The sequence below is a fragment of the Anaerococcus lactolyticus S7-1-13 genome (assembly GCF_000758765.1).
Classification (GTDB): domain Bacteria; phylum Bacillota; class Clostridia; order Tissierellales; family Peptoniphilaceae; genus Anaerococcus; species Anaerococcus lactolyticus.
Genome location: NZ_JRMW01000039.1, coordinates 1 through 57,340 on the forward strand (window position 1 = coordinate 1; position 57,340 = coordinate 57,340).

At 37.7% G+C, this 57,340-nt stretch carries 38 protein-coding genes and 12 tRNA genes; 7 read left to right on the forward strand and 43 right to left on the reverse strand.

Features of this window, described 5'->3' with window-relative positions; all coding sequences use genetic code 11:
- Nucleotides 1-1,078: 1,078 nt before the first annotated feature.
- From HMPREF1630_RS07070 to HMPREF1630_RS07100, 7 genes are all read right to left on the reverse strand, one after another.
- The gene (locus tag HMPREF1630_RS07070; RefSeq protein WP_037328385.1) at nucleotides 1,079-1,951 is read right to left on the reverse strand and encodes an undecaprenyl-diphosphate phosphatase; all 873 of its coding nucleotides are present in this window, start codon (nucleotides 1,949-1,951) and stop codon (nucleotides 1,079-1,081) included.
- Entirely contained in the window at nucleotides 1,951-2,760 is an 810-nt protein-coding gene (locus HMPREF1630_RS07075) for a tRNA 2-thiocytidine biosynthesis TtcA family protein (protein ID WP_037328387.1), read from the reverse strand. The genes HMPREF1630_RS07070 and HMPREF1630_RS07075 overlap by 1 nt, the downstream gene beginning before the upstream one ends.
- Nucleotides 2,757-3,548, reverse strand: coding sequence for an MBL fold metallo-hydrolase (locus HMPREF1630_RS07080; RefSeq protein ID WP_037328390.1), 792 nt, complete (start codon nucleotides 3,546-3,548; stop codon nucleotides 2,757-2,759). The genes HMPREF1630_RS07075 and HMPREF1630_RS07080 overlap by 4 nt, the downstream gene beginning before the upstream one ends.
- Complete coding sequence (locus HMPREF1630_RS07085) at nucleotides 3,541-4,356, reverse strand: Cof-type HAD-IIB family hydrolase (protein WP_037328392.1); 816 nt, start codon at nucleotides 4,354-4,356, stop codon at nucleotides 3,541-3,543. Before HMPREF1630_RS07085 ends, HMPREF1630_RS07080 begins: the two co-directional genes overlap by 8 nt.
- Before the next feature lie 386 nt (nucleotides 4,357-4,742).
- A complete protein-coding gene (locus HMPREF1630_RS07090) occupies nucleotides 4,743-5,897 on the reverse strand; it encodes an NAD(P)-dependent malic enzyme (protein ID WP_037328393.1) in 1,155 nt (384 codons plus the stop codon).
- 130 nt (nucleotides 5,898-6,027) lie between these two features.
- Entirely contained in the window at nucleotides 6,028-7,122 is a 1,095-nt protein-coding gene (locus HMPREF1630_RS07095) for a DUF5808 domain-containing protein (protein WP_037328395.1), read from the reverse strand.
- Nucleotides 7,115-7,492, reverse strand: coding sequence for a GntR family transcriptional regulator (locus HMPREF1630_RS07100; protein ID WP_037328397.1), 378 nt, complete (start codon nucleotides 7,490-7,492; stop codon nucleotides 7,115-7,117). The genes HMPREF1630_RS07095 and HMPREF1630_RS07100 overlap by 8 nt, the downstream gene beginning before the upstream one ends.
- A gap of 151 nt (nucleotides 7,493-7,643) precedes the next feature.
- Between HMPREF1630_RS07100 and HMPREF1630_RS07105 the strand changes: the two genes are divergently transcribed.
- Nucleotides 7,644-8,564 carry a lactate/malate family dehydrogenase gene (locus HMPREF1630_RS07105; protein ID WP_037328399.1) on the forward strand — a complete coding sequence of 307 codons (921 nt, stop codon included), beginning with the start codon at nucleotides 7,644-7,646 and terminating at the stop codon, nucleotides 8,562-8,564.
- Nucleotides 8,565-9,414: 850 nt separating this feature from the next.
- Here HMPREF1630_RS07105 and groL read toward each other — a convergent pair.
- The 3 genes from groL to HMPREF1630_RS07120 form a co-directional block, all read right to left on the reverse strand.
- The gene (groL, locus tag HMPREF1630_RS07110) at nucleotides 9,415-11,031 is read right to left on the reverse strand and encodes a chaperonin GroEL (protein WP_037328401.1); all 1,617 of its coding nucleotides are present in this window, start codon (nucleotides 11,029-11,031) and stop codon (nucleotides 9,415-9,417) included.
- Nucleotides 11,032-11,041: 10 nt separating this feature from the next.
- Complete coding sequence (locus tag HMPREF1630_RS07115) at nucleotides 11,042-11,326, reverse strand: co-chaperone GroES (protein ID WP_004827814.1); 285 nt, start codon at nucleotides 11,324-11,326, stop codon at nucleotides 11,042-11,044.
- Between the two features lie 133 nt (nucleotides 11,327-11,459).
- Complete coding sequence (locus HMPREF1630_RS07120; RefSeq protein ID WP_037328403.1) at nucleotides 11,460-12,680, reverse strand: pyridoxal phosphate-dependent aminotransferase; 1,221 nt, start codon at nucleotides 12,678-12,680, stop codon at nucleotides 11,460-11,462.
- A 107-nt stretch (nucleotides 12,681-12,787) separates the two neighbouring features.
- Between HMPREF1630_RS07120 and msrB the strand changes: the two genes are divergently transcribed.
- Nucleotides 12,788-13,225 (forward strand): peptide-methionine (R)-S-oxide reductase MsrB, encoded by a 438-nt coding sequence (gene msrB / locus HMPREF1630_RS07125; protein ID WP_037328404.1) that lies wholly within the window; start codon nucleotides 12,788-12,790, stop codon nucleotides 13,223-13,225.
- Nucleotides 13,226-13,334: 109 nt separating this feature from the next.
- On the opposite strand, the gene ald is transcribed toward msrB, so the two are convergent.
- Nucleotides 13,335-14,444 carry an alanine dehydrogenase gene (ald, locus tag HMPREF1630_RS07130; RefSeq protein ID WP_037328406.1) on the reverse strand — a complete coding sequence of 370 codons (1,110 nt, stop codon included), beginning with the start codon at nucleotides 14,442-14,444 and terminating at the stop codon, nucleotides 13,335-13,337.
- A 201-nt stretch (nucleotides 14,445-14,645) separates the two neighbouring features.
- Complete coding sequence (locus tag HMPREF1630_RS07135) at nucleotides 14,646-15,215, reverse strand: DUF3783 domain-containing protein (protein WP_037328408.1); 570 nt, start codon at nucleotides 15,213-15,215, stop codon at nucleotides 14,646-14,648.
- A 107-nt stretch (nucleotides 15,216-15,322) separates the two neighbouring features.
- Between HMPREF1630_RS07135 and HMPREF1630_RS07140 the strand changes: the two genes are divergently transcribed.
- The 3 genes from HMPREF1630_RS07140 to HMPREF1630_RS07150 all read left to right on the forward strand — a co-directional run bounded on the left by HMPREF1630_RS07140 (nucleotide 15,323) and on the right by HMPREF1630_RS07150 (nucleotide 18,232).
- Complete coding sequence (locus HMPREF1630_RS07140) at nucleotides 15,323-15,799, forward strand: hypothetical protein (RefSeq protein WP_037328409.1); 477 nt, start codon at nucleotides 15,323-15,325, stop codon at nucleotides 15,797-15,799.
- Between the two features lie 100 nt (nucleotides 15,800-15,899).
- Nucleotides 15,900-16,727: a Cof-type HAD-IIB family hydrolase gene (locus tag HMPREF1630_RS07145; RefSeq protein WP_004827802.1), complete on the forward strand. Its 828-nt coding sequence runs from the start codon at nucleotides 15,900-15,902 to the stop codon at nucleotides 16,725-16,727.
- A gap of 131 nt (nucleotides 16,728-16,858) precedes the next feature.
- On the forward strand, nucleotides 16,859-18,232 hold the full coding sequence (locus HMPREF1630_RS07150; RefSeq protein WP_081931889.1) for an alanine/glycine:cation symporter family protein: 1,374 nt from the start codon (nucleotides 16,859-16,861) through the stop codon (nucleotides 18,230-18,232).
- A gap of 95 nt (nucleotides 18,233-18,327) precedes the next feature.
- On the opposite strand, the gene HMPREF1630_RS07155 is transcribed toward HMPREF1630_RS07150, so the two are convergent.
- From HMPREF1630_RS07155 to HMPREF1630_RS07165, 3 genes are read right to left on the reverse strand one after another with little or no spacing between them, the layout of a single operon-like run.
- A complete protein-coding gene (locus HMPREF1630_RS07155; RefSeq protein WP_037328411.1) occupies nucleotides 18,328-20,178 on the reverse strand; it encodes a heavy metal translocating P-type ATPase in 1,851 nt (616 codons plus the stop codon).
- Nucleotides 20,179-20,403: a heavy-metal-associated domain-containing protein gene (locus tag HMPREF1630_RS07160; protein ID WP_037328413.1), complete on the reverse strand. Its 225-nt coding sequence runs from the start codon at nucleotides 20,401-20,403 to the stop codon at nucleotides 20,179-20,181.
- Nucleotides 20,404-20,415: 12 nt separating this feature from the next.
- Nucleotides 20,416-20,718, reverse strand: coding sequence for an ArsR/SmtB family transcription factor (locus tag HMPREF1630_RS07165; protein ID WP_037328415.1), 303 nt, complete (start codon nucleotides 20,716-20,718; stop codon nucleotides 20,416-20,418).
- A gap of 154 nt (nucleotides 20,719-20,872) precedes the next feature.
- On the opposite strand from HMPREF1630_RS07165, the gene HMPREF1630_RS07170 reads away from it, so the two are divergent.
- Nucleotides 20,873-21,091: a hypothetical protein gene (locus HMPREF1630_RS07170; RefSeq protein WP_037328417.1), complete on the forward strand. Its 219-nt coding sequence runs from the start codon at nucleotides 20,873-20,875 to the stop codon at nucleotides 21,089-21,091.
- Nucleotides 21,092-21,104: 13 nt separating this feature from the next.
- A complete protein-coding gene (locus HMPREF1630_RS07175; RefSeq protein WP_004827790.1) occupies nucleotides 21,105-21,341 on the forward strand; it encodes a DUF2922 domain-containing protein in 237 nt (78 codons plus the stop codon).
- 457 nt (nucleotides 21,342-21,798) lie between these two features.
- On the opposite strand, the gene HMPREF1630_RS07180 is transcribed toward HMPREF1630_RS07175, so the two are convergent.
- The 28 genes from HMPREF1630_RS07180 to HMPREF1630_RS07315 all read right to left on the reverse strand — a co-directional run bounded on the left by HMPREF1630_RS07180 (nucleotide 21,799) and on the right by HMPREF1630_RS07315 (nucleotide 57,248).
- Nucleotides 21,799-22,311 (reverse strand): nitroreductase family protein, encoded by a 513-nt coding sequence (locus tag HMPREF1630_RS07180; protein WP_037328419.1) that lies wholly within the window; start codon nucleotides 22,309-22,311, stop codon nucleotides 21,799-21,801.
- Nucleotides 22,312-22,633: 322 nt separating this feature from the next.
- Nucleotides 22,634-23,743, reverse strand: a complete 1,110-nt coding sequence (locus HMPREF1630_RS07185; RefSeq protein ID WP_037328421.1) for a HigA family addiction module antitoxin — start codon at nucleotides 23,741-23,743, stop codon at nucleotides 22,634-22,636.
- Nucleotides 23,736-24,077: a hypothetical protein gene (locus HMPREF1630_RS07190; RefSeq protein ID WP_037328422.1), complete on the reverse strand. Its 342-nt coding sequence runs from the start codon at nucleotides 24,075-24,077 to the stop codon at nucleotides 23,736-23,738. Before HMPREF1630_RS07190 ends, HMPREF1630_RS07185 begins: the two co-directional genes overlap by 8 nt.
- A 674-nt stretch (nucleotides 24,078-24,751) precedes the next feature.
- Nucleotides 24,752-26,473, reverse strand: coding sequence for a DUF2326 domain-containing protein (locus HMPREF1630_RS07195; RefSeq protein ID WP_037328423.1), 1,722 nt, complete (start codon nucleotides 26,471-26,473; stop codon nucleotides 24,752-24,754).
- Nucleotides 26,464-26,691 carry an ABC-three component system middle component 6 gene (locus tag HMPREF1630_RS07200; protein WP_037328424.1) on the reverse strand — a complete coding sequence of 76 codons (228 nt, stop codon included), beginning with the start codon at nucleotides 26,689-26,691 and terminating at the stop codon, nucleotides 26,464-26,466. Before HMPREF1630_RS07200 ends, HMPREF1630_RS07195 begins: the two co-directional genes overlap by 10 nt.
- Nucleotides 26,675-27,652, reverse strand: a complete 978-nt coding sequence (locus tag HMPREF1630_RS07205) for an ABC-three component system protein (RefSeq protein WP_037328425.1) — start codon at nucleotides 27,650-27,652, stop codon at nucleotides 26,675-26,677. The genes HMPREF1630_RS07200 and HMPREF1630_RS07205 overlap by 17 nt, the downstream gene beginning before the upstream one ends.
- Before the next feature lie 23 nt (nucleotides 27,653-27,675).
- A complete protein-coding gene (locus HMPREF1630_RS07210) occupies nucleotides 27,676-27,882 on the reverse strand; it encodes a helix-turn-helix domain-containing protein (RefSeq protein ID WP_037328426.1) in 207 nt (68 codons plus the stop codon).
- A 758-nt stretch (nucleotides 27,883-28,640) separates the two neighbouring features.
- Nucleotides 28,641-28,964: a hypothetical protein gene (locus tag HMPREF1630_RS07215; RefSeq protein WP_037328427.1), complete on the reverse strand. Its 324-nt coding sequence runs from the start codon at nucleotides 28,962-28,964 to the stop codon at nucleotides 28,641-28,643.
- On the reverse strand, nucleotides 28,957-29,508 hold the full coding sequence (locus HMPREF1630_RS07220) for a hypothetical protein (RefSeq protein ID WP_037328428.1): 552 nt from the start codon (nucleotides 29,506-29,508) through the stop codon (nucleotides 28,957-28,959). Before HMPREF1630_RS07220 ends, HMPREF1630_RS07215 begins: the two co-directional genes overlap by 8 nt.
- A gap of 121 nt (nucleotides 29,509-29,629) precedes the next feature.
- The gene (locus tag HMPREF1630_RS07225) at nucleotides 29,630-30,037 is read right to left on the reverse strand and encodes a hypothetical protein (protein WP_037328429.1); all 408 of its coding nucleotides are present in this window, start codon (nucleotides 30,035-30,037) and stop codon (nucleotides 29,630-29,632) included.
- Nucleotides 30,038-30,296: 259 nt separating this feature from the next.
- Nucleotides 30,297-32,774, reverse strand: a complete 2,478-nt coding sequence (locus HMPREF1630_RS07230) for a SpaA isopeptide-forming pilin-related protein (protein ID WP_037328430.1) — start codon at nucleotides 32,772-32,774, stop codon at nucleotides 30,297-30,299.
- A 608-nt stretch (nucleotides 32,775-33,382) separates the two neighbouring features.
- Nucleotides 33,383-33,670: a GIY-YIG nuclease family protein gene (locus tag HMPREF1630_RS07235; RefSeq protein WP_037328431.1), complete on the reverse strand. Its 288-nt coding sequence runs from the start codon at nucleotides 33,668-33,670 to the stop codon at nucleotides 33,383-33,385.
- A gap of 235 nt (nucleotides 33,671-33,905) precedes the next feature.
- The gene (locus tag HMPREF1630_RS07240) at nucleotides 33,906-50,885 is read right to left on the reverse strand and encodes a SpaA isopeptide-forming pilin-related protein (RefSeq protein ID WP_037328432.1); all 16,980 of its coding nucleotides are present in this window, start codon (nucleotides 50,883-50,885) and stop codon (nucleotides 33,906-33,908) included.
- Between the two features lie 495 nt (nucleotides 50,886-51,380).
- Complete coding sequence (locus HMPREF1630_RS07245; RefSeq protein ID WP_037328434.1) at nucleotides 51,381-53,342, reverse strand: flagellar protein FlgN; 1,962 nt, start codon at nucleotides 53,340-53,342, stop codon at nucleotides 51,381-51,383.
- A gap of 104 nt (nucleotides 53,343-53,446) precedes the next feature.
- A complete protein-coding gene (locus tag HMPREF1630_RS07250) occupies nucleotides 53,447-54,124 on the reverse strand; it encodes a DNA alkylation repair protein (protein WP_037328435.1) in 678 nt (225 codons plus the stop codon).
- 2 nt (nucleotides 54,125-54,126) lie between these two features.
- Entirely contained in the window at nucleotides 54,127-54,900 is a 774-nt protein-coding gene (locus tag HMPREF1630_RS07255; RefSeq protein WP_037328437.1) for a hypothetical protein, read from the reverse strand.
- A 961-nt stretch (nucleotides 54,901-55,861) separates the two neighbouring features.
- Nucleotides 55,862-55,938, reverse strand: a tRNA-Ile gene (locus HMPREF1630_RS07260).
- Nucleotides 55,939-56,002: 64 nt separating this feature from the next.
- Nucleotides 56,003-56,079, reverse strand: a tRNA-Ile gene (locus HMPREF1630_RS07265).
- Between the two features lie 41 nt (nucleotides 56,080-56,120).
- Nucleotides 56,121-56,196 (reverse strand) — tRNA-Trp (locus HMPREF1630_RS07270).
- Nucleotides 56,197-56,234: 38 nt separating this feature from the next.
- Nucleotides 56,235-56,310: transfer RNA gene (locus HMPREF1630_RS07275), tRNA-Phe, on the reverse strand.
- A gap of 5 nt (nucleotides 56,311-56,315) precedes the next feature.
- A tRNA-Ser gene (locus HMPREF1630_RS07280) sits at nucleotides 56,316-56,409 on the reverse strand.
- Nucleotides 56,410-56,429: 20 nt separating this feature from the next.
- Nucleotides 56,430-56,519 (reverse strand) — tRNA-Ser (locus tag HMPREF1630_RS07285).
- 138 nt (nucleotides 56,520-56,657) lie between these two features.
- Nucleotides 56,658-56,733: transfer RNA gene (locus tag HMPREF1630_RS07290), tRNA-Lys, on the reverse strand.
- A 4-nt stretch (nucleotides 56,734-56,737) separates the two neighbouring features.
- A tRNA-Gln gene (locus HMPREF1630_RS07295) sits at nucleotides 56,738-56,813 on the reverse strand.
- A 74-nt stretch (nucleotides 56,814-56,887) separates the two neighbouring features.
- Nucleotides 56,888-56,964, reverse strand: a tRNA-Arg gene (locus HMPREF1630_RS07300).
- Nucleotides 56,965-56,997: 33 nt separating this feature from the next.
- Nucleotides 56,998-57,071, reverse strand: a tRNA-Gly gene (locus HMPREF1630_RS07305).
- A 4-nt stretch (nucleotides 57,072-57,075) separates the two neighbouring features.
- Nucleotides 57,076-57,161 (reverse strand) — tRNA-Tyr (locus tag HMPREF1630_RS07310).
- 11 nt (nucleotides 57,162-57,172) lie between these two features.
- Nucleotides 57,173-57,248, reverse strand: a tRNA-Thr gene (locus HMPREF1630_RS07315).
- Between the last annotated feature and the right edge of the window lie 92 nt (nucleotides 57,249-57,340).

Genomic DNA, 57,340 nt, shown 5'->3' on the forward strand with positions numbered 1-57,340 from the left:
TTACCTTGTATTAGCTGTTGTATATTCTAACTGATCTCTAATCTGCGAAGCCCTAAAAATCGCAAACTCGCTTCGCTCAGACAAGCGATTTTCTTAACGGGCTTCTTGATTAGAAATCTTTGCTCGATAAATGGGAGAAATGGTCTCGAAGTTTCAGTGTTGCAAGGCTCGTTTGGCTTTCGCCAAACATTGCTAGATGAGAGTTATTTTTTTTGATTCTAGTGTGACTAGACTTCTATACGATAATTATTTTATATACATGGCAAGGGGCTTCTCCACTTCGGTCGAAGCGAGGGGACGAGGTCTCCTAACTCCCACAGCACCATTCCGAGGAACATCGTGACGAGGAATCTCATGACTTAAAGATATGAATATACGAAGAGTTAAAAAAAATACAAGACCAAAAATTTTTGTAAATGAAGTCGGCGTATAAGACTTGCCTTAGCGGCCGAGAGCGTTGATTGTTTGATCGATAGCGAGTTATCAAATTTTAGCCAACTGAATGTCAAAAAAGTTAGAAAATAGTCCAACTTGAACGAATGAACCTCTATATTAATAGTTTGCCGAAGGCAAACACAATATCCCCCGAGAGGACATAAAAGCCCCTTGATTTGGGGCTTTTATGCCGAAAACGTAGTGCGGGAGCACGGAGAAGTTTGCGAAGCAAACGGGTTTTCGGTCGCCCGGAGGGTGTAAGTCTCCACGAGCCGACGGGCTTGCCGGGGGTGTAAGGGGGAAACAGATGAGGGAACAGCCTGCCCTAGCGGCCGAGAGCGACGAAACGTTCCCTAGGGTTTCCCCCTTTAAACGAAGATTCAACTGTAAGTGGAATAATACTTTTAAAAATCAAAATAATTATATATAGGTTGATATTCAATCTCGGATTGAAAGGCTAAGGAACGTAATCTTTTTACAATCAATGCTCCTATTCGTCGCATCGCTTGTAAAAAATTACATAAGGTTTTTCAAAAATTTCTGCTGCGGTGCTTTGCACCTTGAGAAATTTTGAAAACCGTAAAAACTTTTATTTAAAAGTTTTTACTACCATTTCGTCTCGGACGAAATTAAAAAAATGATATTATCTATTTATTAGTAAAAAATAAACAAACACAACTACTGCTAATATTATTCTATAGATCCCGAAGGGTATAAAATCGTGTTTTTTTACGTAGGCTAGGAATTGTTTGATTACTATGAAGGCTACTATGAATGATAGGATCATGCCTAGTAGGATTAGTGTCCATTCTGTTCCGGTGAAGTCTCCTAGGTTTTTTATTAGTTTTAGTAGGGTTGCTCCTAGCATGGTTGGGATGGCTAGGAAGAAGGAGAATTCTGCTGCGGCGGGTCTACTTAGGCCTAGGATCATGGCTCCTATGATGGTGGCGGCAGACCTTGATGTGCCTGGGACCATGGCTAGGCATTGGAAGAGGCCTATCATTATGATTGTGGTGTAGGGTACGTCTTTTAGGCTGTCGTATTTGATGGTTTTGTTTTTCTTTTCGATGAAAATTATGATGATACCCCAAAGTAGGAGCATGGCTGCTACTGTGGTTGGGTTAAAGAGGTAGGCGTCGATTAGGTCATCGAAGAGGAGGCCTAGGACCATGGCTGGGAGGACGCCTACTATGACTTTTAGCCACAAGTTGATGGTGGTTTTGTCTGGATGGGTGGCTAGGTAGTAGGCTTTGGATTGGGCGTTTAGGTCTTTGTATTTCTTTGGGAGTTCTTGTTTGGATTTTGCCCAAGGGTTTAGTTTTTCAAAGTAGATGACTACTACTGATAGGATGGCTCCTAGCTGGATGATGACGTTGAAGGCGTTGGAGAAGCCTTCTGGTTCGAGTTTTACAAATTGGTTGACTAGGATGAGGTGGCCGGTGGATGAGACTGGCAAAAATTCTGTGATGCCTTCTACTAGGGATAGGATTAGGACTTTGATTAGGTTGATTATCATTAAAATTCCTCCATGAATGTGTGGTGTTCACCTTTTATTTGATAGGCTAGGACCATGTCGCAGTTGACATTTTCCGAGCTGCGTAGTATTGACATTTCAACATTTGGGTTGCCTTTTTTTAGGTCTGCTATGAGGTCTTTGACTTTTTTTCTGGTGTGGGATTCGCTTGATTTGGTGACTGTGCAGGCACAGTCTAGCGCCTTTAGCTCTGCGAAGTCTCTCCACCTGATGATGTCTTCTTCTCTCAGATAGTAGAGGGGTCTTATGAGGAGCATGTCGTCAAAGTTTTGGGCAGTGAGTTTTGGCTTCATGGTTTTGTAGTTGCCGGCGTAGAGGACGTTTATCATGATGGTTTCGATGACGTCGTTTAGGTGGTGGCCTAGGGCTAGTTTATTGCAGCCGAGTTCTTTTGCCTTGGCATAGAGAAAGCCTCTTCTCATCCTCGCACAGAGGTAGCAAGGATTGCCCCCATCGGCAAGTGTTTCTGATATGTCAAAGACTCTTGAGTCGTAGATTTTGCCTGGGATTTGTAGGTAGGCTAGGTTTTTCTTTAGGAGCTCTAGGTTTTCCTCATCATAGCCCGGATTCATTGAGAGGTATTCGACATCAAAGTCTACCGGTCCATGTTTGTGGAGCTCTTCTATGAGTTTGGCTAGGATTAGTGAATCTTTGCCTCCAGATATGGCGACTCCTACCCTATCGCCTTCTTCAATTAACTTAAATTCTTTGATGGCCTTGATGAAGGGCGACCAGATTTCTTTCCTGTATTTTTTTATGAGGGATTTTTCGATTTCTTTTATGTCTGTCATAGTATTACTTTCCTTGATGGTTCATATCTTTTGGATACTTCGAGTTTGATGTCCTTGTCTGTGTCAAGTCCCAAGCTTTTTAGGTAGGTCTCAACTGTAATTAAGGAGAGGGCCTCGGTGTTGTTGGTGGTGGATAAATGGGATAGGAAGACCGATTCTCCCCTGCCTTCGAGGGCGTCGCCTAAGATTTCTGCTGCCTGATCATTTGACAAGTGGCCCATCTTGCCCATGACTCTGAGTTTTAGGTTGTAGGGATAGGGACCCATTTTTAGGGCTTCGAGGTCGTGGTTGGCCTCTAGGTAGTAGATGTCAGAGCCTTGGATTTGGTAGGCAATTTTGTCGTCTATCATGCCTGTGTCTGTGAGGAGGGTGATTTTCTTATTGCCCAAGTAAAGCACAAAACCTACCGGCTCATTAGCATCATGGTAGGTTGAGATGGGATAGATATCCATTGATTTGAAATTTAAAAACTCGTTGGATTTGAATTCTCCTATGAGCTCTTCGCTAAAATTTTTTGTTGTTGGAAGGATGGCCTTCCAAGTGCCCCTGTTGGCAAAGAGCGGAATTTTAAATCTCTTGGCGAGGACTGCTGCTCCCTTGGCGTGGTCAGCGTGTTCGTGGGTTAAAAATATACCGTCAAGCTTAGTTGCAGATTCGCCTACACTTTCGAGGAGCCTTTCGATTTGCCTGCCAGAAAAGCCGGCGTCTACCAAGATTTTGGTGCCATCATGGTCTATAAAAACAGAGTTGCCGGAAGATCCTGATGATAAAACTACAAACTTAGTCATTAAAGTAGTCTTTCAAAAAATTTGCGATTGATGGCTCGTCATTGGATCCTATGATATAATCAGCAGCTTCCTTGGTCATAGTCCTCGCATTGCCCATAGCTACACCCACTCCTACAGCCTTGATGGATTTTAGGTCGTTGGCACCATCGCCGAAGTACATGATTTCTTCCATTTTTATGCCGAATAGGTCTGCCAGCTCCGATAGGGTCTCGGACTTGCCTGCCGATTTATTCAAAATTTCTATTATGGTTTTTTCATTTCTCATGTACTTGTAGGAGTCTTTGAAGTCTTCCTTGTGTCGGTCTTCAAAGTCATTTAGGGTGTCAAAATCGCTGTCAAAGCTCACTCTGGCGAGGTCGTCATGGATGTCGGCTAGGGTTTCGTACCTGAGCCAAGGCATCTTCATGAGGGCCTGGTCATAGCGGAAGTGTTTATTTGGGGTTTTGGCATTGTTGTAGAGGATGTCCCTGGTGTGGATGGTGAGGTCAATCTTGTCATTGTCAAGTTTGGATGCGATTTTCTCTACATCTTCTGGGCTGAGGGTCTTTTTGATGATGGCCTTGCCTGTGGCGTTTTGTCTGACAAAGGCACCTGTGCAGGTAATTGAATAATCATCAAAGTCCATAAGGCCCAGACCTTCTCTTATCCAATAAAATCCATTGAAATTCCTGCCTGTGCAGAGGACTATCTTGATGCCTCTTGCCTTAAGGTCGGTTATTATTTTTTTTGTTTCTTCTAGGACCCTGCCGTCTTTGGTGATTATGGTCCCGTCTATATCAAATGCTATTAATTTTATATCTTTTTTCATCATTACCACTTTCTTTTTCTTCTCTCAAACTCCTATTATTTTACTAGAATATAGGTGGGGATTCAATTGTTAAGGCATGTAAAAAACCACCCCGGCTGAGGTGGTGGCGTGATAAGGTTTGGGTTTTGGGTGTGGAAATTTAGAGGGCTCTTGTTTATGGGGTTTCTCCTCCCTTTAGTTGTCGCAAGGGCGAAGTTGTTCTCGCATTTATGAGGTTTCTCCTCCCTTTGGTCGTCGCAAGGGCGAAGTTGTTCTCGCGTTTATGAGGTTTCTCCTCCCTTCGGTCGTCGAAACGGCGCGTAGGTTCAGTCGTCGAAAGGCGATGTGGGATAGCTTGGGGTGGGTGGAGATTTTCCTAGCATATTCTCCTTGTTAGTTTTTATAACCTATTTGATTTCAGCCTTGACTGCCTTGGCTACGGCTTCTGCCACGCCTTCTTCAAAGGCTCCCGGAATTACATAATCAGCTGATAATTTTTCCTCGCTTACAAGACCTGCTAGGGCCTTGGCTGCGGCAAGTTTCATGGAGTCTGTGATTTCCTTGGCGTGAGCATCAAGAGCACCCCTAAAGATGCCCGGGAAGGCTAGGACGTTGTTGATTTGGTTTGGATAATCTGACCTGCCTGTGGCTACAACCTTGGCTCCTGCCTCTTTGGCAAGGGCTGGGTCGATTTCAGGGACTGGGTTTGCCATGGCAAAGACAATTGGGTCAGCCGCCATGTTTTTGATGTCATTTTCATCAATTACACCTGGGGCAGACACTCCGATAAAGACATCACAACCCTTGATGGCTTCCTTGAGGCTTCCAACGAGGTTGTCTTTGTTGGTTATCTTTGCAAGCTCAGCCTTGACTGGGTTTGAGCCTGCTAGGTGGGTCTTATTGATTGTGCCTTTGGAGTCACAAGCGATTATATTTTTCACTCCCAAATCCAAAAGGAGTTTAGTAATAGAATAGCCTGCTGCACCTGCACCTGAAATCAAAACCTTGATGTCTGCGACATTTTTATTTACGATTTTTAGGGCATTTATCAAAGCTGCCACTGTCACTATGGCTGTGCCATGTTGGTCGTCGTGGAAGACTGGAATATCAAGGATTTCCTTGAGTTTATTTTCTATATAAACGCACCTTGGTGATGAAATATCCTCGAGATTTATACCTCCGAAAGTAGGGGCAATATTTTTAACAGTCTCGATAATTTCGTCAGCATCTTGGGTATCAAGGACAATTGGCACTGCATTTACATCCCCAAATTCTTTGAAAAGCACAGCCTTACCTTCCATAACTGGCAAGCCAGCTTTTGGCCCGATATTGCCAAGACCAAGGACAGCTGATCCGTCAGAGACAACTGCGATTGTGTTGGCCTTTGAGGTGTAGACATAGGCCTTCTTCTCGTCTTCGTGGATTTTCCTACAAGGCTCTGCCACACCAGGTGTGTAGGCGTAGGTTAAGTCTTCCGCATTTTCGACCTTCGCCTTCACTTCTGTGGCGACCTTGCCCTGCCATTGTTCGTGTTTTTTGAGTGCTATTTCGTAAACGTCCATAAATATTCCTCTCTTTATAAAATCCTTTTCATAGTCTAATTATAACATAGAAAGGCCAAAAATAATATCAAATTGTAAGGAGTTTCCAAAATTTCAAACAAAAACTCCCTTGCTATTGAAGGGAGCTTGTCTAGTTAAAAATAAACATAGAAACTATAGAAAATATTATTATAAGGGCTGTAAGAATCATAATAACTTTACCTGTGGGTCTTCCGATATTTATTGTATAGCCAACTCCAATTCTTTTTGGCACAAAAATTGCTGGGTCATCGGGATTATTATAAAAACCAGCTCCCAAAATCCAATACTTGTCATCTTCCTCAAAGGAAAAATCTTCCATCTTATCAAGTCTTGAACCGTCAGTGCCTACCTTGATGCCAAGGTAAATCACGCCTCCGATTGACAATATGATTGTAATAATGGTTAGGATATATAAAGGAAGGTTAGTATTTTTTAGGGCTAGGAAATTAACTCCGACTTCAAAAAGTAAGGTCATGACAAAGGCATTTATGCCTATGTAATAGGTCCAAATCTTCTTGGCTTTTCTATTATTCGCCAAAGATTTTTCTGGATTTTCCTTTGAAATTCTTGGTCTAACCTTGATAACCATGAGGTTTATAAAATAAAACATGGCAAGGCTAGCAAGGCTTATGAGACTTGGATAAAAGACATTAAGGTAGGTTTTATCACCCATCCTTGTGACCTTGCCCTCAAAATCAGTCTGCATAATGATTTGACTTCCAATTTTATCGTAATTTATAAACAAAAATAGGCTTACCAATATTATTAGTAAAAGGGATGCTCCGTAGAATATGGCCATTATTTTCCTTAAGTCTGCCTTGCCTTCATTGTTGTCGATAACGATGATTTTCCTCTTATCTTGGCTAAGTCCCTTGGTCATGTTTTTTAAATTCTTGTTATAAATAATAAGTGGTAGGGAAAGAAGACCTAGACTTATAAAAAAGAAAAGTGTCAAAAATCCCACTGATTTTGTGACATAAGACAAAAAATATTGGCCAAGACCTAGGAAAATGGTCATTGTTATGGCCATTATCTTATAATCTATTAAAATTTGCTTCATGGTTTCTGTCTCTTTCACATCTTTTGGGACTGATACTCCAAGTGTGTAGCCTTTTTTAGAAAAAGTCTGAACAAAGACCTGAATTATACCAACCAGTATAAGGACAAATGTATAATTTATTGCGATAAATCTTGCTTCAGTCATTTTTATTCTCCCATTTTTTATTGATACGATCTATAAAGTCTTCCTTCTTTAGACCCTTTAGCTTGCAAATAGCAAGCAAGTAGTCTAGTTCGCCAGAAATTTTGTCTGTGTCAAAGTCCTTCATGGCGTTTTTTTCCTCGCTAATGAGGCTGCCGTACCTGCGATCCATAGTAAGAACCCCATCGGCTTCCAAAAGCTTGTAGGCCTTGTTGACAGTGTGGAGGTTGATTCCGATGTTTTCCGCCATCTCCCTCACAGAAGGTAGTTTGTCACCTGGATTTATTTGGCCATTGGCGAGGCCGATTATAATTCCCCTTCTGATTTGCTCATAGATTGGCAAGTCAGATTTAAAATCAATTTCTAAAAACATAAGTCCTCCTTTGTCCTATTCGTTATATATATTATATAACAGATAAAACGATTTGTAAAGAAGCTCGCGAATTTTTTTATAGAATCTTTTTATGAGGGGAGTTTATTAGGAATTTTTCATTTCTGAGTTATAATATTTTTGAGGTGAAAATATGAAATTAGGAATAATCGGTGCAGGAGCTGTTGGTTTTGCAGTTGGCTACACAGCCGCAAGAATGGGCATAGCTTCTGACATAAAATACAATGATATTATCGAAGAAAGGGCCAAGGCCCAAGCCATGGATATTGAGGATGCGTCAAGCTTTTACCCACACTATGTAAAAATGAGCTGGGGATCCTACAAGGACATGGCAGACAGGGACATAATAGTCACAGCCACAGGCAGTCTTGATGGCGTGCGTGACAGACTTGAAGAATACGAGATGTTCAAAGACGCCACAGAAGCCTATGTTAAGGAAATTGTAAAAGCAGGCTTTAAGGGCATCTTTATAGTTGTGGGCAATCCTTGCGACCTCATGGCAGACTTGGTCTACAGGGCAAGTGGTTTTCCAAAAGAAAGGGTCATCGGATCTGGTACTGCCCTTGATACTACAAGGCTTAATACCACCTTATGCAAGCTTTTAGAAATTGACCCAGCAGATGTGAGGGGAGTTGTACTTGGTGAACATGGTGAAAGCCAATTTGTTGCCTGGTCAAACATCTTTATCAACAACCTAACCTTTGAGGAATATCTAAAACAAAACCCAGCAAGCTTTTCAAGAGATGACGTGGAAAACCTCGTAAGAGAAAGGGCTTGGAGGGTAATAGACGGCAAGGGCCACACCCAGTGTGGGATAGGAAACACAGTCTGCTCCATAATTGACGCCATAGTCAACGACAGAAAAAAAGTCATCCTTGTAGCCACCCTTATGGAAGGCATGTACGGTCTTGATGATATCTACCTATCCACCCCATGTGTCCTAGGCAAAGACGGCATGGAAAAGGCAATCGAGCTTAAACTAAATGAAGAAGAACTAGCAAGACTAAAACATTCCGAAAAAGTTTTGAAGGCTAATAGGGAAAAATATAAGTAGGAATTACTAATGTTGAAAATCCACAGAAAGTGGGTATATTAATAGTAACCATGAGTTCTATTATGATGCATGGAATAACCAAAAAAAGACGAGCCAGCACGCTCGTCTTTTTTATATGCTAATTATCATCGCTAATTTTGCTGTCTATCGACATTTGCAAGAGAAAAATATAAGTAAAGTTAAAAATATTGAAAATCCACAAATAGTGGATATATTGATAGTAACCATGATGTCAAGTAACTGCATGGTGTTACCAACTAAAAAGACGAGCTTAGGGCTCGTCTTTTTGTGTGCTAGTTATCATCTTTAATTAGCTTTCTCGCTTCGCTGCGAACTGCTCCGTCGCTCTCGGCCGCTAGGGTAAAATGGGTCCTCCCCTAGCTGGACGGGCTAGTTTCTAGCCATTTGCAAGGGAAAAATATAAGTAAAGTTAAAAATGTACTAATGTTGAAAATCCATAAATAGTGGGTATAATGCTTATACCATGAAGTCAATTACTAAGCATGGATTACCAAAAAAGACGAGGGTTCGGCCTCGTCTTTTTTTTGGTTAATTATCATCATTTATCTTGTCGCTTAACCATTTGTACAAGTAGTTACCAAGTACTTGTACCGCAACGTCAAGAATGAAGTCAATTACTCTCCGCATGATCTCACCTCCTCCCATGCTAATGAGAGCGATGATAACATATTTATTATACCCTTTTTATTATTGCATTTAATATAATAAGATAATTTTGCACAAAAAAAACCAGGAGTCAAATTTCCTGGTTTTTTCTTTATTACTTCGAGTCCTTCTCGCTTCGCTCGACCACTCCGTGGAGGGTCCTCAACGAGGCGGACGGCCTTGTTTAATACATTGGCATTTGTGGGGTTGGCATTGCTGGTTCTGCTTTTGGGATGTCTGCTACTGCGGCTTCTGTTGTTAGGATCATGCCTGCTACGCTTACTGCATTTTGGAGGGCTGATCTGGTTACCTTGGTTGGTTCTACGATTCCTGCTTCAAACATATTTACGAATTTGTTTTCGTAGGCGTCGTAGCCTTCTTCTTTGCCAGAGTTTTTAACTTTTTCTACTATTACAGATCCGTCTAGGCCTGCGTTTTCTACTATTTGTCTTAGTGGTGCTTCTAGGGCTTTTTCTATGATTAGGGCACCTGTTTTTTCATCGCCTATCAATTTTTCTCTAAGGTCTTCTACCTTTTCGATTGCTCCTATTAGGACTACTCCACCACCTGCGACTATACCTTCTTCTACAGCTGCTCTGGTTGCTGATAGGGCATCTTCAATTCTGTATTTTTTCTCTTGCATTTCTGTTTCTGTGGCTGCACCTACGTTTATTACTGCTACACCACCTGCAAGTTTGGCTAGTCTTTCTTGAAGTTTTTCTTTTTCGTATTCGCTTTCTTCTTTGGCTACTTGGTTTCTGATGTTTTCTACTCTTTCAGCAAGGGCTTCCTTGTCGCCTTTGCCTTCTACGATTGTTGTGTTGTCTTTGTCTACTTTTACTTTCTTAGCAGATCCTAGCATGTCGATTGTGGCTTCTTTTAGGTCCATGCCTAAATCTTCACTTATTACCTTACCACCTGTTAGGATGGCTATATCTTCAAGCATGGCCTTTCTTCTGTCACCATAGCCTGGTGCTTTTACTGCTACTACGTTGAAGGTGCCCCTTAATTTGTTTAGGATAAGGGTTGTGAGGGCTTCGCCGTCTACATCATCAGCAATGATTAGAAGTGGTCTTGATTCTTGAACGATTTGTTCAAGGAGTGGAAGGACTTCCTGGATGTTTGATATCTTTTTGTCTGTTAAAAGGATGTATGGGTCTGCAAGTTCTGCTATCATCTTTTCATTGTCTGTTGCCATGTAAGGTGATAGGTAGCCCCTGTCAAATTGCATACCTTCTACAAGGTCAAGGTAGGTGCCTGTTGTTTTTGATTCTTCAACAGTGATAACTCCGTCATTTCCTACCTTTTCCATAGCATCAGCGATTAGCTTACCAATGGCGTGGTCTTGGGAAGAAATTGATCCTACATTCTCAATTGCTTGTTTGTCTTCAACTTCTTTTGAGTTTTCCTTGATATAGTCAACTACTATGTCAGTAGCTTTTTTTAGACCCTTGTTTAAAACGATTGGGTTAGCGCCTGCTGCAAGGTTCTTAAGACCTTCTTTGATGATTGAGTAGGCAAGGACTGTTGCTGTTGTTGTGCCGTCTCCTGCTACGTCATTAGTTTTGGTTGCTACTTCTTTTACAAGTTGAGCTCCCATATTTTCAAACCTGTCTTCTAGCTCGATGTCATTTGCAATTGTCACACCGTCGTTTGTGATAGTTGGTGCACCATAAGCCTTGTCAAGAACTACATTTCTACCCTTTGGTCCTAGGGTAACCCTTACTGCGTTTGCAAGTTTATCTATACCTCTTTCGAGACCTTCTCTAGCGTCTGTACCGAATTTAATATCTTTTGCCATTTTTTCCTCCTTAACCTTCTACTACTGCCAAGATGTCGTTGTACTTAACTACGATAAATTTTTCACCATCAAGTTTTACATCTGTGCCAGCGTATTGAGAATAAATAACCTTATCGCCAACTTTTAGCGAACCTTTTTTCTTTTCGTCATTTTCTATATCAGTGCTTATAGCAACTACTTCTGCGTATTGTGGCTTTTCTTGAGCACTTTCTGGAAGAACTATTCCAGATGCTGTAGTTTTTTCTGCTTCAGCTTTTTTTATTACAATCCTATCTCCGATTGGTTTTAAATTCATATTATTTCCTCCTGTTGAAAATAAAATAATGATAGCTTTGGGGTGCGTTAGCAGTCATTATGTTTGAGTGCTAACTCCTAGTTATAATATACTAAGATGTTTTTTTATTTCAAGAGTAAGACGAAATAAGAATCTATTTATCCATGTAAAAGGCAATTCTCTCCACTAATTTCACTACATCTTTCTTGTTTGTGGCGCAAAGGGCAATCCTGATTCCCTTGGCTGATGGGATGGTAAAGATGTTTTCTTTTTCCAAATTTTCTGTGATTTCAAAGGCCCTAGGAGTTGGCACAAAGGCAAAAAAACCACCAAAATATGGGATTATATCCAATTTATGCTTAAAAGCTTCCTCTACAAAGACATCTGCCCTCTCTCTGAGCATGGCTTTTAGACCTGCGAGTTCCTTGTCATATTCTCCCTTGTTTTCATCCTTGGCAAGGTCAACTAGGATTAGCTGAGGAGCGTGGACTCCGTTTGACCAGTTCACCCTAGCAGAAGATGCCATGGCATCCTTAAATTCTTCGATGACTTCCTTATAGCTTGAAATTCCAATCACAGCCCCACTTCTTAGACCGTAGGCTGTGTAGGCCTTGGACATAGAAAAGGCAACTAAGACCATGAGATTTTCTGGAAGCTTTGAAAATTTCTTGAAAAACTTCTTTTGCTCGCCATCTCCTGCAAATTCTATGTAGGCCACATCTATAAGGAGGGTAACTTTCTTGCCCCTAGCAACAGCCTCTTTTGAAATTTCCAAAACCTCATCCCATTCCTCATCGGAAAGCGAATAGCCAGTTGGGTTATTGCCTGGAGAATTGATTATAGAAACCAAACGATCGTGGTCTTTTAGGGCCTCATCTTGACATTTTTTGTAGGAAGCAAGGTCAAATTTAAAATCTTTGGTGAAAAAATTATAGGTCCTAAAGTCTCTGTCAAATTCCCTGCACATCTTTTGGTAGGGTTGCCAAAAATAATCGTGGCAAATAACGGGATCGCCAATGTCAGCATAGGCAAATATCCCATTTCTAATAGCCCCTGTGCCCCCCGGTGTGGATACAGCTTCGATATAGGCATCTGGCCTATAGTCCTCAAAAAGTAGGTTTATTACTGTATCCCTAAAGGTCTTTTCCCCTTCTATTGGGGCGTAGGATGCGATAATCCCCCTATCCATGGTTTCAAGTCTTTTATAGAAGGAATCAAGGGCGATTATATTTCCCTCATCATCGGCTAGGGTGCCAAGAACAGCGTTAATTACATTTGCCTTGCCAAACTTGGCTTGGGCTTCTTTTACCTTGGCGTTTATTGCAAAAGCGAGGTCTGGACCAGTTTTTCCGCTTTTTTGTATTGTCATTGTCATGTTCTTCTCCTTTACTAGGGTTTTTTATTATTATACCGAATTTTATTGCCATGACTTGGGTTTTGTAGATAATTTTGGGTAAGAATTAAAAACAGGAGGAAAATTTTATGAGTAAATACAATAAAGACGATTTGAAAAAAATCTTAACTGATATCCAATATGAAGTGACCCAAGAAAGTGGCACAGAAATGCCATTTTCATCTGAATATGACAATTTTTATGAAGATGGGATTTATGTTGATATAGTCTCTGGCGAGCCACTTTTTTCTTCAAAAGATAAGTTTAATGCCGGCTGTGGTTGGCCTTCCTTTACCAAACCTATTGATGGCACCGACTTAACCGAAAAGGATGACTTTAGGCTCATGCGAAAAAGAATCGAAGTCAGAAGCAAGGAAGCAGATAGCCACCTCGGCCATGTTTTCCCAGATGGTCCCAAAGAAGCAACCGGCCTTAGATATTGCATAAATGGAGCTGCCCTTCGTTTTATCCCAAAAGATAAGCTAAAAGAAGAAGGCTACGGCAAATATTTAGAAATATTTGAATAAAAAAAGACTACCAGCGATAATCAACCCCTCAGTCTAGGGAATTGGCTATTTAGCTGGTAGTTTTTATTTTCTTATAAGACTTTCATCATAACAAAGCTAGTCTTTTTTTTTAGATTTCAAGAGCCTTACATTCGTGGCCTGTATCTTTGGCTACAGATTCGATTGTAACCTCGCCCTTGTGGGTGTTGATACCGGTCGCAAGCTCTGGGAATTTTTCGATTGCTCCCTTAAAACCGTACTTACCAAGCGCCTTAGCATAGACAGTTGTGGCATTGGATAAGGCGTAGGTAGAAGTCATTGCGACTGCTCCTGGGATGTTGCCTACTGCATAGAAGGTAACACCATATTCTTTGAATACTGGATGGGTGTGGCTGGTGGCGTGATCTTTTGTGATGTCTGTTGAACCACCTTGGTCGATAGCAACATCGACTACGACAGTTCCTTCCTTCATCTTCTTAACTGTGTCTACCTTTACAAGTTGTGGTGCACGTCTGCCTGGGATTAGGACTGTGGATATAACAAGGTCTGCCCCACTTACCGCTTCGTCAATATTTAGTGGGTTAGAATAGAGGGTTTCAATCTTGTCTGGGAAAATATTGTGAAGGCTTGTTAGGGCATCAATATTCACATCTAGGACTGTAACCCTAGCTCCCATACCAACAGCGATACGGGTCGCAGCTGTGCCTACTGTACCTGCACCGACTATTACAACATTAGCAGGTCTCACACCTGGCACACCTTGGAGAAGAATCCCCCTACCACCTTCAGGCTTGGTTAAATATCTTGCTCCCTCTTGGACTGCCATCCTGCCAGCGATTTCTGACATTGGGCGAAGAAGTGGTAGTTTACCATCTTTTATTACTGTCTCAAAACCAATAGCTGTGACTTTTTTCTTCAAAAGCTCGTCAAGTAGCTCTTCGTTGCCAGCTAAGTGGAGGTAGCAATAAATGATGAGACCTTCTCTTAAGTATTTATATTCATCTTTGAGAGGCTCTTTGACCTTATAGATGATGTCGGATTTTTCCCAAACATCAGCCGCAGAATCAAGGACCTTGGCACCTGCTTCTTTGTAGTCAGAATCGGATATGCCAGAGCCTACACCCGCCCCCGCTTCAACAAGCACTTCTATTCCGTTTTTAACAAGGTCGGCAACAGCACCTGGTACTGCAGCAACTCTTGACTCTTGGTCTTTTAATTCTTTTGGTATTCCTATAATCATTTTTTCACCTCTTATAATAAAAAACTTAGTTCTTTATTTATATTTATACCTTTTTTTGTATTTATTTTAAAGAGGTCTTATTAATTTTCGAGAAAAAATTTGCAAGCCTTTCCTTCTTTATTATAAGCTTATATCTCTTAGGCTAGGAAAATAATTAAAATTTCAAAAAGAAAAGTGGCACCTTAGTACCACTCTTACTTCCTATTTGTTTTCATTTTCTACCCTTATATTCTCGTCCATGAGTTTTAGGTAGTAGTCCTTGGCCTTGTCTATAGAAAATATCGAAGAATCTTGGAAAAATCCCTTGATTTCTTCTATTAGCTCCTTGGTTTTGGCATCTTCCCCATATGCTTGCTTAAGGCTTGAGGCCTTCTCTAGTTGGATATTAATCTTGTTAATAAGGCCCATAGTCCTTGCTTCCTTGTCATTTTCGATCAAAAGCTCCCTTAAAGACCAGGTCACATTATTTTGTGTTGTCCCAGCCTTGTGTTGGACACTTGCCCCACTATTTCTAAGCTCGTCCATAACCTTAAACATCTTTTCATGGTCGAAATTAGAAAATAAAACAAAGTCAAAGTCAATATTTATGCTCTCGTTGATACCAGCTTTTTTCTCTTCAGAAAAACCATCAAGGCCCAAAAGGTAGCCAACATAATGGTCTACATGATCTTGACCAACTTCTATTATATCAACGTCATTTTCATTACAAATTTCCTTAAATTTATCGTAGTCTTTCGCAAGGTGTGTATTATAAAATAGTATTTCTGCCATATAATCCTCATTTCTATATTTATATATAAACTATACTAATCATAAAATTAAGGTCAATTTTGAAAAATGGGTATATAATAATAAAGACTAAGGTTATGGAGGAAAAAATGGAAAATAAAATTGTGGATATAGATTTAAGAATAGTAAGAACCAACAAGATGATAAGAAGGGTAAGACAAGTGAGGGCCATGGTCAAGCTTGCTATGAAAAACATGGACAACCAATATGCCTACTCAACATCAGATTGGCTCAGGGGAAATATTTTAGGTGACTTCATCAGAAAAAAAAGAACTGACAAGCTAAACTCACTCATAAATAAAGTCCAACAAGCTATGCTAGACCTAGAAAGAGACCTCCTAGTCTACGACGAAAACCTAGCCAAATCATTGAGGCTGCCTTCCAGGATGGCAGAAGCCGGCAAGGTGACAGGTATCATTGATGACATCGCTCTTAGAAGCAAGATGAGATACAAAAAATTTGACGTCGCCAAGAGCCTAAGAAATCTAGACAAAGTCTTAGCAAGGCTTGAAGAAGACAAAAACAAGTTAAAATTTATGAAAAAAGACCAAAAGGGCTTGGTATAAAAAAAGGCAAGGCTTAAAGTTAAGCCTTTTTTATTTGTCCATGTAGAAAAAATTTTTCCCTCTTTTCGGACGAAAAGGAAATAAATAGTATAATAAGATTATGATTAAATTAATTACTATTGACGTGGATGGGACCTTGGTCACTCCACTTAAGAGATTAACTCAAAAAAATATAAAAGAAATTGACAGGGTGAGGGACCTTGGCGTGCACATCGCCCTTGCTTCTGGCAGGCCTTTTCACTCTATGGAAAGATACATAGAAAGGCTTGGACTCATGGAAGAAGGCCATTTTTCTGTGTGCCAAAATGGGTCTTACATAGTAGACAATGCTACAAAAAAACCAATCGCTGGCTCCTACCAAACAGTAGAAGACTTGATCAGACTTGATGAGCTTATGGCAGATTTTGATGTTCAAGTGTCTGCTATGGACGATGTTGGTTTTTATACCAGACACAAAAATCCAAGTATCTATACCCAGATGGATGCCGTTATTAATAGCCTAACTCTTACTACTGTTAATTACAAAGATTTCCCAGAGGATATGCGTTTCGGCAGATTTTTGATTTTGGGGTCTAGGGCTAGTATCAAGCAGGTTTTGGCGAATATGCCTAAGGAAGTTTCAGAAAATTATTACGCCGTCCAAACAGCTCCATTTTTGATAGAAGTGATGAATAAGACTGCCAACAAGGGCCACGCTGTAAGGCAAATGGCAGCAAGGCTAGGGATTAGCGCTGATGAAATCATGTCCATAGGCAACGAAAAAAACGACATCCCTATGCTTGAACAAACAGGTTTCCCTGTGGCTATGGCAAATTCAGTGCCAGAGCTTAAGGCCCACGCCAAGTTCATCACCAAGTCCAACCTCCAATCAGGGGTGGGCTATGCAGTTGAAAGACTGATTGACAATGGGCTTAAGAGGTTTCAGTAATAAGTGATAAAGCAAAACAACTCTCAGTTGGGAGTTGTTTTTTAATTTTTTTTGAAAAAAATTTAAAAAGTGATTTGTAATTAATAAGTATTAGAATAAAATAATAAAATAACATTTTTAAGGAAGATATTATGAGAGAGATTATAGAGAGTTTTAATGACTTCTTATGGGGTCTGCCCCTTATTTTAGGTATAATGGGCACCGGTATATATATTAGTATAAGGCTTAAGGGAGTCCAGTTTAGGAAGTTGGGTTTTGCCCTAAAGCATACCCTTGGCAGAATTTTTGCAGAAAATGATGAGGCTGATGGTGATATTTCACCTTTTTCTGCCCTAGCTACAGCCCTTGCCGCCACAGTTGGTACTGGCAACATCGTAGGTGTATCCCTTGCCATAATCATGGGAGGACCTGGTGCCATTTTCTGGATGTGGGTCGCTGCTATCTTTGGTATGGCTACCAAGTTTGCTGAAGTAACCCTTGCCCTTGCCTATAGGGAAAAAAGGTCTGGCTCTTTTGTCGGTGGTCCGATGTACTACATAGAAAAGGGACTAAAGAACAAAAAGCTTGCCAAGGCCTTTGCGCTTTTCGCATCAATAGCCGTTTTTGGGATTGGAAATTCTACCCAATCAAACGCCATAGCCGGGGTTTTGAGAGATAATTTTGGCGTAAGCACCCTCGTTACCGGTTTGGTTTTGAGTATCTTTGCAGGCATAGTTATAGTTGGTGGTATTTCCACAATTAGCAAGGTCACAGGAAAACTTGTACCCTTCATGTCATTGTTTTACATCCTTGGATCAATTTGGATAATTTTTCTAAATCGTGCCAACCTCATCCCTGCAATCGAGTCAATCTTTGTTGGAGCTTTTGCACCAATGAGTGTGGCTGGAGGAGTGGCAGGTATAACAGTTAGATCAGTTATTTCTGCCGGTGTAGCTAGGGGTGTTTTCACCAATGAAGCAGGTCTTGGTTCTTCACCAATGGCCCACGCATCAGCTGCCACAGACCACCCAATTCGCCAAGGTCTCTGGGGAATGACCGAAGTTTTTGTAGACACCATGATTATTTGTAGTCTGACAGCCCTAGTAATATTGACCACTGGGGTCGACAGGTCAGTAGGAGTAGATGCAAGAAGCCTTGTAGCTAGCGCTTTCGCTTCCACATCTTCAATCGGTGGCTTAATCCTATCCTTGGGTATCAGCTTATTTGCCTTCTCAACCATCTTGGGTTGGGCCTACTACGGCGAACTTGCTAGTTCCTATCTTTTTGGAGAGGGAATCAAAAAATACTACAGGATTGTCTATGTCATCTTCGTCTTTGTTGGAGCAAATATGGACCTAGGCCTTGCCTGGACAGTGTCAAATATCCTAAACGGTCTGATGGCTCTGCCAAACCTCTACGCCTTATGGAGGCTAGCTCCAGTCCTAGTGAAACTAGAAAAAGACTTCTTCAAAGACCCAATGAAAATAAGAAAAGGCCCTGAAGAATATAGTGAATTATTAGCATAAATAAAAACCAAAGTCAACCGGCTTTGGTTTTTTTGTTAGAAAAAATGAACAAAAAAAAATAAAGGAACAAAGCCTTTCGCCTTGTTCCTTTTGCCTTATAATTTTATTTTTAGGATTCTCATCGCCCATATTATGGAAATTATTGATACTCCTACATCGCCAAAAATAGCTAGCCACATTGATGCTATACCCAAGAGGCCAAGAATAAGAATAGCAATTTTAACAGTCATGATAAAAAATATGTTTTGCATAACTGTAGAGTTTGTAAGATTTGCTATCTTCATAAGTTTTGCCAGCTGACTAAACTCCCCATTGGCTACAAGGATGTCAGATGATTCTATGGCAAGGTCTGAAGCTGTTTCGCCCATGGATATGCCCACATTTGCATTTTTAAGTACTGGGGCATCATTGATACCGTCACCTACAAAGACCACCTTGTGGCCCTTAGCCTTAAAATCTTTCATTACATCTAGCTTATCCTTTGGCATAAGCTCAGCATAATAATCTGTAAGGTCTAGCTCTTCTGCCAAGTCTTTTACAGGGCCTTTTGCATCGCCCGATACTATGGCAATTTTTTTGAAATCTTTTTTAAGACTTTGTATTGTATTCTTGCTGTCTTTTTTAATTTCGTCTTCTATAATAACCTTGGCAATCGCCCTACCATCAACACCTAGATAAACGGCTCTCGCTTGGTCATTTTCTATACCAATAAATCTTGCTGATCCAATCTTAACTTCTTCCCCGGTCTTTGTTATAGCTACTACTCCCAAGCCACTCTTGTTATCAACTGATTCAAAGAGGTCTGGATTTTCCATCCTATCCATAGAATTTACAATTCCTCTAGCGATTGGGTGGGTAGATAGTTTCTCTATATTATAGATATAATCGAGGGCCCTTTCCCTGTCGTAGTCTGCTAAAAATTCTATGTCCTTTACAACAAATTCGCCTGTAGTAAGGGTGCCTGTCTTATCTGTAAGAAGAATATCTGCTGATATTAGTTCCTCAAAATATTGGCTTCCCTTAATCAAAATCCCTTCCTTGCTGGCAAGGCCTAGGCCCGACATAAAGGAAAGTGGGACTGACAAAACTAGGGCGCAAGGGCAGGATAGGACCAAGAAAGTGGCAGCTCTTAAAAGATAATCTGACCAAGCACCTCCCATCAAAAGTGGTGGTACTATGGCAAGCAGAAAGGCAAAGCCAACCACTATTGGGGTATAGACCTTGGCAAATCTAGTAATTAGTCTTTCACTTTGAGATTTTGACATGTGGGAATCTTCGATAAGTTCGATGATTTTTGCTGCCACAGAATCGTCAAATTCCTTAGTAGCTTCGTACTTTATGATACCCTGGGTAATGATTGTTGAGGAAATTATTTCATCTCCAGCTTTCACCTCCACAGGCATGGACTCGCCTGTAACAGAAGATGTGTCAACCAAGGCGTTTCCCTCAACTATAAGTCCGTCCACACCTACTTTTTCCCCATCACGCACCATCAAAATATCGCCTACTTCTACATCATCAAGGTCGATTTCCTCGACTGTGCCATCTTCTAGGACCCTATTGGCTAGGTCTGGCACTAGGTCCAAAAGCCCCTTGATATTTTCCTTAGAAGAATGGGTTGCAATCTCTTCAAAAAGTTCTCCAAAACCATAGAAAACCATAACAGCAATAGCCTCAAGGTAGTCGCCAATGACAAAGGCAGTCACTGTGGCAATGGTCATAAGGAAATTCTCATCCAAGGCCTTCCCACGTCTTAAACCCTCAAAGGCTTCCTTAAGGACATCCCAGGCTGCAAGAAGATAGAGCCCCAAAAACCATAATTTTAGGATATAGCCATTGACCCAAGCAATATGCGAAGCAAAATATTGAAGGGCAAAGCTAAGAATGACAATCAAAACAAGCTTTAAAAAAGTTTGCTTATGGTCATTTGTGATTGATTTTAGCATCTAGTCCACCAAAATTTTTGATCCTGGTTCAATCTTATCAGCTATTTCATTTGCCTTTGCAATTAGCTTATCAAGGTCGACATCATCTCTAAGGTCAAACTTCACCTTTTCAGATAAAAATGACACTGTCGCACTTTCTACTCCGTCTAATTTTCCTAAAGCTTCCTCAATTTTTGCTGCACAGTTGGCGCAATCAAGACCTTCAATTGTATATTTCTTTTTCATACTTCCTCCTTATTATTCACAAACGTGTTCTAGGCCAATTTTAATAATTAATTTTACGTGCTCATCAAGAAGTGAATACATGATGGACTTGCCATCCCTTTCGCTTTTAACAAGCTTGTTCTTCTTCAAGTTTCTAAGTTGGTGGCTAATGGCTGATTGACTCATATCAAGACTTTCGGCAATGTCGCCTACACTCACAGGCCCATCAAAAAGCCTATACATAATCCTCATCCTAGTCGAGTCAGAAAAAATTTTGAAAAGGTCAGCCAAGTCACTAAGGTCATTATCCGAAATATTACCTATATCTACCTTCATTCACACCTCTTTTCACTTCTATCTTTTTCATATGAACAACTATTCATATGAATATTGTATCATATTTTGAAATATTGTCAAGATGTGAGGGACAATTTTGGAAAGTTTACTACTTACTATTACGGCGCCGATAATAAAACAATAAGGAGATACTATGAAAATTAAAATCAAATTCGAGATTAAGGGTAATGAAGGCTCTGCCAACAAAACCTACACAAAGACTTTTATTCAAGTCAACGAAAAAAGTACAAATGATAATTTAATGAAATTTGCTGCGGCCTATCTTTCCCTAGTCAACGGAAAAGACAACAAGATTGCCTACTCAATCTATAAGGCCAACGAAGAAGAAATCTACAGCGGATCAGTAAATTAAGGAGGAATAGCGAATGAAAAATACAAATAGCAAAAAATTGAAATTATACTTCAAAGATGCAAACAACACTCAAAGAACTGTTACAATAGATCAAGCAAAAGACACCTACAAAGACGCAGACGTGAGCGCTGCAATGGATAAGATTATAGAATCACAAGTCCTAGAAACAAAAAAAGGATTAATAAATAGCAAGGCAAGAGCAGAAGTAGAAACCATAGAAAAAGCTGCCCTTGATGTAATACAAGCATAAAGAAAAGCTCCCAAGTTAAATCTTGGGGGCTTTTTTATTGAAACTATGAGCTAATTTTTAATTAGCTTCAGACAATCAACAAAGTCCTATATTCATATCATTCTGACGAACGAAGTGAGGAAGAATCCCATAAATTAGGGATTAGCAAAATTACTATCTATTTATAATTGAATTTGTCTACACTCTGGAGCTAATTTTAATTAGCCCTATTTTTTTGCCCAAAAATTGCCATTAGATAAGCGAGGGACTTCTGCGTTTGTGAGGCATTTCCTTTATGGGATTCTTCAGTCGCTTAGCTCCTTCACAATGACACAAGCGAGTGCTAAATGTTACTTTTTCCCCATTTGTCATTCCGACAGATAGTTTCCCTCGAGCGTAGTCGAGAGGAGGAATTCCGTAAATCATAGACTCGTGGATAATAAAAGAAATCTATCCCCCTCGGTTTCTAACAAATATCCTAAATATATCTCCCTATCTCATCAACACTTCTTCTCTTATTGTGGTTGGCTAGTGGGCCTGCACCCTCAGCCCTAAAACCTAAGTCAATAAGGCAAACTACAACCTCATCATCAGAAAGATTAAAAACTTTCTTAACCTCATCAGGATCGATATTATTAATCCAACAAGAATCCACACCCACACTTTGGGCTGCAAGAATAATATGGCTTGCAACAATAGCAGTATCCTCAAAACCAGAATCATACTTGCCACCAGGATAGGTGAAAACTTTAGACTCATCATAGGTAAGGATAAGCACAGTGCTAGCCCCATAACGGCAAGGAGTCACCTCATCCACCTTATTAAGAGCCTCCTCAGACTCCGCTATATAAATAAGATAATTTTGCAAATTTTTTGCAGTCGGAGCCAAACGAGCCGCCTCCAAAATAAGCCCAAGCTTATCCTCCGGCACCTTCCTGCCATCATAACTCTTGCACGAAAAACGCTCCCTAGCAAGTTCAATAAAATCCATAACCCCTCCTTAAATCTTTCCACCTATACTTATACCCAAAATTTGAAATCTTAAGTATTATAAAATGCCCCCCATGGAGCAAGATAAAAACGCTCACCAAAGGCATCCCCAACTCAATTCATCGAGGCAAAATTTCATCACTCATTCATGAGTATATCCAAAAATTATAATTTAATAATATAACTTTAACCATATGAGATTATCGATTATAGTTATAAAATCAAAAATAACCATCCTAGTATAAATAAACTACGATGGTTATTTTATAAATCACTTAATGTTGAATTTTAAAACAATACTAGGTAAACTTCTCCACTAATCCTTAAATACTCTCAAATAAAGTCGAGTCTATCCTCGGAAAAATAACTTCCCTATTATAATCATTGAATATATTTTGTTCTAAAGACTCATCATATTTTAATCGTCCTACAATTATATCCTCACCTATAGAGTTTTCTCTTGCGAAATTTTCTATATTAAGTCTATCAAATCTTCCATTATTTTTAAACTTATTGTAAATTACAGGATCAATTAAGAAATTCTGAGCAAATTTATCTGCTTCAACCTCACGACATTCATATTCTTTTTTATCAAGATTTGAATCAAAATCTTTATTTAAAATATGGCCCAATTCATGCATAAGTGTAAACCAAAATATATCACGCTTTTTCTGCTTATCACTAATTAATAATAAAACTGAACCATTAGCAAATTTATAAACAGCTCCATTCAAATTTGAACCACTTAAATATGGAAGTGTAACTAGGATAATCCCACACTCATATAAAATATCGCTCAACCTATCATAGCAATTTATATCACTAATAAGAGTCTTAATCTCTCCAAAACTGTCATTTAGTTTTCTTAAATTTAAACTTTTATCAGCCTTATCTCTAGCAATATTAATAGCAATCTCAAGCATAATATTAGATTTTATTACAGAATTTTCATTAAACTCGTCCATAATTTGTTTATTTCTATAACTAACATTAGAATTGAAATCTCTCAAATATTTTAAGTTTGAAATATTAAAAAATCTTCTTAAAAATTCAACTTTTTCAAGCACGCTATAATTTTTATCGGCCAATATAGGTAAATCTCTTTTAAAATATTTAAAATCAATTAGACGAGCAATTCGCTTCTCTTCATCTAATGACTTCGTATCATTGATCTCAATTATCTTTTGGTCATAGGATGATTGAAGCTTAATCCAAGTATCATAGCTTATACCTGTGAACCTATCCAATTTTTCAGCCAATTCATTGGTAACTCTAGACTTGCCATTAATAATCTTAGATACAGTCTTTGCCGAAACATCCATCCTTCTTGCAAACTCATCTTGAGATAAATTTAGATCATCAATAATATCTTCTATATAAGAACCTGGATGAAAAGCTATCAAATTTTCATAAGAAACTATATTGTTACTCATAATGTGTTCCCACCTCCTGAATACTTACAATCCTAATTATTTTTGTATTACTAATATCAGCAACTATATTAGAAGAATTATCCTTAAAATACACCTTCACCCTAATACTCATCCTTACACCACCAGGCGATAAAGAATAGATGCCACCAGTATAATTAAGTATATGGAGCCTATACCTTTTCATATTGATAAGCTCTTCAACGCTATCAATATTTTCAATAAAATTTATCATTTTAAACAAATTTATAGACTCCCTATCACCTAGCTTCTTCTTAGAATGTTTTAAATCCGTACATATTTTTTCAATTTTTTTATTGGAATATTCTATAATCAAAACACTCTCCTGATTATTACCCTAAAGGTAATATCTTATTGTCACTATACATGGATTTATCATTTAGTCAATGACTGAATATATAAAGCAAACTTATAAAATCTAAAAAATAAACCATCACATCTACTATCTCGTACTGTAATGGTTTATTCTCATATCATTAAATTATTGTTAAAAGATTATCCCATACTATACTCATAAAAAATAGAGAACGACCTAAGTCCCCCCCTAACTTATTGATTTTAATCTAACTTGTCAAACGCCATTACTATATATTTTCGTTAAACCATTAAATATTAACTATAAACATAATTTTTAAAATTTATTCTTTGTAAACTGATATATAATATATATTATATTTATCACTGGAATTTTTTCTTTATTATTCCTATACACTCAAAAACTATATTTATATGTAATGAAAAAGAGGAGAAAATCCTCCTCTTTTCTTGTATAACTCAACCCACGTACTTGCGATTGGGTTTATTTTTAATTCTAAAATCTATTAAGCTTCAACAGCTTGAGATTTTTTGTAGGCTATGAATGCTCCTGCCATGAGAGAACAAGCCCGTCTACTCTTGGAGACTAGCCTGTCGGCGTGTGAGACTTTTCGTGGAGGTTACTCTAATGATTTGGGATGATTTATTCATTCTGCAATAGCCCCTTTTATAGCATTATTCAATTCTAAATAATTTATCCTCTTGTGATAGCTCTACAACAATATTTGCTTTATTCAATAGATCGTCAGGCAGCTTATCTTTCAATATTGAAATTACTAATTGAATATCTTTTTTCTTAACAAAATCCGCAACGTTCAACAATTGATTATCATGCATCAATTCTTTTTTGTCATTTAATAAAAAATGCAAACAGGATATTCCTTCTTCATCTGCAAACATTATATACGCCAAGTCAAAACATAGGATTTCTCCTTGTTTTTTGCCTGAACTCATATTTGAGTTGAACGTACTAAATTTATATACAGGCTTATTTGTCTTTTTATTATTGACAATCTCATATGACAGAGCATATTTTTCTCCATATAGTTCATATGATACCGAAGAAAAATATTTATTAAATTTCTTTATTTGTTTTTTAAGTTTTTCTTCAAAATCAGAAGAATATAAATATTGATCAATATTTTTAAGTTCATTCTCTGTTTCTTTGAGAACTGAATCCACCTCGTTTATCTGTGAAATTATATTCTCATATTCCCCTTTTAATCTATATTTTTCATTTATTTCAGAAATAATATTTTCTAAATCATTAAAAGAATCACTTTTGGAAATTTTTAGTGACAACTCTTTTTCATCACTTAATAAGACTTTTAAGGTTCTCTTTTCATTTTCAATTCTATCACTTAAAGATGGTAGCTCTTTTGTTATAAATGAAATTTTTTCGACTATCATTTCATTATGATATGCAACTAAGTCTTCAAATGTTTTATGCAAATTAGGGATATATTCTTTTGACTCACTATACAACAATCTTAATTGCTCTAAATCAATTGAAGATATATCTTTTTCCATCTCATTTTTTGCTTCAACGATCATATCCCTTCTTATTTCTAGTTTAGTGATAAGTGAACTTATTCTATTTATTTTATATTTTATTTCATTTAGTCTATTTAAATCCTCTTCAAAATTTTCATTTATATTCAATAATGATTTTTTGTTATTTAACTCATCTATTTCATCTTCAATTATAGCCAATGCTACCTCATATGAGTTCTTATTCTGATTTTTTTCAATTCTTTCTTTATATGCATTATCCTGCTTTATCTTATTAGTGAGTGCTTGCTTTTTCGCACCACTATCAAATCCACAACCTAATAGATATAAATATAGAGTTTCGTATTCAACATCAGAGGTAAAAGAAACTAATGTTTTTAAAGTATTATTAATACTATTGTCCTTGTATCTAATATTATGAGATATTATTTGCTTAAAAGAAGGTTTTTCGTTTTTATGTTCCGGAAATATTTTTGCTAATAGTTCATTTTCAAAATCTTTTTTCAATATTGATTTGCCATTTATTTTCCTTATAGCATTTTTTCCTGATAAAAAATTACGTTGAATAACTAATCGTTCTTTTTTTTGTATATTAAATCCATTTGTCAGGATTAAAGTTACTAATACTTCCTGATTTATTAAAAAATTTTTAACCTCATCATACACTTTATTTTTATTTTCTTCGTCCGTGTAAATATCTTTACCTTCTCCTCCTAGACAAAAATAAATTAATTTTAAAACTGTTGTTTTACCAACATTATTCCCTGTTGATTTTAAATCATCTGATAAAGGAGTGTTATCAATTATTAAATTCATACCTTTATGAAAATTCAGTTCTCGAATTGTTTCATATTTGGTAGAAATTTTCATTTTTTCTATAAACATTTTTTTACTACCCCCTTCTCACTTATTTGAGCTGATTGTATTAAATACAACCAGTCTAAACTCAATACGAACACGGAAAATGACATGTCATTTGACTTTTTTACATTATGATATAATTCTAAAAGCTTTTGTTCAGGTTCTTTTTCAAGCTCTGTTAAAATAACAGAACCATTATAATAAATACTAAGTTCAGGATGAATATTATCTGGTAATAACATGATTATATCCCTCCGGATTCCTAAATATTTTACATCTAATAAAAGCATCTACAACGAGTATATCCGTACACATTTGTAATTCCTCCATCGGCATTTCTATATAATTACTACTTTCAATTATGACTTTCATAACACAATTAATTATTTCATAAAAAATATCCGTAGGAGTATTATTTAATCTATTTAATTCTATATACTGCCTTCTAATTTCTTGTAAAACAGAGAAGCTTTTATTTTTACCTTCTTTATCAAACTCGCTGTATATTTCATCAAGTCTGTGATAAAAGATTTTATAATCGTCAATTATATCTTTAGCATATTCTAAATCATTAAATGAAATTTTATCCTCTATGGCAAAAGAGTTTATTTCTGGAGAGCCAGCATTAACATCAAGTGTTTCTGCTGCTAAAATATTAATAACTTTAGCTAAATTTGACTCAATTTTAACGCAATCAACATCCTGCCCTAATTCAGCTTTTATAAAATCATATACTTGTCTTTGCTTAAAAACTGTTTGGTTCAAAATTTTTTTAAGGAGTAACCCAACATCCCATATATCTTGTTTTGGATCAAATTTCATACTATATGGATTTTTAAAAGTAGTGTTTTTTAGAGAAGAAGGTGCATTCTTGGAAATAGACATAAACTTGTAGCTATAATCTTTATATTTAGTATATATTTTTTTACTTAGAGAATTATCGATTTTTGCTTTTGTACAAGTTGAAGAAACTTGCACAACAACTTTATTTTTATTATCTATTAAATCTATTCCGTCTATATTTTGATATGAGAAATTCAAGTTTTCTAATTCTAAATCAAAAATGATATTACACAAATAGGCGAAAAAATTCTCCGAATGGATATTAAGTTCCAAAAGATTTAGTTTACTTCTAACTTCTACTCTATATGCTAACGTATTTAATTTTTCTTCTATATAATTAAAATAAATTATCCTGTTCACTTAATATCCCCCTGTCTTACTATTTATTCTTTGAATAATAAATATGGCCCTATCTCCAAAGCATCTGCTATTTTTTGTAAATTATCCAAGTCAATGCTTCTTTTTTTACACTCTAATGCACTTATATATGTTCTATGCAATCCAGATTTTTCCACAAAAGCTTCTTGTGACAAACCCATTTTATTTCGATATTTTTTAACGTTTTTAGCAAAAACTTCTATAATATCCATTATGCAGTACCTCTATTATTTTCTAATATTATACCATCATTGAATAAAATTAGTCAGCATACAATAAGTAACACAATCTAGGTCAGCAATAAAATTTCCAAACTATCTCAACTATTTATTTGTCATAAATATATATCTTGTTTATGACTTCATTGATTCATTCTAAAACAAGCTCTACATTTGATACTTCTTCTTTTAACTTATCTACATTAAACTTATGTTCTGAAGTTGTATTTTCCTTTATCTCGTTTTCTATAATGGAAATTTCCTGATCAATATTTTAAAGCTGATTTTTTAAAGTATTTTTTTGAAATAGATAAGCTTCTCTATCCACTTTATCTTGCTTATACTTTTCATAAATCTGCATTTTACAAACTTGTAATTTTTCTTTATCGTTCAGGAGCTTATTCTTTATTTCTTAAACTTATTTTCAATACCAACTATCATTATCAACAAATCCCACACTCCTAAATAACATAATTTATAAAATTAAATATAACGTATACGGTAAAACAATATTTTAATAAAGTATGTAGGTACAAAGTAAAGGGGCTTTGGGCCCCTTTACTTTGTTTTTGCTTATTATACGTACTGACCAATAAGTTTTTATTTAATTAATTGTTATTAATTAAGCTGTTGCTTGGCTTCTTCTGTATGCTTTGAACGCACATAACATTTAATAATCTGATTATTTTTTCTATTATTATCACTATAAGCGTTACTATATCACACTAGATCAAAATAGTTATAGATTACCCCTATATTTCTACAAGTTTTACAATAGGAATTTTATTTATATTACTCTTATGATATTGCTTACTAGTAGGCTTATTACATAATGCTCTAGATTTATTTGGCTTATATGCCTTTTTATAAACTGTATGCGAGGTTTCATCTAAAATACTAAAATCTGGCCTAAAATCAAGTAAACTTTCATATGAAGCAGAAATAAGGTCTTTTTCAAATGTTCCAGTTTTCTCTATACTTCTTTTAGATGCAACTCTGTCAAGAATATCAAGTATTTCTCCACTATTGAAAGCATCCTCAATATTTTTACTCCATATTTCATATTTTTTATTCATAGTATATCTCCATTGATTTAATTACATCACTTTGATAATTGTCAGTCACACATATTTGACGTCTTCTAAGTACAATACCATCATCAGCCCCTATTCCACCCTCTACATCAAAAGACCTTCCAATCATCTTAATCTTATTTAGTTCTTTAAAAGCATCAAGATAAAAACACCTAATTTCTTTCTCACTCTTGAATTTATAATCTATAGACCTTTCCTTTAATTCGTAACTTAATTTATCAACATAAGATTCAAATTTATTAATAAAGTTCTTATAGATGGTACAATCTTCGGTTTTATCTAAATCCAAAAAATAAATATCATTACATTCTAGCTGACACTTAAATATACGTCTATGATTATAAAATTTTCTAACCTTAGACCACCATTTGGCATTAATAAGCTCATCCCAAAAATAAACTCCCTTACCAAGCCACTCTTCCTTTGATTCACTAGCTTTAAAATCAGTTCGGCTTTTTATATTCATAGCCCTGAAAGTTGATGTAGCATGGTATCCTATAATCTTCAAAAATTCTGTATAACTCATCACAAATTATTCCTCAATAATGTTATTATGATTATACCTTAATTTTACAACCTATCGACAAAATAATCCTCTTTCCAAGCCAGCTATTAATGATTTTATAGAATATCGTTCCCCACTTTTTTTACTTTTCGCTTCTCATTTTATTATTATTCTTTTGAAAATTAAGTATGCTTACCGATAACTTTAATACACTTAAACAAACGATTGTGATTAAAAAAGTTCCTTGTTTATCAATTTCTTTTCCAGAAAAACTAGCAATTAGCATAGTAAATAATGCGATACCACTAGATATGATATCAGCTAAATCATTAAATATATCATATTCATTCTCAGTATAGATATTTAATTTTTTTATTAAGTATGAAATTCCTATTATAGCAAAAAACCAAATCACAGCTGCTAATAAAAGTTTACAAAAGTTATCAGGTTCTTTTGATAATATAAATGTGATAACATATGCTACTCCTATAATAATTCCAATAGTTATTAATCCTATAAATGATTTTTTATTGCGTTCTATAATTTTCATAATTATAAAATAACCTCCAAATATCAAAATGCAATATAACATAATCTGCTAGACTAATTTACAATATCCATTCCCATTATCAACCTAATACACTATGATACTTATTTTTTTATTTCACCTACTGTATATATCATATACAGTAAAACAATGTTTTGCTAAAGTGCATAGGTACAAAGTAAAGGGGCTTTGGGCCCCTTTGGCTTTGTGTTTTTGTCTTATTGTACGTACTGACCAATAAGATTTGTTATTTTGTTTTTACTTAAGCTTCAACAGCTTGAGATTTTTTGTAAGCTACGAATGCGCCTGTCATTATTGCAAGACCTGCAACTATGAAGATTAGAGAACCAATACCACCTGTTTGTGGGATTGTTACTTTCTTGTTGTCTACTCTTTGTCCGTAGCCATGTTCAGCTTTCTTATCTCCAGAATCATCGTCTGCTACTGTATATTTAACTTCTTTTGTCTTATCACCTGCGTAGGTTCCGTCTTTTACAGTAAATGCAACTGGTTTATCAAGCTTAGCATAACCTACTGGGGCAGTAAGTTCTACAAGTTCATAGTCGCCAGCATAAAGACCAGTGATTTCAAATCTACCTTGTCCATCTGATACAAGTTTATATGCACCTTCTGGTGGAGTGTTTTTATTTGTACCTGTACCTTCTTCCCAAGTGTAATCTGTTCTTGCTGCAATTACTGCATCGTTGTATATTTTTTGTAGTCCATCGATAGCTGTATCGTATGTTCCTTTTTGTTTCTTTTGTTCTTCTGCAGTTAATTTGTTGTATGCGTCAATCTTTTCATCTAAGTTTTTCTTAGCATCTTTAACAGCTTGAACTTCAGCAATTTTTTGATTATTAGCTTTAACAACTAAGAATTTATCCTTATCTTTGTTATTTGCAGCTTTTGATTTATTTCTAATAGCGAATACTGCACCAAATAGTCTTGTTGTATCACCTGTTTGATCCATTTTTACGAATCTCTTGCCGTGTAAGAAGACTTTTGGTTCAGATGGTTTCTTAACATCTGGGTTGTCGTCGTTTATGATGTCAAGTTTACCAGCTGGTGCTTGTGCATCGCCTCCAGGAACAGCTCCAGGTATTTCGTAGGTTGGTAGGTAACCATTAACAGCTTCTCTTACCTTGAATTTTCCAGTTGGAAGTCCCTCAAAAGTACCTGAACCGAAGTTATCTCCTACTTTAAAGGTGATTCCATTAGCAGCTTGGATAACTGTTCCAGCAGTAGCGTCAGATTTTACAGTTACAGATGCTACTGTTTTACCGTTTGCATCTTCGACATAGTAAGTTAAATCTTTAGCAGCTGGATTTGCATCTTGACCTTTTTTCTTCCAAGATTTTTTAATTTCAATCTTACCATTAGCAGATTCTACTTCAGGAACGCCTTTTGGTTCTTTTGGAATAAATGTAATACTGTTTGATTGTGGTTTGTCTACTGCTGCAGAGTTATTAACCTTAGCAGAGTATGAGAAATGGAATGTTACTGGACCACGTTTTAAGTATTCTACTAATGTATTTGCAACTTGGGCTTTTTTAACTTTTATTTCATAACCATTATCTCTTTCAGTTACAAATGTTGCTTTATTGTCTGCATTGATAAATGGTTGTTTTTCTTTGATAGTTTTACCATCAGCATCTGTGTAGTCAATTGTAACTTCAAGGTTTTTGTTATAAGTCAAACCTTCTGACATTGTATCTATCCAAGTAAATGATTCAAATGTGTAGTTTCTTGGAAGAACTGTAGATGATTGGTAAGGTGCTTCTTGACCTAATTGTTTAGAAATTGTGTCTTTATTTCTTTGGTATTGGTCATACTTTATACCTAATTTGCTACTAGGAACTTCATTACCATCTTTATCGACCCATTTGCCAGTAGTTTCATCATAATTAGCATGGTCTTTGTCGATTTGAACGTTGTCAGTTTGGATGTTCTTTGGATAGATGTAAAGTTTCTTTAGGTATTGGGTACCTGCTTTGATAGTATCTTGTCCTTTTTTAACATCTTTAATATTCATAATAGGAAGAGTCAAACCAAATGGTACTGCCATTTTGCTTGTAACCTTTTCTGGAACTTGACTTTCAACTGCCCAGTAGTAACCATCAGCTAGTTTAAGAGTTGCTAGACCGTTATCATCTGTTTCAGCTGTTTCACCATCTGTAAGTCCTGTGCCAGTTGCTTTTTCAATAACTCCTGCTGGAATTGTTTTTGTTGCTCCATCAGCTACTGGATAACCTTTTGTCATGATTTGATTCATTACATCAGCAGTTTCAAAGTTTGCTGGATTAGCTTTTAAAATATTGAAGTATTTTTCATTAAGCTTATCAGCCTCTGCTTGTGTTTTAGCTTCCTTACCTGTGGTATCTGTTGTACTAGCATTTACCTTTACATTAATTTTGTAGAAAGTAAACTTAGCTCCCTTTAAACCTTCAACCTTACTACCTAATGATTCATACTTGTTTTTCGAACCAGTATCAGGTGCTATTTTACCACCAGTATGTTCCCATGCTGCTCCCTTCTTATAGCTTTCCTTGGTTACTAGCTTATAAAGATCAATTTCTGTTACTGGTGGTTTTGTTTCTGATAGATCATTTGCATCCAATTTACCAGTTGGAACTTCTACTGGTTCGTCTGCATTGTTTGCACTTGCAGTCGTAAATGGTGCTACTAGGATACCAAATACCATGGCGAATGCTGTAAGTAATGACAAAATTTTCTTTTTCATATTATTCTCCTTTATATTTTTTGTCAGTGTCGCTTAAAATATCCGATAAGATATTTTTTCAGAAAGGCTAGCGACTTGCCTTTCGTGCTGGTGGGCCAGCTGCTTATAGGGTTGGGGGCCTTTGGGATATACCAAGTGGGCCTTCCTATAAATAGGTCATCTTTTTATGTCTGTGGGCCTTTGCCCTTTGTGCTTTGCTTTTGGCTCTTGCCTAAAAAGTAAGCTTTCCTTTACTCTATTATATCATAAAGTGAGGATTTGTGACATTTTTGCTAGCTCAATGAGCTTTTGCCATCCCCCGCCCAGTACTTGCAGCATAGGTCCGGCTTTATAATCATAGGCAAGAGCCTAATAATTATTGGTGTTTTCTTCGTTTGAGATGTCCCGTCTTTGTGGGATTCTTTCTCTCGACTTCGCTCGAGACAGGCTCCTTTTTCGCTCAGAATGACATCTTGGGTGCTTAAATTACACTATATTTCCTACTGTCATTCCGACAGAGAATCCGGAGGATTCGACGAGGAATCCCATGAATTAGGGTTTTCTTCGTTCATTCTGGTCCTGCGTATGTGGGATTCTTCGGTCGTTTCACTCCCTCTGAATGACACTAGTTATATTGACCAGCCTTCTGATAGGTCTTTCCATTCTGGATTCATTTTTTCTATTAAGGCTATTTTCTTTTTTCGTCCATAGCCTTTAATCTGTTTTTCTCTAGAAATCGCTCCCTCAGCTGATTCTCCCTCTTCGAAGTATACTAATTTTTTCACATTATATCTGTAGGTAAAGCTCTTTTTTTCTTGATTGTGTCTATGTTCGTAGACACGCCTTTCAAGATCATTTGTTATGCCTGTGTATAGAACATGGTTATGTTCGTTTGTTAGGATGTATACATAGTACATTGCTTACCTCTTTTCTTACTTTGGGGTGATTACTTCGTTCATTCTGGTCCTGCGTTTTTGGGATTCTTCGGTCGTTTCACTCCCTCAGAATGACACCTTTTTTTACTACTGTCATTCCGAGGAACAAAGTGACGAGGAATCTCATGAATGAGTGTTCGATGACTCTTAGGGTATCCCCCAGAGCCAGGAGTGTGGCTCTGTTAGGGTGGGTGGGCCTTTTTTCTTATCAAGGAAATCATGCGACCACCTTCTTCTTTCTATAGTAGACATAGACGCCGAATAGCATGACTGCAAGCCCTGCTAGGGTGTAGGTTAGGATGTTTCCTGTACCAAGTGCCTTTGGTAGTTCTACCTTGTGGTTTTCTATCTCTACTAGGTTTGAGTCGTTAGCGTTTTCGTCATATGGTTTGTAGGCATATGATTTACCTTGGCTATTTGATGCACTTGTTTCTAATGCATTCATGGAGAAGGTGTCATTGATTTCTATATCTGTGTCATCGACGCCTTTGAGGACGGATTTGACTGTTATGTCCTCACTTCCTGAAGGATGTGCGACATAGTAGATTGTTATCTTTGTCCTACTTGTTGATGGATTATCCTTATTAATTTCTAGGAAGTATTTGCTTAGGTCAATTACACCATTGAATGTCTCATCTAAAGTAATATCTTCTGATGTAGTTCCGTATGTGACTTTAAGCGATACAGGACTTCCTAGTTCTCCATTTTCAAAGATGAGTCTCGCGTCTTTGTTTACTACTGGCTTGCCTGCTGGATTTATCTCAAAGGTGTAATGAACGTTATTGTTCTCCTTTCTCCTACTTACTTTCATCATCGGCTTTTTAGTTTTAGTCTCGGCTTCTAGGTCATCTTTTTGATAAACTTTACCTTTTTTGATGACAAATTCCTTGACTATCTTATCCTCTGTTAGAGGTAGGGAGTAGCCTTTTGGTGCCTTGACTTCCTTGATGAAGTAGTAGCCTGGTTTGTAGAGGCCGTCTAGCTCGACAATACCATCCGCAGGAGATGTGATTTTATCATTTGAGCCTATATAGTCTTGTGAGACAAATTCCCCATCTTTAAACCACATTTTTTCATTGCCTTTTGTATATAGGTGAAGCTGAACTTTATCATCGCTTTGCTTTTCCTTGTACCATAGCTCAAACTCTGCTCCGGCTAGTGGTTTTTTGTCGGCACTATCCACTTTCTTGAATTTAATCTTGTGGAGCTCTTCGTTTTTAATCTCGGTCGGACTTGTCTTTGCCACGTTGACATCTACATAAGCTGGACCTTCTTTGGCTAGGTTTGTCAAATCTAGTTTGTATTTAAGTTCACTTAGGATAGTGTAGTCTAGGATGACGTCTTCTAGTTGGTCTACAGGTAGTAGGGTTTCTTCTTGATTATCCTTCTTTATACTTTCATCCTTCAATTTACCAGTATATTCTACAACTAGGGTATCTGTTGTTGAAACCTCGCCAGTTGATAATAGTCCATAAAGATCTCTTAGTGAGTACCTTGAACCAATGTTATCCCCTACTTTGCCTGACCTTGCAGCGTAGTGTGGAGCAAAGTCCTTGGCTTCGAGTCCATCTATGGTCTTGTTGCCATCTTTCTTGAGGACTGCGACCATAATCTTACCACCCTTTTGGTCTTTTGTTGCATCGCCTCTAGGCTTTATCTCCCAACCATTTTCCATGATTCTGAGGTAAGACTGAGCTTCCTTCATGGTTAGCTCTTTGTGGTCCGGATTTATTATCAATCTTTGCTTGAAGGTCTTCTTATCCTTATCCACAGATAGAACTTCACTTGTGATATATCCCTTTCCACTCTTGTAGTAGCTTGATTTTAGTGGGTTTGCCACCTTGGCTAGGGTCCTGCCATCCTTGATCATAAATTCATGGATATAGTCATTAATCCTAGCATAACCACTAGGTGGGTCGATTTCCTTAAGGGCATAGTAGCCATTTTTGTTTAATTCTAGCTTGAACTTGCCTTCACCATCTGAACTAACGACTAATTGTTCTTCTACTTTCGGATCATCCTTATTTTTTACCTTATATTCTTCGTATTTGCCTTTCTCTTCTTCCTTATAGTAGACAGCAAATTTAGCATTGGCTAATTTTTTGGTCTTGTCATTCTTGTCTAGTTTGACAAAGTCTACATTTCTGAAGTTTACGACATCTACTGGTATATCTCCGATTTGTTCATCGATATATTCATCTGGTTTACCAGGTGTTTCGCTGGTATCGCCTTGGTTATTTCCTACAGGTTTGGCTTTCTTTACCTTCCTAGTGATAATACCAATCTCGCTTACATTAAACTCTGCTGCATGGCCCTCAATCTTGTTGTAGCCTGGTGGGGCTTCCTCTTCGACTAGGGCATAGTCGCCTGGACCTAGTTTTTCATAAGAAATTAAACCGTCTTCTTTAGTAGTTTGTACTGGGTCATTGGTTTTTTGCCAGCTATCACCATTCTTTTTGTAAAGGGCGAATTTTGCACCCTTAAGGGCATTGCCATCCACATCTTGCTTCTTAAACTTGATTTCGTTCTTAGGGTTTATAGCTTGGATGATTAGTTGGGCATTTGCGACTGCCTTGTTTTCCTCAAACCTCGCTAGGTCCCATCTTGCCGCTATGGTATATCCTCTGACTATGATAGAAGCAACTGATTCAAATTCCTTTATTTCAGATAATGGAATCTTACCCTTGACTTCTACTATATAGGAGTCGCCTTCATCACTACCAGCATTTGGCATATAACCATTTGGTTGGTTGCCTTCCTTATAGCCACTGAAGTTGAAGCTTGTAGCTCCCATCCTATCAAATCTCTGGTTATATATCTCAGTTAGGTTTGAATCATTATTGATATCTAGGGCAAAAGACTCTGGCATTGATCTTGCTATATTAGCATCGCTGTTGTCCTTCAATTTCATAACCCTAACATTAGCATAGGACAATCTCTTTGTGTTGGTCTTATCCGAACTGTATGGATTATAACGGAAGGTCCAATTCTTCCATCCCTTATCCTTCATCCTATTGATGTAGTAGTATTGGGTAAACTCACCTGTAGTCTTATCCATCTCGGTAATCTTACCAGTAAGGTTGTGCCAATAATTATAGGTTTGATAATCAGTGCCATACCAATAACGGTAGTACTCTGTATATTTGTAAGGGTGACGTGATGTCTCTGCTGGGATATCATAGACTACATTGTAGTTTTTACTATGCTTCTGTTTGCCTTTTAATCCAATACCAACTTCGACATTTTGAGTAGATTTTTTAATATTATCAAGGTTAATCCAAGTTGCTAGGTTGGTCTTAAATTCTGTGAGTGTATAGGTCTTCGCATATTCTGTGAAGGTATAGGTAATCTCGCTATTTTGCTTGTCATACTTAGCCTTGGCGATTGTACCTACACCATCAGCGAAGATGTCAAGACTGCCTAGTGGTTTATCCTTGTAAATACCATATAGGTCTATGGAATCAGTAAGTTTTACTGTGAAGTAATCTCCTGGATTAATTTCCTGATCAACCGGAACTTTAAACTTAGCTGTGATTCCTATACTTTGGGCCTTGTGTGGGTGGACAGAAGTTTCTGTTTCTGTATTATCACCATCCAAAGTTTTTTGAACATTGATCTTAACATTATCTTCTAGGGTAATTTTACCTGTCAAATCTTTGCCACCGGTGCTTGTGTCGTTGGCATAAGGATCAAGACCATCACCACCTACTGTAAATCTCCATTTTTGTCCATTGCTCTTGTAGCCTTTTGGAGATTTTATTTCCTCTAGGATGTAGTTACCTATTGGTAGCTTATCAAAGATAGCAACACCCTCTTCATTGATGCTTGCAGTAATGGTGTCATTTTCATTTAGGACAAGACCATCTGGTACATCTACTGTAAACTTACCTGAGTTTGGAGTCTTAATCTTAACTTCCTTATTTCCTGGGAAGATTACAGTAACTGTAGCGTTTGAAATAGTTTCTCCAAAAATCTTGGTAGCTCCTACCCTTACTGGATCAAGAGTAAGCACCTTGCCATTTTTAACTACTGGCTCTACAGCATCTTTCTTAGCTACTGTTGCAGTAGCCTTTTCATTTAGATTTTCAGATGTTGTTTCATAGCTTCCATCTTTCTTTCCTGTTGAACCAGGATTAGTGTCAGCATCGGTTCCAAGTCTAATTAGTCTAAACTTAGCTCCTTCTAGTGGATGTCCTTCTCCATCATCTTTGTTTATCCTGACCTTACCTTTGCCCGGTTTTTCGTTTATTATCTTACCCATGTTCTTTGCTGTAGCACTGGTTACATAGTCTACTAGCTTACCTTGTTCTACAGTTGTCGCTGCTGGGTTGTATTCGATAATACCATTACCATTGTCATACTCGAGAGTTATTCTACCTCTTCCTTTTGTGATTTCTCCAGTTTCGACATTGGTCTTTGGTTCTTCATAGGAAACAGTCATGTAGAGGATAGCATCTCTGATTGGCCTATATCCCTTTGGAGCTTCAACTTCCATTAGCCTATAACGACCTGGTTTTAGACCTCTAAATCCGAAATAACCATTGAAGGCTGAGGATACATAAGATCCCGGCACGTCTACATAGTCATTTTGGATGTATTGTTGAAGTTTAAATATTGCTCCTTCAAGCCTGTTTTCAGTTACCTTTTTACCATTACTTTCCCAACCTTCACTCTTTTCTCCATCACGTCCGTGTTTAGAGAAGGTGATGTTGTAGGTTTCTTCATCGTTTATGATGTCCAAACCTTCTTTTGGTATCTCTAGCTTATCTTTAGGGTTATCAGTTGTGTATAGGCCTGAAATGTCGGCTTTTGTTGAAAGGGTCTTAAGTAGTGTTTCATTAGCAAATGCCGGACGAATTTCACCACCTTCCAAGCCTACCCAGTTTTGGTACCTGTCATTATAATACTCATCTGACCATCCTTTTGGCTTAATATTAGCTAGGGCAGCTGCACCTGCTTGGTAGGATGCCTTAGGGAAGGTCTTCCATTCAATTTTTTGAGTCTTTTCATTATAGACTGCTTGGTAGAAGCTTCTTGCTCCTTCGTAGAATTTGATATCCATTTCTAGTTTAGCAAGGTCTTCTGGCTTGATTTTTGTATTTTTATGAGGCGCAACTGGTTTGCCATTTACATCTTTTTCATTAACAGCCATACCCGAAATGAGTGATTCGTCGTAATAGCCTTCTATATCTATGAAATAGACTTCGCCTGGGTCTAGGTTTAATTGGTCTTCATCAAAGCCCCAATCAAATGGTCTCCACCTTGCAGTGTTTACCATAGATACGCCTGGTTTAGAAAGGTCATAGTAGCCTAGGATGTAGTCTGTATCAAGTGTTTCATCAGGCTTTGATATCTTGTAGGTTGTCCTGTAGGCTGTCTTTAAACCTTCCTCGATTGTATCTGGTTTCACTCCAGGTCTGTCCTTTTCAACCCTCTTGTATTTTGGAGTGATTTGGACGTTGACCTTGTCTGTCTTTGTGTAACCTCTTAAGTCTATGATTACCCTTTGTACAAAAGTTTTTGCATCTGGGTCTATGTGGGTAATCTTGGATGCAGTTCTAATTGCAAGGTTGGTATTTAATCTATCATCTTGTAATTTAGATTTTTCTGATAGCAAGTATTGGGAAGGTGTTTGTGATGGACCGAAGTAAGTAGCGTGCATCTTGCCTTGGTCATCCTTAACTTCAATCTTCCACTTAGAAGAAGCCTTCTTATAGCCTAATGGTGGATTGATTTCTTCCAATACATAGTAACCTTTTTGAAGTTTGACTGGTTGGTTGTCCTTATCCTTAAATAAAATCCTGCCATCCAAACCTGAAACTGCTGTTATAGGTGTGAAATTTTTATCTTCTGTTTTGTAATCAGCTTCTGTTTTGATTAGCTTAAATTCTCCACCTTCAAGTGTCCTACCATTTATATTTTTCTTATAAACCTTAAGCTCCAAACCAGCTAGCCTATTTGTAAGCATAGCCTTCTTTTTGATAATCTTGTTTGGATTGCTTGGGTCGTAGATTAAATATCCCAATTCATTATCATCTGGTTTTACATCTGGTATATCTGGGTTTGGAGCTGCTCCTTGTCTGAACGTAGCATATACTGTAACATTTTCAGCTGGCATGATGAAGTATGGTCCTTCATTATCATATTGGACATCTACATTTCCGCCCCATTGTTTAGTAACACTTAAGCTTTCAAGTGAATAGTCTTGTTTTGGTGTTGCAGTAATCCTAACCTTATCATTAGGATATGGTCTTCTAGGATTAGTTGTTACACTACCATTTGTAATATTTGGATTGATTCCAACAAGTAAGGTTCCTTCTGGTGGTTGAACATATTGTACATTAGCGTAAATAGTTACTGCTTGATTTGGCATAATAAATGAATATTTATTGCCCTCTTGCTTTAATGGTTCTACATTTCTTCCACTACCATCAGACAATCTTACATAAACACTTGTTATTTCATAATCATCAAATGGTGTGACAGTAAATTCTACAAGTTTTCCAGCCTCTGATTTATTAGGCTCTGTCCTTGTATAAACTACTACCTTCTTACCATTATTATTACCATCGACACCAACGAAGTAGGATACTTTTGGCTTAACTTCTTTTTTGTTAAAGGTAACCCTTATTGTGACGTCTCTAGCTGGCATCTTGAATGGATATTTACCATCAACCAGATTAATTGGAATATTATCACCTTTTACCTGACCAACCTCATATCCTTCTTTTGGAGTGACAGTTATGGTTACCGTTTCACCTTTAGTAGCTTTTGACTTATCAATGCTTACAGTTCCGCCTTCTGTTTGTTCTTTTGTTATGGTGTACTCAATCTTTTTGAAAGTGACCTTTACAATGACATTTTTGGCTGGCATTGAAAAGCTATTGGATAAGAAATTATATTCTGCAACCTTTATCTCATTTTCATCAATTACATTTACACTTTCTAGCCTATATCCTTCTTCTGGACGAATATCCATACCAATAGGTTGGCCAGCAGTTGCTGATGATTGAGTTGGAGTGGCAGTTCCACCTTCAGACACATCAGTTTTGATGGTGTAATTTTGTGGATTCAAATCACGTTCGAAGGTTGGTATTATATAAACCTCTCCGTCTGGCATTGTGAATTTATTATCAGTTATTTGAACTCGATTACCATTTGATACTGCAAACAAGCTTTTTAACTTATAACCAGGTTCAGGAGATGGGGTTAGGGTAATCTCTTTTCCAGGCCATGAATGGTATTGACTTGCAGTAACTCTTCCATTGGCAGTATCTTGAATGCGGACTACATATCCATTATTTAGATCAGCTTGTTGGAATTGTCCACTTACAGTTACATCGGAAGCTGGCATGGTGAAGTATGGTCCCTGGTCATCATATGAAACAGGTACAGGACTATTATCACTTGTCCTGACATCCACCTGACCATCCACTAAAGAATAATTACCTACGCCTGGATTAATTTGAATCCTTACAGTTTCATTAGCTTTAGCGTTTGGCTGAGCTATTATGCTACCACCTGTTGTCTTAATTGTTGTGATTTTGTAGGTTTGTGGGACAACTTGTGATTTTTCAAATGTTGCATTTAATCTGACATTTGATTTTGGCATTATGAATTTGTTACCTACTATAGGGACTGGATCGAGTAAATCCTCAGCCTCATATACAAGACTTGCTAATTTGTAGCCAGGATCTGGCTCTACATTTACTGTGACTTCGTCTCCTGCCTTCGCCTTATTTACATTCGGAGTGATTTTACCGTGTAAAATATTTCCAATTACTGCAACATCATAAAGTATTGGCATAAATTCTGCCCTTACTTTTACATCCTTAGCTGGCATGTTAAAAGTAAATTGGTTATTATTTGTGACTACAGCATGGTCATCAAGATATAATTTACCCAACTTATATTCTTGATTTGGTACTGCTGTAATTTCAACTTGGTCGCCTTGTTTTATACCAGTAGTTTTTCCTAATTGTCCATTGACTTTGACTTGAAGACTTCCATTACCATCAGGAGTATTTAAGGTCAATGAGTAGGTTGTTTCTTGAATTTTATCGTTGACTTTAGTTTCTGTTGAATATGAATCAGCCGCCCAATCTTTCCATTGTTTTGTTTTATCAAATTGACTGGCTGGAGGGTTGTCATATTGGTAATCAGCACCGATACCAAGTGTGCCATCTTCAGCATAAGGAGCTTCTATTTCCATCAATATGGTCCCCTTAATTCTAGATGGGATAGTCGCATATACCCTCATGATGTTGGTGCCTGGTTGTCTAGCTTGATTTGGTTTTATTGAGGTGATTAAACTCTTGCCAGAAATGTTATCCACAGTCGAACCTGCATCAACCTCATAGACATTAATAGATGATACCGGAACAGGTCCATTTGTTAATCTAAAGTCGAGTCCTCCACCTGATTTATTTTTTTCTGGTTCTCTATGGAATTCAATTTTCCTATCGAAAGTAACTCCGTTTTTTGGCTTAAACAAGAATGATTGTTTAAACCTGTCTTTGTCTTTGTTAATTTCAGTAATCTTAGTTTCCATGAAGTCGGTACTGTGTGCCACACCTGCCCTGCCAGTAGAACTGTCTGGGTCTACTTTTTCCCAAACACCTTCAGCCCTTGGGGCTCTGGCAACTCTTGTTGAGTAGGTCATAGACCTTGGGGCTATTGACCTTGCCATCCTTGGTGCTAGTCCTCCAAAGCTATTTAGGCTTGCTGACCTTGCTTTTAGGCTTGATAGTGGACTTGTTAGGTCTGTTACATCATTATCCATAGACCTAAAGGCATAGTTTCTAACCAGGATGCCGTTTTCTCTTGCCAGTAAGGCTGGAGTTTCTTCATTCGCTGTTCTTAGCAAGTTTTGGGCATCGTTGCTCTTGTCCTTGCCGTCTATAATTAGCTTTGTGTTTTTATCAACTCTTGGATGTTCAACTTGCTCAAGTACGAAATCATTTAAGTTTTTATATAACTCAGCTCCCCAGTATTGGTTGCCTTGGTTGTTATAGTCCATACCTGTACCGATGCCACCAATTTCAGCAGAATCTTTTAGGTCTGTTTCTATAACAACAGCTATAGTTTTTTCTCCAGATATTTTTGGTTTTATTACCAATCTAGAATGATTTTTTTTGCTAATTATCTCAGTACTATATTGGACGTTGGCTCCAATTTTTCCAAGATTGTCTGGTGTTGCATTTTGACCAACCTCAGTTACAGACATTATGTTGGTGTTTTTGTCTGTTATATCCCATTTTTCTGGGTAGGAATGGAGTTCTAAGGTAGGGTCTAAGAGGTTTTCAGTTAGTCTATTTAGGACATAGACCTGTCTAATCCTCTTTGTCGCCTTATTTATCCTAATAATATGGGTTTTTATTTTCTTATCAGCGTTCTGCTTGTATTCTTCCCTTACTGAATCTGATTTATTAATCATAGTAGAGTTTGCTACATCTACTTTTTGCCACTGAGCTTCTGGATTCTTGTTTGGTACTGTGTTTGATGGATTGTTGTCTTTGATATAGACTTTTCCATCTTCAAGTATAGTAACAGTCCAGTCAGTGTTTGATCCATCATAACCTTGTGGAGCTCCTTCTTCTTCTAGTTTATATTTTCCTGGCAAGAGGCCCTTGAAGGATACCTTGCCATCCTGACCTGATTTGCCCCACTTAGTTTCTGTTTTTGGTTCGAAGCCAGTAAGTTTGAAGGTCGCTCCTGATAGGCCATCAAGATCTGTTTCCCTTACTTTTGTAAATTCAAATTCATGCCTATTTCTCTCGTTAGCTACATCGAGTGAGCCTTCGGATACATAAGCACCGATGATATTTCCTGCTTGGGTATTGGATGTTACTTCATCGCCTTCTGGTATATCTGTTACAGATTCGTAGAAATCTGGTTTCCAATATACTTTTTCATTATAGGTTCCAACATTTTCCCAATAGTCAATACCTAGACCTACGCCCTCACTCTCATTTTTGTAAGGTACTTTTACATCAATGATAATTGGTTTAGTTGTTGCTGGTAGGTTTAATTCCATTCTTTCTGGAGTTTCACCTTGTTTTGTAACTTTTGATGCTGTTAGGTTTAGTTCTTTTGCTATATAGTGCTCTAGCTTGATGTCTTCGACATTTTCTGTCACAGCCTTATCAAGCTCGAAAACTTTGTAGGCTTCATTACCTTGGTACCAGTCTGAGTTACTTATCCAAAGTGGTTGTCTATGGATTTGAACCTTTGAAGGTCCCATATTTTTAGCTTCTGGGTTTATTACAAATCTTTGGATTACATAAGGTTGTGCTGCCCCCTTATTTATACCGATAATCCTAGTACCCAACTTATAAGGAATTGGGCTGTTGTTTATATAGCCTTTCCATCTTGGATCATTTAAACCACTGAACTTGGCTGGAGATCTTTTGCTCATATCTACCCAATGTGTTCCCTCTTCATTTAGGAGGGATAAGTTTGCTTTGGAACTGGTTTCTTCATCTGGACCTTCTATATAGTCGTAAACTTTTACCTTGTTATCACCAACTACAAGGACCCATTTTTTGTCTAGTTTCTTATAGCCTGTTGGTGGGTCAGTTTCTTCTAATAAATAAATTCCGTCTGTAAGCTTTAAGTCTGCTCCAGTGGTGTTTTTAAATTTTACAAGACCATTTATGTCTGATTCGCCTGTACCGACTTCGGTATAATTTTTTCCATCTTTTTTCTTTATAACGAATTTTGCACCAGCTAGGGCTTGACCTTGGTCTCCTTTTTTGTAGACTACAAAGTCTTGGCCTTCTGGCTTGTTGGCAACCTCTAAAGTAAGGTCTTTACCAATGATAGATGTTCCGTCGCTATTGAATCCTACTTCTGTGATGGTAACAATGCCGTCTTTTGCCACGTTTACCAACCATCTCTTGTCTGACTTGATGAAGCCAGTTGGAGCTCCAGTTTCTTTTAGTCTATAAACTCCTGGTAGCAATTTATCAAAGGTCAAAATTCCATCGTCACCTGTTTTTTTGGCAATACTTTTGCCTGTATCCTTATTTGTTAAGGTGAAGATTGCTCCTGCTAGGTTTTTGGTTTTGTCTGCTTCGTTGTACTTCCTAATTTTGAAGCTGGTTGGAACGTACGCTTCGTTCGCCATCATTACCTTTTGCTTGTAGAATTTAGGAATTTCTTTTTTATTTTGTTCCGCACTGGCTTCGTTCACATTTACTTTTGAAGCAAAGGCTGACTTAAGAGCATCACCCTTATCAGAGTTTTGCATAACGAAGGCCCTAAACATACTCCTAAATTTATCTAGGTCTGTTACCTTGAATGTTTGATCGATTACATAACCTTCGTTATTCTTACTGATGGCAGGAATGTCTATTTTTAGTGGTCTTGAATCAATGAGAGATCCTGTTGATTTTATCTGGTTCGCATCATATGTCAAACCTATAGAACCTTGCCTACTATAAACAAATCTGTCATTAATATCTTGGTTTAATTCCAACCTATAGATACTTGGGTCGTTTTCTGGTCTAACACCCATTGACAAAGGCATGTAAGGTTCGCTTGTTTTTTGTTTAAAATTATTTACAGTTGGCTGTACAGAATATACCTTAACATTTTTTAGCTCAAAGGCTGGTGTGTTACCATTACCCACCCACTTTGCTATATTGCCTGATTGCCAGTTGGTTGACATCCAGTTGAAAGAAAATGTTCTGGCATCCATACGACCACCAACTGCATTGGCTTTTGGGTTGTAGTAGGCAATGGCCTTTACATACCAATCTTCCCCTTCTTTGTACACTTCCCTAAAATAATAGGCTTGAGGTGGTGCATTACCACTTGGTGGTGAATCATAGTCCTCATAGAAGGCCTTGACATGGACGGTATTACTCTGGTTGCCTTTGACATTTTTCTGTCCTGGTGCAACTACGTTTGTAAAGTCATACTCTCCAGAATTTTTCGCATAGAATTTGGATGGGATAACACCATCTATTACTAGGTCAAAGATTACCTCACCAGATCCTGATGCCTCTGTAAATACATAGGTTAAGAGGTTGGTGTCATAGTTGAAGTAAGGTTTGGCTATGACTTGCCCATTATTTTTTATTTCAGGAAATTGGTTTACATATTGGGTAAAGTCAAGATTTGGGTCAAATTGAATTTCAAATCTCTTTCCTGGTTCTGATGTTTTTAATTTAATATTTGCCCTGTAGGTGTAAGACTCGTAACGATAAGCTTCCCATACACCTTCTTTGATTCCAGTTTCACCAGCGTTGTTTTCGCTTAGTTTCATTGATTGATCGACTGTTATTACATCAACTTTTGTTTGTGTGTCTGCAACAACCTCATCTTCAATCCAATAATCTACACCGGCAACTGGTGTACCTACTCCATTTTTAAATCTTGGCTTGTAGGTTACTTCTGACGCCTCATTTACATGGACATCAAAGACAAGTTGGGATTCTATATAGCCTTCTGGACCGGCAACTTCTTCTATTATATAATCGCCTGGTGGCATCTTGCCAAAGTCTACCTTACCTTTATTCTCCCCTTCTTCACTTACTGATTTGACAGTCTTGAGTATTTCATCATTGTCAGGATTTTTAAGAACAAAGGTAGCTCCACCCAAGGTTTTCTTTTTGCTTGTTACCTTTATTACTTCTATTGGTTTGGTATCAAATTTTTTATCTTTTACTGTTATAATTGTTTCATTAGCAATATTAGGGTCTGCTGGTGTAATAGTTTTTTGGATTTTGGCATTATTTTTTGTAAAGTCATAGTCACCGTCTGTCAACCAATCATAAGAAATTTTACCATCTCTTGTTGAAGGTGTTCCTTTTACTTTTACTAAAAAGCCCCAATTGGTTCCAAACCTTACATATGGGATTTTTATTTGATAGCCTGTTTTTTGTGTGTTGGTATCGTAAACATTAGACTCACCTTTGATAGGATACCTGTTTGGCTGGTTGAGGGCTGGCCCACCAATATTATTTTCCACACCTGTTTGGAGATTCATGGCTTGTCTTAGGCCTGATCTCAAGGATGGTCCGACGTCATAAACTTCGACATCTAATTTTCTTGAATTGTCGTATCCAGTGATACTTAACCTAGTGTTTTGGTTGGTACCGCCACCCTCATCTGGTTTTAGGTAGATGTAGGTTGTGACACTTCCGTCTTTTTCCTTTGTCGCATATGACATTAGGTTCATAAAGAGCGGATATTTATCATGTTTAAAGTATTGGGTCGCACCTTCGTCGCCAGTTTGTTCGGCATCTGGTCCTGTTGCCCTTACCTTACCATTTTTTTCTACAATAATTTTTGTATCTTCTGCTAATTTATATCCTGGTGGCGCCTTGATTTCTGTTAGGTAGTAGACACCTGGATTGATATTTTTAAATTCAGCCTTACCTTTGCTGTTGGTGATAGCTTCTCCACCACGGAAGAGTCTGAAAGTCGCATTAGGTACATCTTCGCCTTCTGGTCCAACTTTGTGGAGATTGAAGTTTCCAAATTTATCTTCAGTTTTTACTACTCCCCTGTTGTGGATGTAATAATCACCAAGATCTTGCCTGTAGTAGTTATAGTTTTCCACGAATTGGTAACCATTTACTTCTTTTGGTAGGTCTTGTTTTATCGCTGGTTGAACCCTAGTGGCATTTCCAGAATTGTCAATGTCCCATACCCTTACATTTGGTATAGTAAATTGTCTATTTGAATCATCATTAGTGCTTTGTTGAAGGGTGATGGAACCAAGCTCATAACCATCCTGTCCTTCTTGTTTCCTTGGATCTACAGCTTTAATGATTTGAGCTGGCATGTTAATGCCTTTTTCAAGCCCCCAGTATTGGTCTACAAGGATATCCTGGTTCTTTGAGATGACAACCCCTCCAATAGATGAAGCAGGTTTACCATCAAGATTTGTAGTATATTCATAGGCTACTATTGAGCCTACTGGTTGGGCGTTTTGTGGCTTGGTTTCTTTGTCTGGAATAGAACTTACACTTTCATCGCTTCCGACTTGGATCATTTGTCCATAGGTTGGGCTATTCTTCTTTGTATCTACTCCATAAACTGCCACTTTGCCAGATGATATACTTTGTCCTCCACCAAGTTGTCTTGATTCTAGTGGTAATTTTCCATTATCACCTGTAGAGACTTGGTCTGTGATGGTCCATTTGGCATCAGTTTGGTTTGGAAATTCTCCCAAGATGGATGTCCTGTTGTTCATTCCAACACGACTTGGAGTTAGGACTTCCACCTTTTCTTTTGGATAACCTTGCCTTCCAACAACCCTCTTTGCTCCGACCTTGCCATTTGCCATAGCATTTATGTCTAGCATGTAAGATTCTTGTTTGTTGGTTACTGGTGTATAGAAGGTGAAGTTTAATTCCCTAGTATTCTTATTTGGCTTGTAGTTTATTGAGTCTACTATGCCAGTATGGTTTGTTAAGTTATTGCTTGTTGCAGTAACATTAGCTCCATCCATTGTTAGATTTTGGATTTCGCCAAGCCCCGAACCTTTTACTGTTGTAAAGTTTACTGATAAGTCTATGCCTTGTAGGTCTACTGTTGATAGGACTGTAGCCTTCCAATTGAATCCTTTGAGCACTCCATCTTTTACATCTGGGATACCATATGCATCCATGTCTACCTTGTAGGACTTATCGTCAGATTCTATAAGTTCTGGTACATCGCCCCTGCCTGGCTCAATGATGGTACCTGCAAGATTTCCATATCTGTCTACTTTTTGTGGTAGCAAATCTTTTGGTGCTTTGACACCTAGACCAGATACCTTGTTGATAACGGTAAAGTTTCCGTCTTGATCAAGGGTTATGTTCTTCTTTGTATTGTAGTCTACTGGAATTTTTAATAAGATGCTTATATTTTCTGGTATTTGACCTTGGATATCGTATCTTATTTTATTTTCTTTTTCAATAAATTTCGGTTTTGCAATTACTCTACCGTTATATGTTATGTCTTGTAGGCTTGATGGGTCTTTTACTGTAAGCTTTTCATCCAGGTGAATATCAAAATATTGATAAGATTGAATTGGTCCACCGGCATTTGATGTGTTAAAACGAGTGAGGACTGTAAACTTTTTATTTTCTAAATTCGCTTTTTCGTCTTCAGTTAATTGGTTTGCTCCTCTTACTGCAAAGACATGGCCACCTGTGTAGCCTGTTTTTTCTATCAAGGCCCTAATAGCATCGCCGTTGTCGTCCATTAGTTTGGCTTGGTCGGCTTTTGAGAGTTTGTATTTTGTCTTGAAGCTGTCTAGGAGTTTTTGGATGTCTTCTAGAGTATTTTTCTTGTCAGCTAGGGCTTTCTTTAATTCCTTGTCTGCCTTTTGGAGGTCAGTTTGGCCTAGTAGGCTCTTTAGGCCTTCAAAGATGCCAGATTTTTTGGCTGGTTCTTTTTTAGCTTCTTCTTTTAGATTTGCAAGGTCCTTGTCAAAAGTTTTTACTGCTTCAGATTTTTCATTTTGAAGTGGTTTATCCTCTTGGTTTGCCTTTGGCTCTTCCTTTTTTACTGGAGGAGTGTGCTCTTGGCTTTCCTTGCTTGGTGCTGGTTTTTCTTCAGCTTTTTGACCTTCATTTTTCTTTGCCTCTGCTTTTTTATCTTGAGGCTTTGCTTCTTTCTTTTCTGGGTAGGCATAGGTGATTATTTCATCGTAGTTTATATTGGCTGCCCTGTTGGTTTGTTTGTTTAGACCAGAAAGGATTGCTTCTAAGTATAATTTTAGGTCTGCTTTTGCTATTTGGTTTCTTTCTGCTAGGGACTTGGTGAAGTCTTTGAGGTCTTGGTCGGTTATCTTTTCCTCGTTGTAGGAGTTTAGGATATCGGCAAGATCAGCTATAGCAGTTTCTAGTTGGTTTGTTAGTTTGTTTTCTGCCTTTAGTCTAGCTATTAGGCTGTCCCTGTTTAGGATTAGGGCAGAAATTTGTGGTTTTTTATTTTCCTCTACCGGCTGATTTTTTTCTTCAATTTTGATTTCCTTGCCTGAGGAATCTGTTGCTATGATTTGTGTTTGCGAATCTTTACCTTGAGGTTTTGCCTCTGGGTTTGGTTCTACTTTTGTTTCACTTGGTTTGACTTCGACTGTGCCTTTATCTGTTGGGTCTTTTTGATATTTTTTATTTTCTTCCTTCTGGGCAGGCTCTTCGTCGTCATTTGATTTTTCTTCTTCATTTCCTTCTATATATATAGGGTTTTTTACCACCCCATTATTTAGGGAATATGATTTTACTTTTGTGTTTTTCTTTGAGACTTTTGTTTTGAGTGTAAGTTTTGCAAGGTGGCCCTTTGGTATTTCAAACTTAATCTTTTTCGCAAAGTCTATTGTTTGTGAAAATTCTCTCTTGATTTCAAAACCCTTGTCGGTTGGTTCATAATAGTCAATGGCTATTTTTGAATTTGTTGGGTCTTGGTTTTTGTATAGGTTGAAGTCGTAGGTTATTTCTTGGTTTTCTTCTTCATTTAGGATGAAGGCTTCCCATGTGATGGAGTCTTGGCTTGCAAATAGGCCGCCCAAGATGCCTTCTTTTTTGTATTCACCCTTGATTAGTGGGCTTTCGTCGTCTTCATTTACCAATTCTACTGTTTCTACTTCTTGACCATCTTTGAGGCTTAGTCCTTTTTCTACCTTTAGATTGTAGGCAAGAACTTCGCTTTTGGCTTCTTCGGCTAGGCTTAGGATCAATTTATATGACCTTTGGTCTTTGGCTTTGTTCACATCGGCGCTTAGCTCATAGATTATTTCATCTTTGGCTTTGGATGTTATTACAAGGCTTGGTAGGCCCTCTGCCTTAAAGTCTGGTTCATTTGTTTGATTTTCTGTATTTGCTGATATGAGTTGTAGGTCATTGAGGTTGGAAGATGGTGTTTTTGTTAGGCTTAATGAAAGTTTGCCTTGCTTATCTTCTGCTAATTTTTCTTTTCTCTTAGCTTTGATAGTGTAGTTTATCTTTGTTAGGCTCGGATCGAGGTTGGCTTTGATTTCAAGATTGTAACTTCCTAGGTCCTTACTTAGTTTTGTTTTGTCTGTGTTTTCAATTCTTGGGAGCTCTTCCTTGTTTTCTCTAATACCCATGATTGAAGAATTTTCGGTATAAACTACTGGCTCATTTGCGTTGGCAAAGGCTGTTGGTGGTATAGACATGGCAACAGCAATGACGGTCGCAAATATTTTTCTTGTTAATAAACTAATTTTTCCTTTCATAATAACCTCCTTTCTCTCTCATACTCCTTATTTATTTTTATCGGAAATTTCATCCGCAGTGTATTTTTTATTTTCAAATGGTTTATGGTTTTCATCTTAAATTCCTTAATTTGATCTAGCGTTTACATATGTTTTTTATGTATTTTTGTAATAAAGATAAACAAAATATTTATTATTATATTTGTTGTATTTCTTACTATAATAATATAACATTTTGGCTTTTTTTACAAGAGTTAAAGTGGATTTACTCTTGCTTTAGAGATTTTTCAAAACTTATTTTTGACTGCCTTGGATTTAAAAATTTTATATTTACAAGTACATTTCAACCATTTTTTTAATTATATTTTTAATTTCTCCGGTTTTTGTAAATAAGTAGATATATTCTCTGTCTTTTTGCCCATAGTTAATAAATAATTTCTAATGAATAATAAGGATCTCATTAAAGAATTTTAAGTGTGAGAAAGGGCTCACACTTGTGTATAAGCCCTTCATTTTTTATTTATTGTCTATAAGCTTGCTTCTTTTATCTAATGATTGAAGGTATTTTATAAAGATTGGTGTATTCACTTTTGGCTCTTCTGTTGCCCTTCTTAACTCGGATATATTATCCTTTGGATCTTCTTTGTGTGTTATATCAAAAATAGAGATCCTCTTGGTTAAATCTTTATTTTCTTTGGTTTCCTTAACATTAGTTGGTTTATTTCCGACTTTTTTGTCGTCTTTTTCGCCTATGGTTACTGTGTCTACCTTTTTGATTGCATCTTCTAATTTCTTTTTAAGATTTTTTGAGAAGTTTCTTTCGCTTTGGCGTGGAGAATCTTTTGTTAGGTCAGAAATTGTGCTTAGAGGTGTGAGTTTGCCTAAGTTTAGGACAAGTTTTGTGCCTTTGGCATTGTTGACTAGTGGGTCTGTGTTGTTATCGATTAAGTTTATTTCATCTAGCTCGATTAATTTTTTGTTGGCCTTTTTATTTAGGTCTTTTGCCTCTTTTACAAGATCTGCTATCCTTTGATACTCAGCCTTGGCTTCTTGTGGATTATCTTTTTCAAGCTTGTTTAGCTTATCTAGCTCATTGTCTAGGAGAGCTTGTTGGATTAGCTCTTCAATCTTTTTGGTTTGCTCTTTTAGGATGACTGATAAGGCTCTGTATTCTCTTTCTTCCTCGTCTGGATAAAGTTCTATTAGGGATTTTTTCTTTTCTGCTAATAGGCCTTCCACCTCATCCATGGCATTTCTTAGAGCTTTTTCACTATCAAATTTTGCTTCCTTACCCTTGTTTGCATCTTTTTTTACAACAAAGCTCATTAGCGAAATTGGTTCGCTTGAGTCTTTTGGTAGTTCAAATCCATAGGTAAAGATTTCTGCATCTTTGATTGGGTTATCTTTGTCAGATTTTTCTCTTACATCAAGCCTTACTAGGGAATTTGCTGGGATTTTGTAGGCTTCCAGATCTGTTATGTCATCTCTTTTTTCCTCTAGGGTGTTTGGATTGATGTAGTTTACTACGATTTTGTATTTGTCGCCGACCTTAAGTCCTGGGTGGATAAAGTCGGTTAGGTTTTTTTCTTCGTCTGTGTCGTTTAGGAGGTATTTTGTAAATGGAAGATTTTCAAACGGATTTACCTTGTCTTCACCAAGGTTGTCATAGTCTTTTTTATCCTTGTCGGATGTGATGTAGTAACTAAAATCTCCGTTCTTGCCTAGGGTTACGTCCATCCTGCCAATAGTAGGTTTTCCACCCCTAGTTACTACATAATAAAGCGTATAATCACCAGGCTCTGCATCTCTATCGATTTTTACGACTGCTTTCACATAGCCATCAGAGGTAATCTTAGTTTTTATCCTGAAGCCTAGGACATCTTCACTTTCGATTTGCTCAGCTGCTTCTGCCATTTTTTTGCCGGCAGATGTGACCTTGCCTTCTGTGTTAAAATTGTCTAATTCTACATTTTTAACCTTGCCATCTTTTAGGGCAAAGACTGATATTGTGTAGTCTCTTGGCTCGTCATCTCCCTTAATCGCAAAAGAATAAGCAAGATATGTATAATTCCTCGAATCCTTATCCCCTTCCTTCAATTCTACTGAGTAAGGATTAACTTTAATCTTTTCTTCTTCTTTTTTGTTAGCCTCATCTTTTAGGCTTCGGTAATTGGTGTTGACTAGTAAATTGAGGAATGAATTTGTCCTGTAATTAGTAAGTCTAGGGGTTGGCTGAGGCCTTGTTGGAGTTACTGGATTTACATTCGCAGGATTTACAGTATTTTCCGGATTCGTTTGTATGATTTCGTTATCTTCGATTGGTTTAGTGTTTGCTTCTACTTGGGTTTTAGGTCCCTGGTCTAAAGTTTCTGGACTGGTTAGGGTTTGGCCTTCATCAGCGTTAGCATTTAGCGGAAGAGCTAAGGCTAAGGCTAAGGAAAGGATTCCGAAACCAATGTTGTTTTTTCTCATTTTCATAGTATCCTCCGTTTACTTATATTTTATCACATTTTGCTATAATTACAATGACTACTTTATAAATATTTTTTATAAATGATTAAGTATAAAATTTTCCTTAGTTGTTAAAGGTATTTGCTAGCTTCTCTTGTGGAGAGCCTTGGTAAACGATTATTCTCTACAGTCAAAAAATTCCTGACCCAGTCAGGATTTGTCTTGGAATATTCCCTCAACGCCCACCCTATTGCCTTGGCTATAAAAAATTCTTCGTCCTTATCCTTGCAAGTGACGCTCAAATTTATTTTTATAATTTTTGCCAAAATGTCGGTGTTGGTTTTTTCCTTATATTTTCTTTGGTGGCCAATGGCAATACGCCTTAGCCAAAAATTTTCGCTCCTAGCAAGGGTTGTGATTTTCTTTTCGAAGTCCTTGTTCGTAAGACCAAGGCTACCTATGATGGTGTCGATATTATCAATGGTATCCCACCATGGGCGCAAGCTTGCAAGGCCAACAAGCCTTTCAAAATCTGAAAGGCTTAGGAGCTTGGACTGGGTCTTCAAAAGGTCGAGACCCAGGTAGTTTATTTCCCTGTAATTATGGGAGAAAAGGTCGGTTAAAAGTTGCCAATTGATGGCTCCTTCCTTTTTCGCTTCCTTCAAAAAAGGCTTGGTTAACTCGCTTCTTTTGCCAGCAGGTATCCCATAAAAATCAAATTTATTCCTCATATAGGCAGCCATTTTTTCTGCCCTAGGAGGATTGGCGTTATTTTTAAAAATATTTTCTATTTCTTCGATTTCAAACATCACTAAAAATTTTCCAGCCTGATGTAGCCACTTGGTCCACAAATTGCCCACTTAATTGACCTTAAGAGGTCGGCGCCAAAGACTACTTGGATGTCCTTTCCTTCTAGGTCTGGCTCAATTTGAGTAGAACCGAGGCTAACTTCCTTGTTGTCATTAGTGAAAACAAAACGGTTAATGCTTGTGATAGCATCGGTTGATTCGCCCATCATGGCAAGTGTATCCTTGACATTTGGGTCATTTTCCAAAGCCTCCTTAGCTAGGCTTGGTGAAATGATAGTAAAGGGTCTGGATGTGTCTATGGCGGCCTTTATGATTTTGTCATTAAAGCCGATATTGATAATTGGTCGGTTGTTTTTTTCCTTGCTCGCCTTAAAATCGGAAGTTTGCACCTCAAAACGCCCCTCTCTTGGATTTGCCCTCCAAGCAAATTGAGAAATTACATTCCAACCAAGAACCATATCACAGTCATTAGTATTGCCAAGAGAATCTGTGCCAAGGTCAAAGGCGCTATCCTTAGCAACAAGGACAGGCACCTTGGAAAGCCTTAGGCCTCCTATTAATAAATCGCCAAGAATAGCTCTCTTGTAAGTTTTTTTATCATCTATGTAATCTTCATCAAGTAAATTTATATCAAGCTCAGAGGCCACAGACTCCTTAACCATAGTATTGCCCCTAGTATTGAACAAAGCAATAAGCCCCCTACCATTTGAACCTAGGCCGAGGTAAATATAGTTAAAAAATGTCTTGTCAGCTACTGGCACTAAAGAAAAATCCATAAAAACTCCTTTTTCTAATTATTTATAATATTATACCACATAGGCTGGGCTTATCCGAAATTAAGTGTTTTTTCTTTTCCAAGATAAGTTATCAAATCAGAGTCATACCCAGTGAAAAAGCAAGGAATCGGTAAAGAAACACATGAAATAAGCAACCAACGCCATTCCGACAAAGACTCTGCCATATAATTTACCTCAAGCGTAGACGAGAGGACAAACAATCTCACAAAAAGAGAATTTATATTGGAAATCTTTTTAAATACGGAGTTTCTATTATTTTTCCTTGATCTTTAAATTATTTTTCAATATTAAGTAGGATGAAATTATCCAAAAAAAATAAGCACTTCTTAAAGAAATGCTTAGTGGGACTTTATAGACTTGTCCTGACGAGATGAAATCGAGTCATGGAAAGTCTTATGCAGAGGCTTAGTCTTATCCTAGTGAGCGACAGCGAGCTATGGAAAGACTTGCTGATGTCAGGACCTCGATACCTTGGACCTAGTCCCACGCTTGGGTGAAGCGTGCAAAGTACGCTTCATTTTCGAGACGAACGTAGTGAGTCCGAAAAACTGTTATGAGCTTGCTCATAACCGGTTCTATGTACAAAAAAGCACTTCGGCATGGAAGTACTTGGTGGGGCTTTATAGACTTGTCCTGACGAGATGAAATCGAGTCATGGAAAGTCTTATGCCGTAGCTATAGACTTGTCCTTGCGAATACGAAGTATGAGCAATGGAAAGTCTTATGCAGAGGCTTAGTCTTATCCTAGTAAGCGATAGCGAGTTATGTAAAGACTAACCGATGTCAGGGACTCGATACCTGTGACCTAGTCCCACGCTTGGGTGAAGCGTGAAAAGTACGCTTCATTTTCGAGACGAACGTCGTGAGTCCGAAAAACTGTTATGAGCTTGCTCATAACCGGTATGTAGGTACAAAAAAAGCACTTCAACGTGGAAATGCTTGGTGGGGCTTCAGGGACTCGAACCCTGGACCTACCGGTTATGAGCCGGGCGCTCTAACCGACTGAGCTAAAGCCCCATATAACTGGTATGTATTTATTTTTAAAATAAATTAAGCCTTAAAGGCTTGTAAAGTGAGATTATGGTGGACCTGAGTAGACTCGAACTACCGACCTCACGCTTATCAGGCGTGCGCTCTAACCACCTGAGCTACAGGTCCATATTATAAAATTTAATTATCAAACTCATTAGAATTTGTTTTGGCAGGGGAGACAGGATTTGAACCCGCGACATCCGGTTTTGGAGACCGACGTTCTGCCAGCTGAACTACTCCCCTATATCCATCACCGTAATATTTTAAAGCTTTGAAAATTTTGGTGCCCAGAGGCGGAATCGAACCACCGACACGGGGATTTTCAGTCCCCTGCTCTACCGACTGAGCTATCTGGGCATACTTGGCGGAGAAGGAGGGATTTGAACCCTCGCATCCCGTAAATTGGGATCTACTCCCTTAGCAGGGGAGCCTCTTCAGCCACTTGAGTACTTCTCCATATATAATTATAACCTTTTTGGCGGAGAGGAAGGGATTCGAACCCTTGTGAGCCAATGACTCTAACGGTTTTCAAGACCGCCCCGTTATGACCGCTTCGGTACCTCTCCTTATTTTATGTAATTAAAGTATTCAAATGGCCTTTCCTATTATCCATAAGATAATAAAAGTAAAATCGTTGAAAAAAATCAACGAGTTGTCCTTATTAGATAAGACCTAAATAAATTAGGTCTATCTAAATAATTAATTGGTGACCCATCGGAGATTCGAACTCCGGACGCCCTGATTAAAAGTCAGGTGCTCTACCGGCTGAGCTAATGGATCATATTGGCTGGGATAGCAGGACTCGAACCTACGCATACCAGAGTCAAAGTCTGGTGCCTTACCGACTTGGCTATATCCCAACAGTCACGTACTTATATATTATAACACAACTTTGACAATTTTGCAAGTATTTATTTGCGAGTGCCTATTTTCTTGGCGCGCCTTCCAGGATTCGAACCTGGGACACACGGATTAGAAGTCCGATGCTCTATCCAGCTGAGCTAAAGGCGCATATAAGATTCAGTTACTTATATGAACTTTTTATGGAGCGGGTGAAGGGAATCGAACCCTCGCAACCAGCTTGGAAGGCTGGGGCTCTACCACTGAGCTACACCCGCATATTGGTGGGGATGAGCGGATTCGAACCACTGAAAGCTAAGCTAACGGATTTACAGTCCGTCCCATTTGGCCAACTCTGGAACATCCCCATATTAATTTGTGGAGCTGATGATAGGACTTGAACCTACAACCTATTGATTACAAATCAATTGCTCTGCCAATTGAGCTACATCAGCACATTGGATCACTATTGCAATCCAAATGGCGACCTGGATGGGAATCGAACCCACGACCTCCGCCGTGACAGGGCGGCATTCTAACCAGCTGA

What these genes read in the sequence shown, in the direction of transcription:
- HMPREF1630_RS07070 (WP_037328385.1), bottom strand. Translation starts at nt 1,951, where the DNA reads ATGATAATCAACCTAATCAAAGTCCTAATCCTATCCCTAGTAGAAGGC.
- HMPREF1630_RS07075 (WP_037328387.1), bottom strand. Translation starts at nt 2,760, where the DNA reads ATGACAGACATAAAAGAAATCGAAAAATCCCTCATAAAAAAATACAGG.
- HMPREF1630_RS07080 (WP_037328390.1), bottom strand. Translation starts at nt 3,548, where the DNA reads ATGACTAAGTTTGTAGTTTTATCATCAGGATCTTCCGGCAACTCTGTT.
- HMPREF1630_RS07085 (WP_037328392.1), bottom strand. Translation starts at nt 4,356, where the DNA reads ATGAAAAAAGATATAAAATTAATAGCATTTGATATAGACGGGACCATA.
- HMPREF1630_RS07090 (WP_037328393.1), bottom strand. Translation starts at nt 5,897, where the DNA reads ATGGACGTTTACGAAATAGCACTCAAAAAACACGAACAATGGCAGGGC.
- HMPREF1630_RS07095 (WP_037328395.1), bottom strand. Translation starts at nt 7,122, where the DNA reads ATGACTGAAGCAAGATTTATCGCAATAAATTATACATTTGTCCTTATA.
- HMPREF1630_RS07100 (WP_037328397.1), bottom strand. Translation starts at nt 7,492, where the DNA reads ATGTTTTTAGAAATTGATTTTAAATCTGACTTGCCAATCTATGAGCAA.
- HMPREF1630_RS07105 (WP_037328399.1), top strand. Translation starts at nt 7,644, where the DNA reads ATGAAATTAGGAATAATCGGTGCAGGAGCTGTTGGTTTTGCAGTTGGC.
- groL (WP_037328401.1), bottom strand. Translation starts at nt 11,031, where the DNA reads ATGGCAAAAGATATTAAATTCGGTACAGACGCTAGAGAAGGTCTCGAA.
- HMPREF1630_RS07115 (WP_004827814.1), bottom strand. Translation starts at nt 11,326, where the DNA reads ATGAATTTAAAACCAATCGGAGATAGGATTGTAATAAAAAAAGCTGAA.
- HMPREF1630_RS07120 (WP_037328403.1), bottom strand. Translation starts at nt 12,680, where the DNA reads ATGACAATGACAATACAAAAAAGCGGAAAAACTGGTCCAGACCTCGCT.
- msrB (WP_037328404.1), top strand. Translation starts at nt 12,788, where the DNA reads ATGAGTAAATACAATAAAGACGATTTGAAAAAAATCTTAACTGATATC.
- ald (WP_037328406.1), bottom strand. Translation starts at nt 14,444, where the DNA reads ATGATTATAGGAATACCAAAAGAATTAAAAGACCAAGAGTCAAGAGTT.
- HMPREF1630_RS07135 (WP_037328408.1), bottom strand. Translation starts at nt 15,215, where the DNA reads ATGGCAGAAATACTATTTTATAATACACACCTTGCGAAAGACTACGAT.
- HMPREF1630_RS07140 (WP_037328409.1), top strand. Translation starts at nt 15,323, where the DNA reads ATGGAAAATAAAATTGTGGATATAGATTTAAGAATAGTAAGAACCAAC.
- HMPREF1630_RS07145 (WP_004827802.1), top strand. Translation starts at nt 15,900, where the DNA reads ATGATTAAATTAATTACTATTGACGTGGATGGGACCTTGGTCACTCCA.
- HMPREF1630_RS07150 (WP_081931889.1), top strand. Translation starts at nt 16,859, where the DNA reads ATGAGAGAGATTATAGAGAGTTTTAATGACTTCTTATGGGGTCTGCCC.
- HMPREF1630_RS07155 (WP_037328411.1), bottom strand. Translation starts at nt 20,178, where the DNA reads ATGCTAAAATCAATCACAAATGACCATAAGCAAACTTTTTTAAAGCTT.
- HMPREF1630_RS07160 (WP_037328413.1), bottom strand. Translation starts at nt 20,403, where the DNA reads ATGAAAAAGAAATATACAATTGAAGGTCTTGATTGCGCCAACTGTGCA.
- HMPREF1630_RS07165 (WP_037328415.1), bottom strand. Translation starts at nt 20,718, where the DNA reads ATGAAGGTAGATATAGGTAATATTTCGGATAATGACCTTAGTGACTTG.
- HMPREF1630_RS07170 (WP_037328417.1), top strand. Translation starts at nt 20,873, where the DNA reads ATGAAAATTAAAATCAAATTCGAGATTAAGGGTAATGAAGGCTCTGCC.
- HMPREF1630_RS07175 (WP_004827790.1), top strand. Translation starts at nt 21,105, where the DNA reads ATGAAAAATACAAATAGCAAAAAATTGAAATTATACTTCAAAGATGCA.
- HMPREF1630_RS07180 (WP_037328419.1), bottom strand. Translation starts at nt 22,311, where the DNA reads ATGGATTTTATTGAACTTGCTAGGGAGCGTTTTTCGTGCAAGAGTTAT.
- HMPREF1630_RS07185 (WP_037328421.1), bottom strand. Translation starts at nt 23,743, where the DNA reads ATGAGTAACAATATAGTTTCTTATGAAAATTTGATAGCTTTTCATCCA.
- HMPREF1630_RS07195 (WP_037328423.1), bottom strand. Translation starts at nt 26,473, where the DNA reads ATGTTTATAGAAAAAATGAAAATTTCTACCAAATATGAAACAATTCGA.
- HMPREF1630_RS07200 (WP_037328424.1), bottom strand. Translation starts at nt 26,691, where the DNA reads ATGTTATTACCAGATAATATTCATCCTGAACTTAGTATTTATTATAAT.
- HMPREF1630_RS07210 (WP_037328426.1), bottom strand. Translation starts at nt 27,882, where the DNA reads ATGGATATTATAGAAGTTTTTGCTAAAAACGTTAAAAAATATCGAAAT.
- HMPREF1630_RS07215 (WP_037328427.1), bottom strand. Translation starts at nt 28,964, where the DNA reads ATGAATAAAAAATATGAAATATGGAGTAAAAATATTGAGGATGCTTTC.
- HMPREF1630_RS07220 (WP_037328428.1), bottom strand. Translation starts at nt 29,508, where the DNA reads ATGAGTTATACAGAATTTTTGAAGATTATAGGATACCATGCTACATCA.
- HMPREF1630_RS07225 (WP_037328429.1), bottom strand. Translation starts at nt 30,037, where the DNA reads ATGAAAATTATAGAACGCAATAAAAAATCATTTATAGGATTAATAACT.
- HMPREF1630_RS07230 (WP_037328430.1), bottom strand. Translation starts at nt 32,774, where the DNA reads ATGAAAAAGAAAATTTTGTCATTACTTACAGCATTCGCCATGGTATTT.
- HMPREF1630_RS07235 (WP_037328431.1), bottom strand. Translation starts at nt 33,670, where the DNA reads ATGTACTATGTATACATCCTAACAAACGAACATAACCATGTTCTATAC.
- HMPREF1630_RS07240 (WP_037328432.1), bottom strand. Translation starts at nt 50,885, where the DNA reads ATGAAAGGAAAAATTAGTTTATTAACAAGAAAAATATTTGCGACCGTC.
- HMPREF1630_RS07245 (WP_037328434.1), bottom strand. Translation starts at nt 53,342, where the DNA reads ATGAAAATGAGAAAAAACAACATTGGTTTCGGAATCCTTTCCTTAGCC.
- HMPREF1630_RS07250 (WP_037328435.1), bottom strand. Translation starts at nt 54,124, where the DNA reads ATGTTTGAAATCGAAGAAATAGAAAATATTTTTAAAAATAACGCCAAT.
- HMPREF1630_RS07255 (WP_037328437.1), bottom strand. Translation starts at nt 54,900, where the DNA reads ATGGATTTTTCTTTAGTGCCAGTAGCTGACAAGACATTTTTTAACTAT.